Raw genomic sequence first — 57,671 nt, forward strand, 5'->3', positions numbered from 1 at the left:
GCGCACCGCGTGGGCACGAACGGCGTCACCATGACGCAGATGCATCACCCGAGAAGGGCCCTTCGCCCCCTGCGCGCGGAAATACGCGGCGAGACGCTGATGTCTTCCCTTCCCCGGCTCGGCGTGGCGTGTGCTACTTGGCCGGACACGCCACGCCGTCCGGGGTGGCGCCTCCCTGCCCGGGTTGATGGTGGTCAGGTGGCCGGGACGAACGCGATCAGCCGTTGGTGAGGGTCGTCGACCACTTGCAGGACCAGTTGGTCGAGTGTCTCCTCGGTGCCCTCCGGTGTGCGGAGCCGTACCCGGAGGCTGGTGTGCGGCCGTACGACGTCGTTGCGTTCCCAGAGGGTGCCGAAGTCGGGGTTCGTGCGGAGCAGTTCGTCGATCCAGTCGCCGGTGGGCGGGCCCGCGAGAGTGCTCGCGCGCACGATGCCGATGACGGTGCGCCGCATGGCTTCCAGGTCCACGAAGCGGCTCTGGAGGACGGGGTCGTTGAACAGCATTTGCACGTATCGGCGCAGGTGCGGCGGGACCGCCGCGAAGTCGGTGAGCAGTCGTGCGGCGGCGGCGTTCCAGGCCAGGACCGAGGTCGCCGGTCCGACGAGGACCGCGGGCACTTCACCCATCCGGTCGACGAGCCGGCGCAGCGGATCGCTCGGTTCGGGGTTCTCCGGTGGAGTGTCGGCGTCGGAGATGAGATCGAGCGTGTAGCGGGTCTGGTCGTCGTCGAGTCCGAGCGCGGCGGCGACGCGGCGGATCACGTCGGCGCTGGGCAGGACCCGGCCCTGTTCGATCCGGGTGTAGTACTCGTCGCTGACGAACGCGCGGGCGGCGACCTCGGCGCGGCGGAGACCGGGCACCTGGCGGCGCCGAGGCTCAGCGTCGGCGGGCGGCGGCGCTTCGTCGCGGCGGGCGTGCAGGAACGCCCCGAGCTGGGCGAGCCGCGGATCGCGGGCCATCAGCGTGACCCGATCAGGTGGGGGATCGAATCCTCCCCCTCCCGCCGCCGGCTCCCGGGAGAGACGGTGGAGTCATGAGCGAACACGAACGCATCGACGTCCACACTCACCTGGTCCCTCCCTTCTGGGGCGAGGCCCTCGCTCAGCACGGCGGCGACCCGTCGGGCTGGACAGTTCCACAGTGGACGCCGGACGACCACCTGAAATTCATGGACGCCAACGGCATCACCACGAGCGTACTGTCGCTGACCGCCCCGAGCGTCGCGGGCTGGGAAGGCGCGGCGCGTCGAGAGATGGCCCGCCGGGTCAACGACTACACCGGCGAACTCGTCCGCGAGCGCCCGGACCGGTTCGGGAACTTCGCGACTCTCCCGCTGCCTGACGTCGAAGGCGCGGTCGCCGAAGTCGACTACGCCTTCGACCAGCTGCGCGTCGACGGCGTGGTGCTGCTGTCGAACTACGAAGGCGTCTACCTCGGCGACGACCGGTACGCGCCGTTGTGGGAGGCGCTGGACCGGCGCCAAGCGGTGGTGTTCATCCACCCGGGGCACCCGCTTCTCCCGGTGCTGCCCGAGGTTCCCGGGCCGATGGTGGACTATCCGTTCGACACCACCCGCAACGCGGTGCACATGGTGGTCCACGGGATCACCGAGCGGTACCCGAACGTGCGGATCATCCTCTCGCACGCGGGCGGGTTCGTGCCCTACGCGGCGTTGCGGTTCTGCCAGATCCAGACCGCGCTGAAACCCGCCGGTCCCACCGAAGACGAACTCCTGGCCCGGTTCCGCAGCTTCTACTGGGACACCGCGCTGTCGTCGGGCGAATACGTGTTCGGCGCGCTCACCCGGTTCGCCGACCCCACGCGCATCCTCTACGGCAGCGACTTCCCTTATGCCCCGCTGCCGGTGGCGACCCATTTCACCGAAATCCTGGACACCCGAAGCGGCCTGACCGCCGAACAATCCCGCGCGATCGACTCCGAGAACGCCCGCGCGCTCTTCACCCGGCTGGGCTGACCGGGCGTGCCGCGGCCCTCCCGCCCCGAGCAGCGGCGGGAGGGCCGCGGCACGCTCAGGCCAGCGCTCGTTCATCGGTGCCGTCGAGTCCTTCGGCATAGCGGACGAGGGCGGCCGTCGTGCGTTCGATGTGTTCGCGCAGTGCCTGGGTCGCGCCGGCTTCGTCGCGTGCGACGGTGAGTTCGGCGATCAGCCGGTGTTCGGCGGCGACGTCGCGGCCGGTGTCGCCGGCGAGTTCCTGGGACCAGTGCTGGTACAGCTCCGCGCAGTCGCGGAGGCCGGTCGCGATGCCTTCGAGCCGCGAAACGCCGCAGCCGGCGAGCAGGGTGTGGTGGAAGGCGCGGTGGGCGAGGGTGAACGCCGGGTCGACGTGCCCCTGCGCGGTCATCATCGGGGTGTGCGCCAGCGTGTGGTGCGTGGCGATGACCGAACCTTCCCAGGCCAGGTCGCCATGCTTGATCGACTCCGCGAGGGCGAGCGTTTCGATCAGGACGCGGGTGCGGGTCAGGTCCTGGAGGTCGCTGATCGTCAGCTGCGCGACGGCGAAGCCGCGCTGCGGCGACGCTTCGACCAGACCTTCGCCGGCGAGGCGGGTCACGGCCTCGCGGACGACGGACAGGCTCACCGCGTACTGCCCGGCGAAGTCGTTCAGCTTGAGCTTGCTCCCGGGCGGCAGCTCTCCGCCCAGCAGGCTGCCGCGGATGCGGTCGTAGACCTCGTGGACGCGAGTGGGCTTGGCGGGCGTGGTGGCCATGCCGCCAGTCTAGGGCCAACCGGAAGAAAATAGGTACACAGTCCAAATATCGATTTTTTCTTGACAGATCGAAATTCTGGGCTCAGGCTGTGACCCACGCCATGCATCGACGATGACTGCGGCGCCGGGACCTTCGGGAGCTTCTCGACCGCGCATCGTCGGTCCCGACCAAGGAGATGCTCATGTCCGACATCCGGGTGCCCGTCCTGATCGTGGGCGGTGGCGGCGCCGGTCTCACCGCGTCGATGACCCTGTCCACGCTCGGTGTCGAGTCGTTGCTGGTGAGCGCGCTACCGACCACCTCGACGCTGCCGAAGGCCCACGTGCTCAACCAGCGGGCGATGGAGATCTTCACCGAGGTCGGCGTGGCCCCGGAGATCTACCGGCGCAGCACCCCGGCGGCGAACATGCGCGCGACCGGCTGGTACGCCGGCCTGGCGGGCCCGCACGAGGGCTACGGCCGCAAACTGGGCGAGCTGGAGGTCTGGGGCGGTGGCTACACCGACCCCGACTACGTCGCGGCGAGCCCGTGCCGCACCTGCAACCTGCCGCAGATCCGGCTCGAGCCGGTGCTGAAGGAGCACGCCGAGAAGCTGAATCCGGGCGGCGTCCGGTTCAACCACGAACTCGTCGACCTGGCGCAGGACGACGACGGCGTCACCGCGACCGTCCGAGACAAGGACGCCAGCACGACTTACCAGGTGCGCTCGCAGTACCTGATCGCAGCCGACGGCGGCCGGACGGTCGGCAAGCTGACCGGGGTGGAGATGAACGGGGCGCGGGACATCATGAAGATGGTCTCCATCCACATGACCGCGGACCTGTCGCCCTGGGCCACCGACGACGACGTGCTGATCCGCTGGCTGGTCAACCCCGACTTCGGCGGCTCGTGGAGCGGCGTGCTCGTCCCGATGGGGCCGGACCGGTGGGGCCCGGCGTCGGAGGAGTGGGTCTTCCACATGCAGTACGCCACCGACGACCCCGACGCGATGCAGGACGAGAAGGTCCTCGCGCGGATGCGCGCCATCCTCGGGCTGCCGCCGGAACTGGTGCCCACGGTGCACCGGATCAGCCAATGGGTCATGGAAGGCGTCATCGCGGAAAGGTTCCGCGCGGACCGGGTGTTCTTCGCCGGTGACGCCGCGCACCGGCACCCGCCGACCGGCGGCCTTGGCCTGACCTCGGCGATCCACGACGTCTACAACCTGAGCTGGAAGCTGGCCGCGGTACTGGCCGGCCGCGCGGGCGACGGCCTGCTGGACACCTACGAGGCCGAGCGCAAGCCGGTGGATCAGCACAACATCGACAACGCGATCGCCAACGCGATGAACCACTTCACCCTCGACCAGGCCCTCAACCTGTCGACGGAGAAAACCGCGGAGGAGAACTGGGCCGAACTCGCCCCGCTGTGGCAGGACCTTCCGGGGGCGGCCGAGAAGCGGCACGCGCTCAACCGCGCGATCGGCTCGCAGACCATGGAATTCCGGCACCACAACGTCGAATTCGGCTACCGCTACGACTCCGCCGCGATCGTGCCGGACGGGAGCCCGGAGTACGTGCCGCTCGACCCGGTCCGGCTCTACGAGCCCAGCACCAAGCCGGGGCATCCGATGCCGCACGCGTTCGTCGAGAGCCAGGGCGAGCGTCTCGCGCTCGGGACCCTCGTACACGGCGGCAAATTCCTGCTGCTGGCTGCAGAAGAAGGCCAGGCCTGGGTCGAGGCCGCCGACAAACTCTCCGCGGCGAACGACCTGCCGCTCGTGGCGGGCACCGTCGGCGTCCTCGGCTCCGACTTCGTGGACGTGCGCTGCTCCTGGCTGAAGAACCGCGGCATCTCCTCGACCGGAGCGGTTCTGGTGCGCCCCGACCGCTACATCGCGTTCCGCTCGACCGGCGGAGTCGACGACCCACACGCCGTCCTGCGCGCCGCCCTGGCCCAGGTACTGGCCGCCGAACTTCGCTGATCCCGGCTCTCAGGAGGAGAATTCCCATGCGTATCGCCAATCTCTCCGGCCGGCTCGTCCTGGTCATCGACAACGGCGCCGTCGACGTCGAAGAGGCCAGCAACGGCAAGTTCGGCCCCGATCCGTCCACTGTGTACCGCGACTGGCCGGGCTTCGTCGCCTGGGCGGGCTCGGCCTCCCTGCCCGAGGCACGGCCCTTCGACCCGGCATCACTCGGCGCACCGGTCCCGGAGCCCGCCCAGGTGTTCGCGATCGGCCTGAACTACCGCGGCCACGCCATCGAGGCCGGGCTCGATTTCCCCGTCGAACCACCGGTTTTCACCAAGTTCCGCAGCTCCCTGACCGGGCCTCGCGGCGACCTCGCGCTGCCGGGCGACACCGTCGACTGGGAAGCCGAACTGGTCGTCGTCATCGGCCGCGAGGCCCGCCACGTCGCCGCGGAGAACGCGTGGCAGCATGTCGCCGGCCTCACCGTCGGACAGGACTACTCCGAGCGCACCCGGCAGCTCGTCCCGCCCGCACCCCAGTTCAGCCTCGGCAAGTCCTTCCCCGGGTTCGCGCCGATCGGCCCGGCCGTGGTCACCCTCGACGAACTGGACGACCCCGCCGACCTGGAAATCGGCTGCTCCGTCAACGGGGAACAGGTGCAGAAGGCCCGTACCGGCGACCTGATCTTCTCGATACCGGTCCTGATCGAGCGCCTGTCGGCGGTCCTGCCGTTGCTGCCGGGCGACCTGATCTTCACCGGCACTCCCAGCGGCGTGGGCGGCGGCCGGAACCCGCAGCGGTTCCTGTCCCCCGGCGACGAGGTCGTCACGTGGGCGGAGGGAATCGGCGAACTCCGCCAGCGCTGCGTTCCCGGCAACCCGCACACCACCGCGTCCGTCTGAAACCCGGCCCGGGAAGGAAAACCCACCATGGCCCTGCACCGCCTCACCTCCATCACCGTCGGCGTACCCGACGTCGAGCACACCGCCGCCTACTACACCGACTTCGGCCTCACACCGCTCGGCGGGAACGCCTTCGCCACCGCCGACGGCGGGGAACAGTTCAAACTCGCGCACGCACCGCGGCGCCGCCTGCTCGAACTGGGCGTCGGCGCGGAAAACCCGGACGACCTCGACCGGATCGAACGCCAGATCCGCGCCCTCGACCTGCCCGTCGAGCGAACCGCCGACAAGCTCGTGACCGAGGAACCGATCGCCGGGTTCCGGGCCGTCATCTCGGTGGCACCCCGAATCGAGCAACAGCCCGCCGACCCGACGCCGTACAACGGACCCGGCCGGATCGAACGCGCCAACACCCGCGCACCGGGCATCCAGCGCGAAGGCCGAGTGACCCCGCGCAAACTCGGCCACGTCGTCATCGGATCCACCGACCAGACCGCCACGCAGCGGTTCTTCACCGAGGGCATCGGGTTCAAGATCAGCGACGCCGTCCCCTCGATGGCCGCGTTCATGCGCTGCTCGACCGACCACCACAACGTGCTGGTCCAGCAGGCCCCGGTGAACTTTCTGCACCACACCTCCTGGCAGGTAGAGGACATCGACGAGATCGGCCGCGGCGCGATGGCGATGCTGGAGGAACACCCCGAACGGCACGTCTGGGGTTTGGGTCGCCACCACATCGGGTCGAATTTCTTCTGGTACCTCAAGGACCCGGCGGGCAACTTCTCCGAGTACTACTCCGACATCGACTGCATCGTCGACGACGCGCTCTGGACCCCCGGCACCTGGGAAGGCGCGCGGAGCCTGTTCAACTGGGGCCCGCCCCCGCCGCCGTCGTTCCTCATGCCCGAGGACGTCGCGGCGATGATGACCGGGGCGCACAATGCCGGCTGACCCCGTCGACCCTCCGATGTGGACACCCACGCCGGAAGCCGCCGACCGCACACAGCTCGCGGCGTTCGGCCGATGGCTGGCCGCGCGTGGGCATGACTTCGCCGACTACCACGCGCTCTGGCGCTGGTCGACCACCGAACTCGAAGAGTTCTGGCAGGCCATCGCCGACTTCTACGACGTCCCGTTCCGCACGCGCCCGACCCGCGCACTGGCCGACGACAAGATGCCGGGCGCGACCTGGTTTCCCGGCGCCACGCTCAACTACGCCGACCAAGCGCTGCGCCACGCCGGAAACCAGCCCGCGATCGTCGCCGTCTCCGAAGGCGGGCACCGGAACGAGGTGACCCGCGACGAACTCCGCAGCCAGGTGGCCTCCCTCGCGCACTGGCTCCGGCGGCGAGGAATCGGCCCGGGCGATCGCGTCGTCGGCTACCTCCCGAACATCACCGCCACCGTCGTCGCCTTCCTCGCCACCGCCGCGGTCGGCGCCACCTGGTCGGCCTGCTCCCCCGAATACTCGCCCGAGGGCGCCGCCGACCGCCTCGGCCAACTCGAACCCGCCGTGCTGTTCGTCGCCGACGGCTACCGCTACGGCGGGAAAGAACACGACCGCTCCGCCCAGAACGACGAACTCCGCCACCTCCTCCCCTCGGTCCGGGCCACCGTGTGGGTCCCGCACCTCGGCCGCACCCAGCCACCCGGGACCGCACACTTCGACACCCTCACCCGGGACGCGCACGACCTCGAAACCACCGCCGTGCCGTTCGACCACCCGCTGTGGGTGCTGTACTCCAGCGGGACCACCGGCCGGCCCAAGGGCATCGTCCACGGCCACGGCGGCGTCACCCTCGAACACCTCAAGTACCTCGGACTCCACACCGACCTGGACGCCGGGTCCCGGTTCAGCTGGTACACCAGCACCAGCTGGATGATGTGGAACATCCAGGTCTCCGCCCTGCTGCTCGGGGCGACCGTCGTGCTCTACGACGGCAGCCCGAGCTGGCCGGGTCCCGACGCCCTGTGGCAGCTCGCCGCGAACGAGCAGCTGACCTTCCTCGGCACCAGCGCCGCCTACCTGATCGCCGCCCACAAGGCAGAAACCGATCTCGCCGCCCACGGCCTCCGGCTGTCCGGCCTCGGCAGCACCGGCTCGCCGCTGCCCGCCGGCACGAGCCAATGGATCCACAAGGTCCTGCCCGACACCTGGCTCGCCGCCGCCAGCGGCGGCACCGACATCGTCTCCGGCTTCGCCGGCGGCGTCCCCACACTCCCCTCCTACCCGGGCGAAATGCAGGCCCGAGTCCTCGGCGTCGCCCTCGAATCCTGGGACGAGCAAGGGAACCCCCGCACCGACGAGGTCGGCGAACTGGTCGTGACCCGGCCAATGCCGTCGATGCCCCTGTACTTCTGGAACGACCCCGACGGCGCGCGCTACCACGACGCCTACTTCTCCACCTACCCCGGAGTCTGGCGCCACGGCGACTGGACCACCGTCACCAGCCGCGGCGGTATCCTCGTCCACGGCCGCTCGGACGCCACCATGAACCGATACGGCGTCCGCATGGGCAGCGCCGAGATCTACGAGGTCATCGACCGGTTCCAGGAAATCACCGACTCACTCGTCGTCGGCGTCGAGGAACCCGACGGCGGCTACTGGATGCCCCTGTTCGTGGTACTCGCGGACGGGCACCACCTGCCACCCGAACTCGTCACCCGCATCCGCGACCGCATCCGGGCCGAGGTCTCCCCTCGCCACGTGCCCGACCAGATCATCGGCGTGCCCGCGCTGCCGCACACCATGACCGGAAAGCGAGTCGAGGTCCCGGTAAAACGCATCCTCCAAGGCGCGATACCGGCCAGCGTCGCCAATCCGGCGGCTCTCGACGACGCCGACGCACTCGCACGGTTCACCACGATCGCAACCGAGCGGAAAACCACCCGGGACAAGGCATGAACATCCCGGCAAAGCCAGCCGTCGCCGTACTGCGAACGGCCGAGGGAACCCAGCCCGGAGAACACCGGTCACCGCGGCGCCCCAGGAACACGACGGCACCATGAACGAAGAGGCCGCGCGAGACCAGGCGGAACCACCGGGTTCATGATCACCCGTTTGCCACGCCACGGTGGCGATGAGCGGTACCACTCGCCAAGACCCCTTGCCAGGCTGGGCTCGCCGATCACCGGGTCTGTGAGGGGGCATCGTGCCGAAACGAGCGTGTCATCTGCCGGGAATCGCCGGATTGTCCGTGCTGCTGGGCGGAATCGGGCTGGTGGTCGGTACACCGGCCACCGCGGCTTCCGCCGAAACCGTGGTCACGTTGCCGTCGTTGCCGGGCAGCAGGCACTCCACGGCCGCGCTGGGGATCAACGAAGCCGGCACGGTGGTCGGCTACTCGACCACGGACGATCTGCGTGAGCGTCCGGTGCGCTGGGACACCGACACCACGATCACCGAGCTCGGTCTCCCGCCCGGCCACACCGACGGCAACGCCACCGCCGTCAACGACCGGGGCGTGGTGGTCGGCAACTCCTACGGGAGCGGCGTGGAACACGCCGTGCGGTGGGCGCCCGGCGGCCCGGCGACGGTGCTGCCCGAACTGCCCGGCTCGACCTACACCACCGCGAACGCGGTCAACGACGACGGGGTGATCGTCGGGGTGTCCGGCGCCGGGACGCAGCACGCCGTGCGCTGGGATCCCAGCGGAGGCTTCACCGAACTCGGCACCCTGCCCGGCGACACCGGCAGCGAAGCGATGGCGATCACCGGCGACGGGACAATCGTCGGGGTTTCGCAGGACGCGGAATTCCACTTCCACGCCGTGCGCTGGGACCGCGCGGGCCGGGTCGAGCGGCTGGCCGGGCTCGCCGGCGACGTCCCGTCGGAGGCCAACGGGGTGAACGCGTCCGGTGCGATCGTGGGTGCCTCGCATACCACCACGAACTCCCTCGGCCACGCCGCCCGGTGGGACCGGGACGGCACGATCCGCGCGTTGCGAGAACTTCCCGGCGATCAGGAAAGCATCGCGCGGGCGGTGAACCGGTCCGGGACCGCCGTCGGCCACGGGCGACGCTCGGGCCGGGCGGCCGCGCACGCGGTGCGCTGGTCACCGGACGGCACGGTCGCCGCGTTGCCCACCCCGGCGAACACCCTCAAGAGCGACGCCGCCGGGATCAACGGCCCCGGCGTGGTCGTCGGCAGCGTCTCCAACGACGGGCTGTGGGCGGTGAAATGGGTACCCCGGCGTTGAAGCCGGCGTTTCTCCGGTAGCGGACTTCGTTACCGGAGAAACGTCCGGGGGCTTCAGGTTCGTGCGCGCGGGCGCGGCACACGGAGTTCCCGGACCTCACCGGCGGGATTGCCCGCCCAGTGCGTGTGCCCCGGGACCTCTTCGCCCTTCATGAGGAAGGAATCGGGCGCGAGCACCGCGCCCTCGCCCATGGTGACCCCGTAGTGGACGAGTGCGCCCGTGCCGATCGTGCAGCCGGACCCGATGACGATGCCGTCGAGCTTGAAGCCGCCGTCCTCCTGCGAGTGGCACTGGATGTTCGAGCCCGCGTTCAGGGTGACGTCGTCGCCGATCCTCACCAGTGTCTTCTCCGACATCACGCAGCCGTCGTCGAAGAGCCGGCGGCCCAGCCGCACCCCGAGCATCCGCCACACGACGCTCTTGAACGGGGTGCCGTTCAAGAGCTGAAGGTAGAAGGTGGTGGACATCTTCCAAAACCTTTCGTGCCGCCAGAAACGACGGTCGTAGATCGAACAGTTCAGCGGTTCGAGCGGGTGGAGCATCGTCGCCACGCGTTCGAGGAGGACGAAGTAGACGATGGTGAATACGACGGTCACCACGGAGCCCAGTGCGATCGCCGGTGCGCCGAGGCCGGTGAAGAGGTCCCTGGTGGCCCAGGCGATCAGCAGTACACAGAAGAAGTACAGCCACTGCGCCAGCGCGTAGACCACCATGGTGGCGGCGTTGTGCCTGTTCTTGGCGGCGAGGCCGCGCCGCAGTTCGGCCGGGGTTCCGGGGCCGGCCAGCCGCCGGTCGCGGTCCACCGTGCGCGGGATCTCGAAGCTGGGTGAGCCCAGCAGGCCGACACCCTCGCGGACCTCCCCGTCGAGGGGCACCTGGACCTTGGTGGCGAGCAGGCAGTTGTCGCCTGTTTTCGCCCCGGCGGGGAAGACGATGTGGTTGCCGAGGAAGTTGCGTCCCCCGATCGAGGCCCTGGCCAGCCGGAAGGAGGTGTTCGAGTAGTCGGCGTTGACGACCGACAGGCCGTCGGCGATCATCGTGCCGCTGCCGACGGACAACAGATACGGCGATTCGAACTTCTCCTGCTGGCCGAAGTTCGAACCGGTCTGCCCGGCCTTCGACAGCTCACACCCGAGGGCCCGCAGGTAGTGCACGATGGCGGAGCTGTCACCGAAGAGGACCTTGAAGAACGTCACGTTGGTGAGCAGCCGGATCGTGCGGTGCAGCGAGTAGCGGAGTCCGTAGAGGCGGTACACCTTCCCCGGTTCGAGGGCGAGCTTGCACAACCGGGGCACGGTGACCGCGAGCAGGAGGCCGGCGAACCGGAGGCCGAAGAAGAGCACGAGAGAAACGATCAGGGCGTCGCGATAGAACGCCCAGCTCGCGAAGTCGAGCAGCGCGGAATCGCCGAGCAGGGTCGCCAGCCGCGGCGCGCGTTCGAGCACGAGATCCGCGAGGCCGACCGCGAGCGGGGCGTACACCGCCACGATCAGCAGCACCTGCCGAATGGCGTAGAAGGCCCGCCATGTGCTTCCGCAGCGGGCGGAACCGGCTCGCCGGTAGTCCACGTCGGCGCGTTGTGCCGGTGATCCGTGCCAGCACTCCCCCGAGGGCACGGCCTGCCCGGAGTGCAGCGAGGAAGCGTGCCCGAGCTGCGATCCCGCGCCCATGGCCGTGTCGATATCGACGGTGGTCATCTCCCCGACGAACACGTTCTCCCCGAACGTGACCGCGCCCGTCCGGATCATCCCGTCCTGGGCCCGGTACCCGGTGAAGGAGCAGTCCTTCCGGATGACCGTGCCCTCCCCGATGGTCAGCAGGTCGGTGCAGACGGGCACGGTCCGCGAGAACACGGTGACCCCTCGGCCCACCTTCGCGCCCAGTGCCCTGAGATAGCACGAGTACAGCGGTGACCCGGTGAAGAACAGCACGAGCACGTTCCGCTGTACGAGCGTCTTGACGATCCAGAACCGGAGATACGCCGGGCTCCAGGCCGGGATCTCCCGAGGCCGCCACCTGCCGACGAGTATCCACTTCACCGCGACGGGCGAGACCGCGGCCAGTACCAGCAGCGCGCCGCCGAACACCACCGAACGCAGGTAGTACCCGGTGAAGTCGGAACCGGTGGTGATCCACGCGGCGCCCGCCGAGGTGACCGCCGCGACGAAACCCGTGTAGGCCAGGAAGAACAGGAGTTGCACGACCCCGCAGAGGTGGTACCGCAGTGCCCTGGCAGGCCCGGCCGCGGCCGGGGCCTCGACCGGGGAATCCGCGGGGCCCGTGTCGGTGAGCGCTGCGGCGAGGTCGCGGATCGTCGGGTGCCGGTAGACCTCCCTGATCGACACCCGGGGCAGCTCGTCCCGCTTCCGCACCCGGGCGCAGAACTGGGCCATCAGCAGCGAGTTCGCACCCAGATCGTCGAAGAAGTGACTGTCACAGGTAACCTTATCTTTGCCTACGAGTTCAGCTAATATTCGTGTGTACCCACGCTCGACATCGACATTCGAACCAACTTCCCGCAGAGACGACTCGGTCGTATTCACGATGTCAATGTTCTGCGGTTCCCCCTTCAACGCCACCCTCGGCGGCCGGTTTCCCAGGTTCCGTAATGCAGTCGAAACGACGAACAGACATCGAAGCACAAAGCTCCACGAAACACTTCACCCTGGGTTTTCCGCCATTCCAAGAAAACTCGGCCATCGGTAACATTTTCATCGAACGAGACGGTCGAAGAAGATGCCCCGATCGGCCGATGACTAATAGTCCCATAAAATTCGACTGCCCGACAGGGAACGGTGCGCCGGTGTCGCGAACGGGGCGTTGGGGACGTCGAACCTGAACCCACTGATCGGACAGGCACCGAGGGAACCTTGCTCGCGCGACGAGAACAGGCCCCCTCACACCAAGACACTTCACTCCCGCGTGCACCTCTCCCACCCCAGCGACCACGGCAAACGACTCTCACCGCACAAGTCACACCCCACTGGACACTTCTCATGCCCTGAAGGGGCCCTTCAGGGCACTCAACGCCCCCAAGGACCCCTTCACAGCATCAAAATCCATAAAGGACACACCTACTGGAGACCCTCACTCGGGCACAAATCATCGAAGATCGGAAGTGGCCAATTTTGCCTCGGCGACGCCATCAGTATTCCCCGGCCGACCAGTTTTCGACGACGTCGTATGTGCGGTGTCAACCAATTCCGGGCAAGCAAGTCGCGTCCGAGTTCCGCGACGCGCCGACACATGGACCCCTGGGCCTCAGCCAAGTCAATTTCGTTCACCCGATTTTATTTCCGAGCAACATCGTTCGTCGCCATCGCTCGAGTCTCGTGTCCGTCCACCCCTTGCCCGGAGTGGGCCTCGACGACCTCGACCTTCCCCTCCCGGGACCGGCTCCAGTCCCTCACATAGCCCCAGGTCCGCCCCCGGCAACCGCAGTAGCAGAAGCAGAGATCCCGGTTGTCCAGCTCGTACGGGCCGTTGTTGATGGTGAACGGGGTAACCGTGTCCCGTTTGACAAGGCTGTAGTACCGCTCAAGCCAGTACTTCGCCTCCGCCAAGGTCACCTCGTGATCTTCGGGGTCCATCGCCTGCTCGACCATGGACCACGCGACCTCGACACCTTCCTCTTTGGACAGACGACGTTCGGCTTCAAGCTGCAACGCGGTTCGTTTCACTGATGGACATCTTTCCTTGTGCGTGGACACCGGTCCGGATGGGTTCCCCGTCCGGACCGGCTGCTTACAGTCACACTTTCTTGCCCGCCTGAAACCGGATATGTCCGGTCGTGCTCGCCAGGCGCAGTCAGCGGGGGCGCGGTGCCAGGCGTGGCCGCCCGGGGTGCTCCGGGTACATGTCGATGCCGTTCATACGCCGGTACTCGAAATCACAGCTCCAGCACTGGGTCGCGGGCCCATGCTCGTCGCGGTGCTCGCTCTGCTCGTACTCGGCGGGCGCGGTCAAGCCACACAGCATGTGCAGCATCTGCCCCGGTTCGGGCATCCCGGTGAGCCGGACCTGGTGCCACTTCCCATCGACCACGGGACGAATGTGCTCCAAGCTGACGTAGATGAGCGCGCTCATCGTGGCTCCCTGGTGAGATTCTTCGCGTTTCCGGCACAGCATCGACCTGTCGCCGCGCATAGGAGGTCACTCCCGTGACGATGTCGGCCCCGCTGCCCGAGGGGCTCGACGATCGTCACAACCCGCTCGCGCGCCCGACGTCGCCCCTCTCCAGGCTCCCCGAGGTGGGTCGTCGCCGAGCGCAGACGTGGCGGCGCGGAGCGGGCGGAACGGTTGCCGGCCCGGCTGTCAAAACACCGGTTGTTCTCCGAGTCTCCGCCGTTGGGAGGCCGCTCACCGTCACGCGCCGTCACGCTGAAAACGCTAGGGTCTACATGAACACCGGAGAGGTACGGTTTGTACCCTCACTCGATCAGGCAACCAACCCGACCCGCTGGCTGAGGTCGCGCACCTCACCTTGCGCACCAGTCGGCGGCTGCTTGGACAGATCGACCAGCATGTCCCTGGCGAACCCGTTGAAGCTGATCGTCTCGGACGCCACCCGCTGCGCCCGGTCGAGAGTAGCGAGAACCGCAGCCCGGTCATCTTCGAGCGCGTGCACACGGGCGACCTCGATCAGATGGCGGCTCCGCCGCGCCAGCGAAGGAATCGCGCTGGGATCAAGTGACCTGGCGGCCCGCCGAGCTTCACCGACCCGGCGAAGCTCCACCCCCAGGGTTACCGCGTGCGCTTTCATCACGCTCTGGGAGAACGAAGTCTGCGTGTGGCGGTACTCTGCACCGAGCCCATCGGCGACCCGCTCGGCAGCTTCCCAGTGCGCCCAGGCATCGCCGTGGCGACCACGCCGGGCGTGCACGTAGGCGATCTCCGCGTCGAGCGCGCCGACCATGCCTCGCCAATCGATGGGCGCGGTGTCGAGGTGCGGCACCAGTTGGCCCTTCGCGTCCGTCGCCAGTGACACCGCCTCGTCCCAGCGCCCGGCGTCGCGCAGGGCCTGCACCATCGCCCAGGCTCCTCCGGCGATCGCGTAGGGGTCGTCTGCTTCCTGGGCCTCGGTCAGCGCACGGTCGGCAACCAGCCAGACCAGTTCCGGTGACGGCTGGTAAGCGACATAGAAATCGGCCAGCTGATAGACACCGGAAAGCACACGCCGGGCCTCACGGCGCTCGGGCCCACGAAGAGCACGCGCGGCCGTCTGTGCGTCACGAATGAGGCCGGGCAGGAGCGCGCCGAGTTGGGTTCGGTGATCGGAGGAAGTGTGCCGAACCAGCCACGCCGCGCGTAGTCGCTCGGCGAGGTGAGGAACGGAGACCGGCTCCGGTGCGACGCTGATCCGGTACTCGGTGAGCGCGGACTGCACGGCGGACAACGCGGCATGACGCTGTCCCGCGTAGACCGTCACGGGAACCGCGTGGCCGTTACCGGTGAGGCTGGCCAGATCTTCGAGTTCGAGTGCCTGTGCGATTCGCAGCAGCATCGGGAGTCGTGGTGTCTGGAGCCGCCCGGACTCGACCGCTTTCAGCCACTCGGCGGACTTTCCCAGCAGACCCGCGAGCACCGGCCGGGACATGCCGGCACGCTCGCGGTGCACTTTGATCCGCTTCCCCACCGGCAACACGTCGTCCTCGGTCACACAGACCACCCTCGTTCGCGGAGTCGGCCTCTCCGCGCACTCCCCGGCCCGTCGGCCGGAGGGCGTTCCTCCGCGAAGAGGCAGATCACCAGCGTAGCCGCTACCCGACCGAGTGAGCACGGTCAGCGGTCACCGCCGAGCGGGCCCGGGTGGCGCGGGCGAGGGTTTCCAGCAGGGGCACGGTGCGTTCCCAGCCGAGGCAGGCGTCGGTCACGCTGAGGTCCGGGCGTGGCGCGCCCGCGCCGGCGTCCTGGCGGCCGTCGGCGAGGTAGGACTCGATCATGACGCCGGTCAGGCCCACCGCGCCGGCCGTGACCTGGCCCGCGAGGTCGGCGACGACCAGGGGCTGGCGGTTGTGGTCCTTGCCGCTGTTGCCGTGGGAGGCGTCGACGACCACGCGCGGCGGCAGGCCCGCCTCGGTCAGCGCGGCCAGCGCGCCGTCGACCCCGGCGCGGTCGTAGTTCGGGACCGGCCCGCCGCGCAGCACGAGGTGGGTGTCGGCGTTGCCGGTGCTGCGCAGGGTGGTCGGGCGCCCGTCCTGGCCGAGCCCGGGGAAGGTGTGCGGCAGCCCGGCGGCGCGGATGGCCTCGACGGCGGTGCCGACGCGGCCCGAGACGCCGTTCTTCATGCCCACCGGCATGTCCAGCCACGACGCGAGGTGGCGGTGCGGCTGGCTGGTGACGGTGCGGGCGCCGACCGCCGCCCAGCTCACCGTGTCCACGAGGTAGGGGGCCAGCAGCGGGTCGACGAACTCGTAGGCCAGCGGCAGCCCGAGCGACGCGGCCTCGGTCAGGAACGCGCGGCCCGACCGCAGTCCGGTCGCGATGTCGCCCCCGCCGTCGAGCGCGGGATCGAGCAGTAGCCCGGTCCAGCCGCCGATCGTGCGCGGCTTTTCCAGGTACGCGCGCATGACCACGACGAGGTCGTCGGCGAACCGCTCGGCGGCCGTGGCGAGCAGGCCCGCGTACTCCAGCGCGGCGCCGGGGTGGTGCACCGAACACGGGCCCACCACGACCAGCAGCCGTGGGTCCCGTCCGGCGAGCACCGACGCGACGGTGTCCCGGTGGCGGGTGATCGTCGCGGCGCCGCCGCGCGACAGTGGGTAGGCGGCCCGCAGTTCGGCAGGGGTGGGCAGGGTGTCGGTCGTCGGGTGACCGCCGTCCAGGAGCGCGACGTGGGTATCGGGCATGTCAGGAACCTTTCCGGTGCTCGGGATGCGCGGGTGTTCCGGGTTTCGCCGGTTGACGGCGGGGCAGCCTGATCGCGCCCGCGGCGGCGACGAGACAGAAGCCGAGAACCCACCAGAACGTGTCGGCGAACGCCGAGGCGACGTCCGCCCGGCGCGCGTCGAGGCGGGTCTGCAGCACCACCGCGAGTGCCGCGGTGCCGACCGAGCCGCCGACGGTGTTCAGCAGGTTCAGCGCACCGGAAGCCCGCGGGAGGAACGCGGGATCGATCCCGCTGTAGACGATGTTCATCACCGGCGCGCCGATCATCGCGATCCCCGCGCCGCGCGCCAGCAGGGAAAGCGCGATCAGGAGATCCGGCGGCGCGTGGCCGAGCTGGGTGAACACGACCGTGCCCGCGGTGACCAGCCCGATGCCGGTGAGCACCATGGTCCGCGGGGCGACGGTGTCGATCGCGCGGTTGACGAACACCGAGCCCGCCACCGCGCCCAGCCCCTGCGGCGCCAGCAGCAGCCCGGTCTCCCACGCCGTGAGGCCGCGCCCGGTCTGCAGGTACAGCGGCAGCAGGAACATGGTGCCGAACACCCCGGCGCCGAGCACCGCCAGCGCGAGCGCGGCCACGCCGAACGGCGGCCGGGTGAACAGCCGGGGATCGATCAGCGGCGTCCGGCTGGTCCGCAGGCCGTGCCCGACGAACGCGGCGAGCATCGCGAACCCGGCGGCCACCGCCACGATCGCCACCGCGAGCGGGACCGCTCGGCCGCGGCCGAGTTCGGTCAGCCCGAAGACCAGCACCGCCAGACCGGGCGAAAGCAGTGCCGCGCCACGGAAGTCGAACGGCTCACGCGGCCGTGACGGCGCGGACCTTGGCAGCCGGCGTCGGGCGAGCAGGATCGCGGCGGCGCCGATCGGCAGGTTGACGTAGAACAGCCACGGCCAGTCCGCGACCGAGAGCACCAGGCCGCCGATCAGCGGGCCGAGCACCGGGGACAGCAACGGCACCACCGCGACGATGCTGATCACCCGCCCGGTGCGGCGCGGCCCGGCCGCCCGTGCCAGCAGCGCCTGCCCGGTCGGCGGCAGCAGCCCGCCGCCCAGCCCCTGGATCACCCGCGCCGCCACCAGGGTGGGCACCGACCACGCGAGCGCGCAGAGCGCCGAGCCGAGCAGGAAGACCGCGACCGCGGCGAGCCAGGTCCGGCGGCCGCCGAACCGGTCGGCCAGCCAGCCCGAGGTGGGCACGACGGCGACCACCGCGAGCAGGTAGGCGGTGCTGACCCACTGGATTTCCGTGACGGACGCGCCGAAATCGGCGGCGAAGGTGTCGATGCCGACGGTGACGATCGTGGCGTCCATGGTCGCCATGAACGTGCCGAGCACCAGGATGAACGCGGTGCGCAGCAGCGCCGGATCGATCCGCTCGGCGTCGGTCACCGCGTGTCCTTCTCGAATCGCGCGAGCCAGTCGGCGACCTCCTCGTCGAGGCTTTCCGGCCCGCTCAGCGCACCGAGCACCGCGCGCAGGTCCTCCCCCAGCGCGGCCACCTCGGCCGGGGTGAACGCCCCGGCCCCGGCGGCGAGCACGCCGGTCCAGCCATCCTCCACCGGCATGATCGTGCACGTCAGCGGGTGATGCGTGGTCTCACGGAACCGGGTCCCGGTGATCGTCAGCCCCGGCGCGGGCTCGCGGAGGCGGCTCGGGTCGACCGGGTAGTTCTCGAACACCAGCAGGGTGTCGAACAGCCTCCGGTTCCCGGTGCTCCGCTCCACTTCGGACAGTCCGATGTGGTGGTACTCGGCCATCGCCTGCTGACGCCGCTGAAGATCGGTGAGCGCCTCGGCGAGCGTGCCGGACAGCCGGGCCCGGACGGGGATCGTGTTCGCCACCAGGCCGAGGATCTCTTCGACGCCGTCGACCTCCGGGGTACGGCCGGACACCATGGTGCCGAAGCAGACGTCCCGGCGGCCCGACCGGACGGCCAGGACCGTCGCCCAGGCGCCCTGCACCAGGGTGTTCGGAGTCAGCCCCCGACCGGCCGCGACCCGGGTCACGCCCTCGACCAGCCGGGCGTCGAAGGCCAGCACCACCGGTTCCGGATGCTGGTGGGCCACAACGGTTTCCCGTGCGCCGAGGTGATCACCGCCGGGGAGGCCGTCGAGTTCGGCCCGCCAGGCCGCGAGATCGGCCGTGTGGTCCCGCGCGGCCCGCCAGCCCAGGTACCGGGCGAATGGGACCGGCGCGGGCAGTTCCGGTGCCGTGCCCCGGACCCGCGCGGTGTAGCAGGCGAAGATCTCCGCCAGCATGCGTGGCGCCGACCAGCCGTCGGAGAGCACGTGGTGGCTGGTGAGCACGAACTCGGCCCGATCCGGGGCGTGCCGGAGCACCGTCAGCCGCACCGGCGGCCCCGCCGCGAGGTCGAACGGTTCGGCGCGGTCCTCGGCGAGCCGCCGGTCGAGTTCTCCTTGCCGCGCCTCGGGTTCGAGGCCGGAGACGTCGGCGAACCGGCAGTCCGGGCGCACTTCGCGACGGAGCACCTGCACGTGGCCGAGACCGGGCGCGGCCGGGAAGGCCGCGCCGAGGTTGGGATGCCGGTCGAGCAGGTCGGCACCGGCCGCGTGCAGCGCCTCGACGTCGAGCGGTCCTTCGATCGAGAACGTGGCCTGCACGGTGTACGGGTCGGGCGCGCCCGCCGCCCGTGTCCTGGACTGCCGCAGCATCAGGTCCTGGAGCGGGGTCAACGGCAGGATGTCCTCGACATCGTAGGTGTTTTCGAGCTCGTCGATCGCCGCCTGGTCCAGTGTGGACAGTGAGAGGTCGGACGAAGTGAGCCCGGCCCGCGCCCGCACCGCGGGATCGGTCGCGAGCCGGGTCAGCGCGCGGTGGAAGGCTTCCGCGAGCCGCTCGATCGCGGAGTGCTCGAACAGCGCCGAGGGCCAGGTGAACCGGACGCCGAGCCGGTCGTCACGGGCCAGCGCGTCGACCATCAGGCCGTACGGCAGCGGAAGGGTGTCGTCACCACCCGAGCCGAGCGCATCCGCGTCCGCCGGGACACCCCAGGGCACGTCCTCGGTCGCCGGGGCCGGGAACTGCCCGAGGTAGTTCCAGCTCAGCTCCGGGACGACGGCCAGCTCCGGCTCCGCCGCGAGGAGGATGCCGTGCCCGAGCCCGTCACCCTGGGCGTGCAGCTGTTCCTTGACGGCCTTCAAAGCGTCCGGAAACTCCTTGTCCGGCAAGGAGATCCGCGCCGGGTGGACCGCGGTGAACCAGCCTACGGTCTGCGACAGGTCCACCGGTCCCGTCCGGTCCGGGGTGTGCGGTGGGCGGCCGTGGCTCTCCAGCGCGACGAGGAGTTCCGCCGCGCCGCCACGCCAGTCCCGCACCGCGGTGGCCAGCGCGGTGAGCAGGACGGTGTCCGGGGTGGTGCGGTAGGCGGCGGGCAGGCTCGTGAGCAGTGCCCGCGTCGCCTCGGGGTCCAGCCGGATCTCGTGGTGGACGGCGGTGGCGGCGGTGTCCCGCTTCGGGTCGAGGGCGGTCGCCGACAGCGGGCGCGCGGGCGTCGCCGCGATCTCCCGCCAGTGCGGCAGTTCGGCGCGCCGGGAGTCCACCGCCGCGCGCAGCGACCGCGCCCAGCCGAGGAACGACTCCCCGTGCCGGGCCATCGCGGGCACCCGCGGCCGACCGTCCACAGTGTCCGCTCCGGACACCGAATCGTACGCGTGCGCGACGTCGTCGAGCAGGATCCGCCAGGAAACCCCGTCCACGACGAGGTGATGCGCGATCAGCACGAGCCGCCCCGGCCGCGACGGCCCGGCGTCCACCCACACCGCCCGCACCATCGGCCCGGTCCGCGGATCCATCCGCTCCCTGGCCTCCGCCACCGCCGCCGCGACGTACCCGGAGGGTCGGTTCGTGTCCCCAGAGGGTCGGCTCGTGTGCCTGGAGGGTCGGCTCGCCGTCCGACCGTCCGGGTACGCGAGTTCGCCGGTTCGGATCACGGTGAGGACGTCGGCGCCGGTGATCGTGCCGGGCGCCGGGACGCGGAGCACCGGTTCGGCACCGTCGTCCGGGGTGACGAGGCGGGCGCGGAGGACGTCGTGGCGGTCGAGGACCGCGTCGAGCACGGCCTGCCAGGTCGCGGTGTCCCCGCCGGCCGGGACGCAGATCTCGGTCCACTGGCAGTACCCGCCCGGGGTCACCCCGGCATCGGCGCAGCGGCGCAGTAGGTCCCGCATGACCGGGGTCAGCGGCGCGTCGCCGACCGCCGGAGCCTCGACCGCGGTTTCGCCGAGGCGGGTGGCGCGCGCGGCGATCCCGGCGACGGTGGTGCCCTCGAACACGTCGCGCGCGGTCAGGGCCAGCCCTTCCCGCCGGGCGCGGGAGACCACCTGCAACGACACGATGCTGTCGCCGCCGATGTCGAAGAACGCGTCGTCGAGATTGACCTCGGCCGTGCCGAGCACCGCGCGGAACACTCCGAGCAGGACCGCTTCCTCCGGCGTCGCCGGTTCCCGTGCCGCCACCGTCGCGGTCTCGGGCGCGGGCAGCGCCGCGCGGTCGAGTTTTCCGCTGGGGCCGAGGGGAAGCCGGTCGAGGAGGACCAGTGCCGTGGGGACCATGTGGTCGGGCAGTTCCGCGCCCAGCCGTTCGCGGACGAGCGCCGGGTCGAACTCCACGCCGTCGGCCGGGATGACGTAACCGACGAGCCTGCGGTCGCCCGGCCGGTCCTCGCGCACGATCACCGCGCACGCCCGGACGTCCGGGTCCCGGGTCAGCACGGTCTCGATCTCCGCGAGCTCGACGCGGAACCCGCGGATCTTGACCTGGTGGTCGGCCCGGCCGAGGAACACCAGTTGCCCGTCCGGCCGCCAGTGGACCAGGTCGCCGGTGCGGTACATCCGCTGCCCCGGCGCGCCGAAGGGATCGGCGACGAACGCCCCCGCGGTCAGCCCGGGACGTCCGACGTATCCGCGGGCCACGCCCGGCCCGGCCAGGTACAGCTCGCCGGTGACGCCGACGCCCACCGGCAGCAGGCCGTCGTCCAGCACGTAGGCGCGGACGTTGGGGTCCGGCCGCCCGATCGGCAGCGGTCCGGTGTTGTGCAGGTCCCAGTCCGGGTCATCGTTCATGTCACAGCGCCACATCGTCGCGTTGATGGTGACCTCGGTCGGGCCGTAGGCGTTGAACAGCGCGCGGCGGTCGCCCCAGCGCCGGGCCAGCTCGGGGTCGAGCCGTTCGGCGCCGACCATGAAGAACACGTCCCGGTCCACCGTGCGGTCCTCCGGCATCGCGGCCAGGAACGAGGGCAGCAGGTTCACGCCGGTGACGCGGTGTTCGACGAGGTAGTCGAGCAGTTCGTCACCGGGCACCCGCACCTCCTCGGGCGCGATGACGGAGGTGCCGCCGGACAACAGTGGGACCATCGTCTGCCAGAACGCGACGTCGAAGCTGGTCGAGGCGAAGTGCAGGTACCGGTCGTGTTCGGTGATCCCGACGACCTCCTCCTGCAGGGCGATCAGGTCGGGAATCCCCCGATGCGGCACGGCGACGCCCTTGGGCCGCCCGGTGGTGCCCGAGGTGTAGATGACGTAGGCCAGCGCGTCCTCGGTGAGCCCGCGCCGCGCGTCCGCCGGGTCGGTGTCCCAGGTGGACGGTCCGGCGAGTGTGGCCGGATCGTCCAGCCGCAGCACCGGAACCTCCCGCTCCCCCGGCACCGAACCGCCCAGCCGGGCGAGCGCGTCCGCGGTGGTCACCGCGGCGGCCGGGACGATGTCGCCGATCATGTACGCCAGGCGGTCCACCGGGTAGCTCGCGTCCATCGGCACGTACACCGCGCCCGCCTTGAGCACCCCGAACAGCGCCACCACCATCTCGACGTCGCGGCCGAGCAGGACCGCGACCGGGTCTTCGCGTCGCACCCCGCTCTCGACGAGCTTGTGCGCCAGGCGGTTCGACAGCCGATCCAGTTCGCCGTAGGTCAGTGTCCTTTCGCGACACACCACCGCTTCCTTGTCCCGGTGCCTACGAACCTGCGCGGCGAACTCCGCCAGGCAGCCGCCGCGTTCCTTCGACGGTACGATTTCCGTACCGGTCCGAAGGAGACTGTCGCGTTCGGACGCTTCGAGCATCGGGATCCGGGCCACCGGGCGCTCGGGATCGGCGACGATCTCCCGCAGCAGCGTGTGCAGCCGGCGGGCGTGGTCCCGCACGGTCGCCTCGTCGAGGACGTGCGGCTGGTAGCCGAAGCCGACGGTGATCTCGTCCCCGGGAATCACGATCACGGTGAGCGGGTAGTGCGTGGCGTCGGTGATGTCCACGCCGGTCAGCTCCAGTCCCGGCGCGAGCACGCTCCGGTTCCGGCTCGACAGCGGGAAGTTCTCCATCACCAGCATCGTGTCGAACAGCTCGCCGATACCCACCGCGCGCTGGATGTCCGGCAGTCCGACGTGGTGGTGCTCGGCCAGCGCGACGCTGTCGGTGTGCACCCGCGCCAGCAGCCGCGCGGCGGTCTCCCCCGGGGTGTGCCGGATCCGGACCGGGATGGTGGTGCCGAGCTGGCCGATCATCGTCTCGACGCCGTCGACCTCGTCCGGCCGTCCGGAAACGGGGCAGCCGAAGACCACGTCGCGCCGCCCGGTGAGCCTGCCGAGCAGCAGGCCCCACGCGGTCTGGAGCACCGTGGTCAGGGTGACGCCGCGCTCGCGGGCGAACGCGCGCAGCCGGTCACTGAATTCGTCGCCCAGCCCGATCGACACGCGTTCGGGCCGGTCGACCCGCGCGCCGGTGCCCGCCGCGGTGAGCCGGGTGCCCTCGTCGATCCCGGCGAGCGCGTCCCGCCAGGTCTTCAGCGACAGGTCCCGGTCCCGTCCGGCCAGCCAGCGGTGGAACTCCCCGGTCGGGGCCGCCTTCGGGGCGGCGGGACCGCCGCCCAGTTCGCCGTAGAGGGCCAGCAGCGTCCGGCCGACGAGCGGCATCGACCAGCCGTCGAGCAGCGCGTGGTGGTTGGTGAGCACCAGCCGGTGTTCCCCCGGCGCGAAGGTGCACAGCAGGAACCGGATCAGCGGTGGCTCGCCGGGATCGAACGGCCGTCGCAGCTCGGCGCGGACCCGCTCGGTGAAGAGCCCTTCGCGGTCTTCCGGTGCGGCGCCGGAGAAATCGGACTCCTGCCAGTCGAGGACGACGTCGGCGGGCACGACCTGGACGACGTCGCCGGAGGCCGTGGTGGCCAGGTGGATCCGCAGCGACGGGACCCGCCGCAGCAGTTCCCGCGCCGCCTCCGCCATCCGCGCCGGGTCCAGTTCGCCCGCCAGGAACGTCACCGCCTGGACGACGTAGACGTCGGTGTCCTCGTCGGCGCGCACCAGGCTGTGGAAGGACAGTCCCACCTGCAACGGCGTCGCGGGCCAGACGTCCTCGACGCGCCGCGCGCGTTCGAGGCCGTCAATGGTGGCCTGGTCCAGCCGGACCAGCGGCAGATCCGACGGGGTGAGACCCGCGTGCCCCGGCCCGATCCGCCGCGCGTGCGCGGCGAGCGCGTGCAGTGCCGTGTCCCAGGCCCGCTGGAGCCCCGCGACCGCCCCGGCGTCCAGGATCCCGCCCGCGGCGGTCCATTCGACGGCCAGCCGGTGCGCGTCCTCTTCGTGCACGAAGCAGTTGAGGGCCAGCACCTGTTCCAGCGCCTTGTCCGCGGGCTCGATGACCGCGAAGGCGTCCTTCTCCGGGAGGCGCCAGCCGGTGCCGGGCAGCGGGGCGAACCGGCCCAGGTAGTTCAGCAGGAGCTCGGGCGCCGTGAACTCGCCGCGGGTCGCCGGGTCCAGGAAACGCAGCACGCCGTAACCGATGCCCTCCTCCGGCGTGTTCCGCTTGGCCTCCTTGACCGCGCGCACCAGCCGCCCGGCGGCGTCCCCGCCCGCCAGCGCGTCCGCGAGGTCCACAGTGGACATGATCGCGTCCGAGGGCGCGCGCACCGGGTACTCGCTGGTGAACCAGCCGACCGTGCGGGACAGGTCGGTTCCCGGCGCGAGCTGCGCCCGGCCGTGACTCTCCATGGTGACCGTGACGGCGTCCTCAGTGGACGGTCTGCCCCGCCGGACGCGCAGCGCCAGCACGAGCGCGGCGAGCAGCACCTCGTCGACGCCCGCGCGGTACGCCGCCGGGAGCGTGGTGAGCAGCGCTTCGGTGGCCTCGGGCGTGGCCGTCGTGGTCGACCGGCGGGCGGTCGCGACGGTGTCGCGCGCCGGGTCCAGCGCACGGTTCCCCAGGCCGGGCGAGGCCCCGGCGGCCTCGCGCCAGTACCCGAGCTCCCCGCGCCGCGCCCCGGTTTCCCCTTGCTCGGCAAGCAGAACCGCGTGGCGGCGCCAGGAGGTGCCCACCGGCGCGAGCGTGGCCGCCCGGCCCGTGCAGGCCGCGTGCAGGTCGGGCAGCAGGACCCGCCACGACACGCCGTCGACGACCAGGTGGTGCCCGGCCACGACCAGCCGGTCCGGCCCGCCCTCACCGGTCCGCACCAGCGCGACGCGCAGCAACGCGCCGGATCGCGGGTCGAGCGTGGCGGCCAGCCGCGCGGCCACCGCCTCGACGTCTTCGCCGTGGACCTCGCTGACCACCTCTGCGGCGGACACCGTCCCCTGTGGACGGACGACCAGTCCCCCGGTCACCCGCAGCCGCAGCGCGTCGTGCCGGTCCAGGATCGCCGCCACACCCGAGACCAGGTCGTCGAGCGCGAGATCCTCGTCCACGCGCAGCGCCGTCCACTGCGCGTACCCGGCCACGACGTCCACGTCCGGATGCGGGTCGAGCAGGCCGCGCACGATCGGCGGCGCCGGGACCGGCCCGGTCGGGTCGTCGGGCACGGCCTCCGGCACGTCCCCGATCTCCCTGCCCGCGGCGGCGAGGGAAGCGAGGCTTCGCCGGGCGAGGAGATCCCGCGGCCGCAGTTCGAGACCGCGGGCACGCAGCCTGCTGCTCACGCTGATCGCGGTGATGCTGTCGCCGCCGAGCGCGAAGAAGTCGTCGTCGACGCCGATCTCGTCAAGGCCGAACACCTCGGCGACGGCGTCGCACAGCAGCCGTTCCCGGTCGGTGCTCGCGGCGCGCCCGCCGCCCTCCACCTTCGGCGCGGGCAGCGCGGCGCGGTCCAGCTTTCCGTTGACCGTCAAGGGAAGTTCACCGAGCACGAGCACCGCGGCGGGGATCAGGTGCTCGGGCAGCCAGTCCGCGAGGGCGTCGCGCACCGACTCCGGCGAGACCGGCTCCCCGGCGGCCGCGGACACGACGTACCCGACCAGCCTCGCCCGGCCCGCGTCGGTGCGGACGACCGCCGCCGCGGCGGCCACCCCCGGCACCGCGGCCAGCGCCGCCTCGACCTCTCCGATCTCCACGCGATAGCCGCGGATCTTGACCTGGCCGTCGGCGCGCCCCAGGTACTCGACACCCCGCCCCGGCACCCACCGGGCGAGGTCGCCGGTGCGGTACATCCGCTCCCCCGGTCCCCCGAACGGGTCAGCGACGAACCGCTCGGCGGTGCCGCCCGGCCGGTCCAGGTAACCACGGGCCAGGTGCGGGCCGGCCAGGTACAGCTCGCCGCGGGTGCCGTGCGGCACTGGCCGCAGCGCGTTGTCGAGCAGGTAGACGCGGCTCCCCGCGAGCGCGAGCCCGATCGTCGGCTCGTCGCCGTCGATCCGCGCGAGTGAACCATCCACAGTGGACTCGGTCGGCCCGTACAGGTTCCTGGCGGGCACACCGGAGGCCACGACCCGCCGCCACAGCGCCCGCGGCGTGGCCTCCCCGCCGAGTACCAGCAGGGACGGCCGGTGCCCGGCGGCGAGCAGGCCCGCGTCGACCAGCGGCGCGGCCATCGACGGCGTGGTGTCGACGACGTCGATCCGGTCCCGGGTGAACGCGGCGAGCAGCGCGTCGGCGTCGCGGGTGACGTCGGTGCCGTAGAGGTGCAGTTCGTGCCCGCACAGCAGCCACAGCAGCTGGTCGAGCGAGGAGTCGAAGGCGAACGAATAGGTGTGCGCGGCCCGCAGCCGCCTGCCCGCCGCGGCTTCCGTCTCGGCGACGAGCGTGGAACCGTGGTGGTGCACCAGGTTCGCCAGCGCACCCACCCGGCCGAGGACTCCCTTGGGGCGTCCCGTCGAGCCCGAGGTGTAGATGACGTAGGCGAGGTGTTCGGGGTGTCGCGGCGCGGCGAGTTCCGCCTCCGCCAGTGGCCCGTCATCCAGTGTGGACAGTTCGGCGAGCACGGCGGGCGCGTCCAGGCACAGCCTCGGCAGGTCACCGAACACCGCGTCGGCGGACGGCTCGGTGGCGCCGGTCGTCAGCGCGAGCACCGGTTTCGCGTCGGTGGCCAGCTCACGCTGTCTGCCCGCCGGGTGCGCGGTGTCGAGCGGGAGGTACGCCGCGCCCGCGTCGAGCACCGCGAGCAGGGCCACGACCAGTTCGGCCGACCGGGGCACCGCGAGCGCGACCACGTCGTCCGCCCCGATCCCCCGCGCCCGCAGCGCGCGGGCGAGCCGGTGCACCCGGCCCGCCAACTCCACTGTGGACAGCTGTTCTTCCCCGTACACCAAGGAGATCAGGTCCGGCTGTGTGGCGGCCAGATCCGTCAGCAGCGAGGGGACGACCCGAGGGGTCCCGGGCAGCGCGGGCACCGTCCAGCTCGCCAGCAGTTCGGCGCGTTCCCCGGCGGTGAGCAGCTCGACCTGCCCGACGGCGGGCGTGTCCGGCCCGGTCAGCGCCACCAGCAGGCCGCGCAGCACGGCCAGCTTGCGGTCGACCGCGGCCTGGTCGTGGGTGCGGGCGTCGACCTCGAACCCGAGCAGCAGCCCGCCGTCCCGCGTCGGCAGCACGCTCAGGCCCATGTCCTCCGGCGGGCCGCCCGCGACGTTGCGCATCACGCCGGTCGCCCCGGCGAAGTCGAGCGTGAGATCGAACGCCTTGAGGTTGACGCCGCGGCCGTGCAGCAGCGCGCCCGCGCCGGGCACGGCCAGATCCCGCGGCAGGTTCTCGCCCCGATAACGCTGGTGGGCCCGCATCCCCCGCATCGCCTCCGCGACACGGCGGCCCAGCTCGCCCAGCCGGTCACCACCCCGCACCTCCACCCGCAACGGCAGCACGTTGACCGCCATCGCGGGGGTACGCAGCTCGGCCCGGCCCGTGCGGCACATCAGCGGCAGCGCGCAGACGACGTCCGTGTCCCCGCGTACGCGGTGCAGGAAGGCGACGTAGCAGGCGATCAGTGCCTCGCCCCAGGTGACGCCCTCCCGTTCGGCGGCGGCCTTCAGCCGCGCGACCTCCTCGGCGGGGACGACCACCCGGGCGGTCCTGGTCTCCTCCGGCGGACCGGCCGCGGTGTCGGAGTCCCCGAGTTCCGGCAGCGGCGTGAACCGGTCGCGCCAGTAGGCGCGGTCGCGCTCGCACTGCTCGCTCTCGCGGTAGACGCGGTCGGACTCGACGACGTCGGCGAACCGCCCGAACGGCGACGGCGCGACCTCGGTGCCCCGCACCAGCGCGGTGTAGTGCGCGGCGGTCCGCCTGGCCAGCATCGCGGCCGAGTAGCCGTCGAACACCAGGTGGTGGCCGAGCAGCGTGTACCAGACCTCGCACCCGGACAGCCGGAGCACCGTCTGGGAGTACAGCTTCCGGCCGACCATGTCCCGGCACGACTCGGCGAGCCGCAGCCGCTCGGCGGCCACGAACGCCTCGGCGGCCTCCCGGGGATCCGCCTCGCCGCTCAGGTCGACGATCTCCGGCGGCTCCGCCGCGCCGTCGGCGATCTCCTGACGCGGCCCGTCCGGAGTGTCGAACACCCGCAGCCGCAACGACTCCGCTTCGTCCACAGTGGATCGGATCGCCCGCGCGAGCACCCACGCGTCCACCGGCTCGGCGCCGGAGACCTCCACCACGTCGCCGACCACGTAGAACCGCGATTCGGGTTCGAGCCGCTGCGCGTTCCAGATGCCGAGCTGCGCGCCGGTGAGGGGAAAGGTGCTCAACTGATGCTCCTGAAGAGAATGTCGGTGCCCGTCCGGGAACCGACCCCGGGATCCGGTTTGGCGGCGGTCATGCGCCCCAATGTGGCGTTCGGTGCGTCCAACGCACCCAATGTGGCGTTCGGTGCGTGGAATCGGGCCGGGCGCGCAGCGTCTCCGTTGAGGGTGGTGGTGGGGGCAAGGAGTGGAGCACCCAATGCCACATTGGGGCGCTCTCGGTGCGAAGACGCGTTCACGGCACCGCGGTGGTTCACGGGGACGCGTCGAGGTTCGGCACCACCATGGGCGTGCCGGTGACCGGGTCCGGCACCACGACACAGGGCAGGTCGAAGACCTCTTTGAGCAACGCCTCGTCCACAATGGACTCGGCGGTGCCCTCGGCGACGACGTGGCCGTCCTTCATCGCGACCAGGTGATCGGCGTACCGGCAGGCCTGGTTGATGTCGTGCAGCACGGCGACGACCGTGCGGCCCTCGTCCCGCAGCCGCGCGAGCAGCGTCAGCAGCTGGTACTGGTGCGTGATGTCGAGGAACGAGGTGGGCTCGTCGAGCAGCAGGTACGGCGTCTCCTGCGCGAGCACCATCGCGATCCACACCCGCTGCCGCTGTCCCCCGGACAGCTCGTGCACGCCCCGGCCGGCCAGCTCGGCGATGCCCGCCGCCTCCATCGCACCGGTCACCGCGCGTTCGTCCACATCGGACCACGCGGCCAGCAGCGACTGGTGCGGGAAGCGCCCGCGCGCGACGAGCTGCCGGACCTTGATGTCGTCCGGGGCCACCGGATCCTGCGGCAGGAACCCGAGCGAACGCGCCAGCGTCTTCGTCGGGTACGCGGTCACCTCGCGCCCGTCGAACCGCACCGTGCCCTCCGCCGGGCGCAGCAACCGGACGAACGCCCGCAGCAGCGTCGACTTCCCGCAGGCGTTGGGTCCCACGATCGCGGTGAAGGCGCCGTCGGGGACATCGAGACTCAGCCGCGTCGACACGACCCGCTCGCCGTAGCGCAGCGTCAGTTCCTGCGCGCTCAGCCGGTCAGCCACGAGTCCTCACTTCCTTGGTCAGCAACCAGATCAGATAGCAGCCGCCGATCGCGGCGCTGACCACGCCGACCGGCAGCGACACCGGTGCCAGCAGCATCTGCGCGATCAGGTCGGCGCCCTGGAGCAGCACCGCCCCGGTCAGCGCGGCCGGGAGCAGCGGCACCCCGGGCGCCTTGGCCAGCCTGCGGCCGATCTGCGGGGCGGCCAATGCGATGAACACGATCGGCCCGGCCACCGCGGTCACCGTCGCCGTGCAGCCGACGCCGACGAGCACCATCAGCAGCCGCAGCCGACCGAGGCCGACCCCGCTGGTCACCGCGAGGTCGTCGCCCAGCGCGGCCTGGTGCATCGCGTGCGCACGGCTGGTCATCACCACCAGCAGCACGGCGATGATCACGAACGGCAGCACCAGCTTCGGCCAGCCGACGCCGTTGAGCGAGCCCGCGTTCCAGCCCACCGCGGCGATCGCGACGTCCAGGTCCGCGCGCAGCACGATCCAGGAGTTGAGCGCCATGATCATCGCGTTCATCGCGACCCCGATCACCACCAGCCGCAGCCCGGACAGCCCGCCCCGCATCGACAGCAGGTAGATGACGGCCGCGACGACCAGCCCGCCCAGCACCGAGCTCACCGCGAGCGTTCCGGCCGCCCCGCCCAGCACCGTCAACGCGACGAGCGCGCCGGTGTAGGCACCGGCGTCGAGGCCGATCACGTCCGGGCTGCCCATCGGGTTCCGGGTCAGGTTCTGGAACAGCGCCCCCGCCACACCCAGCGCGGCACCGAAGACGATCCCGGCCAGTACCCGCGGCAGCCGCCAGTCCCGGATCACCACCACCGAGTCGCCGTACCCGCCGAGCGCGGCGAACACCTCGCCCGGATTCGCCCAGGAGGCACCGAAACACAGGCCGAGCAGCCCGAGACCGAGCATCACCACGACCAGCGACGCGGCCAGCACCAGCGTCCGGCGTTCGGCCCGGAACACCGAACCGCGCCACACCATGACTTTCACCGTGCTGTCCACAACGGTGTTCTTCAAGGTGGTCACAGCGCGGCCACCCCGTACTTCCGCACGGCCCAGATGAGCACCGGCGCGCCGAGGAACGCGGTCACGATCGCGACCGGCACCTCACCGGTGGGGAGCAGCACCCGCGAGCCGACGTCCGCGACGAGCAGCAGGATCGGCCCCATGACCATCGTGTAGGCCAGCAGCCACGGCACCGAACCCGTGGCGAGCCTGCGGGCCAGATGCGGGACGATCAGGCCGACGAACAGGATCGGCCCGGCCACCGCCGTCGCCGCGCCCACGAGCGCGGTGATCAGCACGAGCGTGGACAGGCGCACCCGCGCCACGTTCGTGCCCAGCGTGTGCGCGACCGTCTCGCCGAGCGCGACGGCGTTGAGCGACCGGCTCAGCAGCAGGGCCCCGGCCAGCGCGACCCCGATCACCACCAGCGGCAGCAGCAACGGCGCCTGCTCGCGGCCGGCGAGGGAGCCGACCGACCAGAACCGGTACTGGTCGAGGACGTCGGGGAACATCAGCCGCATCCCGAGGGTGAGCCCGTTCAGCACCGCGGTGAGCGCCACCCCGGTGAGCACCAGCCGCAGCGGCGACTGACGCCCGACCGAATAGACCAGCAACGCGGCCAGCACCGAGCCCACCACGGCGAGCCCCAGCTGCCCGGCCTGCGACGCGGCCACGCCGAGCGCGGAGCCCAGGGTGACCGCGAACCCGGCGCCCGCGGTCACCCCCAGGATCCCCGGTTCGGCGAGCGGATTGCGCGACAACGTCTGGATCAGCGCGCCCGCGATACCCAGCGCGGCACCGACCCCGATGGCGAGCACCGCGCGCGGTGCCCGGACGTCGCGGACGATGGTCTGGTCGCTCGACCCGTCAAAGGCGAACAGCGCGCGCAGGACCTCTCCGGGCGCGACGGCGTGGGCGCCGATGCCGATGCTGACCACGGCCACCACCCCGAGCACCACCAGCGCGACGACCAGGATCGTCGTCCGCTTCACCCCCGTGCCCGCGGTGGTGGCGGTGGTGCTCCGGGGTCGCGTGACCGTCACTTCGCCAGCAGCGGCGCGAACGCCTTGTCGATCGCGTCCAGGGTCATCATGGCGCCCTTGTAGGTGGCGGCCTCGGTGTAGCGGAACGGGTAGACCTTCCCGGCCTTCACCGCGGGCAGGTTCTTCCACAGCGGGGAGTCCAGCGCGTACTGCACGGCGGGCGGCACCGAGCCGTCGGCCTTGACCGAGTAGGTGATCGCGTCGGCCTGTGCGAACGCGGTCGGCAGTTCCTCGATGGACGGGTACTCGCTGACGTCCTTCGAGCCGCCGCCCTTCTTCTTGACCTCGCCGTAGTAGTTCGCGCCGACGTCCTGGGCGATGTTGGTGCCCCACGAGCCGTTGAACTCGCGCTGGAAGTTGCCCTTCGCGACCTCGCCGTACGCGCCGACGTGGCCGAGCTTCAGCTGCGGCAGCACCGCCTTGTACCTGGCGGCGATCTGGTCGGCCTTGGCCTTGTACTCGCCCTGCGTGCGATCGAAGTTCGCCAGCGCGCCCGCGGCGTCGGCCTGCTTGCGGGACAGCTCGCGCCACGCGGAGGGGATCGTCGGGCCGATCGCCACCACCGGCGCCACCGCCTTGAGCCGGTTGACGTCGATGTCCTTCAGCACCGGCGCGGGCACGCCGATGACGATCAGATCGGGCCTGGCGTTCGCGATCGCCTCGTAGTTCGTCTCCGCGGCCTGCTCACCGGCGACCTTCTTCAGGCCGTCGTAGGTGGCCTTGTCCTCCGGGGTCATCAGCGGGATCCCGCGCGCCCAGGTGGAGATCCCGACCAGCGGCGCCCCGGCCTCGATCAGCGCGGGCACCGCGTAGCCGGTGGCGACCACGCGCTTCGGCTTGGCGGGGATGGTGATCTGGCCGTTGTCCGCGGCGAAGACCCGCGTCCCGCCCTCGGCGGCGGGGGCCCCGTTCGACGCGCAGCCGGTGACGGCCACGGTGAGGGCCAGCGCCAGCGCGCCGAGACGACGAAGGGATCGGCCAGTACGCATCCGGTGTTCCTTACCTGCTTTGTCCTTTGTGGACTTCTGTTCAGTGGACATGGTGTTCCTCGTGGTCCTCGTCGAAGTCGGCGACGCCACGCTTCCAGTAGCCGGTGATGTCGTAGTCGCCCTTGCCGAGGCCCAGTTCGTCGCGCACCCAGCGGCGCAGCGGCTTGAGCTGCCCCGCCTCACCGGCGAGCCAGACGTAGACCCGTTCGCCCTCGGGCACGGTGACCCCACGGACGGCGCGCTCCAGCAGATCACCGCTGCCCGGTGGCCGGTCGCCGCGGTGCAGCCAGCGCACCTCGACGTCCTCGGGCGCGGAAAGCTCGATCTCGCACGAGGAATCGGCGACCTCGACGAACGCCCAGCCCGCCGCGGTGCGCGGCAGCTCCTCCAGCCACCGCGCGATGGCGGGCAACGCGGTGATGTCGCCCGCGAGCAGGTAGCGGTCGTAGGTGTGCGGGACGATCAGCCCGCCGGGAGGGCCCGCGACGTGCACGAGCTCGCCCGGCTCGACCACGCGTGCCCAGTCCGCGCCCAAACCGCCGTCATGCAGCGCGACGTCGATGTCGAGTTCGCCCGAGGCCGGGTCGTACCGGCGCACGGTGTACTCCCGCGACGTCGGCGACGGGCGCGGCCAGCGCAGCATCCGCCCGTGCTGCTCCGGCAGCCGCAGTGTCCCGTCCGGTTCCGGGAAGAGCAGTTTGACGTGCTCGTCGGGCGAATGGGCCTCGAACCCCTCGGTGCCGGGACCGCCGAGGGTGACCCGGACGAGACCGGCGCCGACCGTCGTGGTGCGCAGCACCTCGGCCGCGCGGACCCGGATCGGGTACCCGACCTTCTCCGCGCTCGCGCCAGCGCGCACCTCCGCGATCCGCTCGTGGTGCCGTTCCCGGTCGTCGGCCCGGCTCACGCCTTGTCCTCGGCGCCCAGCAGTTTCGTCCAGTGCCCCAGCTCCGGCTGCTCGGCCAGGTCGGGGAACTCCAGCCCGTCCGCCCCCTCGCCCCGCCACTTCTCGACGAGGCTCATCATCCGCACGGAGTCCAGCCCCCGGTCGAACAGGTTTTCCTCCGCCGTGACCTCGGCGGGATCGCAGCCGAGCAGGGCGGCGATGTCGGCGCGGACGCGGTCGGCGGACAGGGCCGGGGTGTCGCTCATCGAAGTGCTCCCGCGGGGATCGGCGCCGACAGCGCGTCCAGCGCGACGGCGGTGGTGGTGACGGCACCGCAGCGCTGCGCGACGTACTCGCAGGCCTGGTCGTGCCGCTCTCGGGAAAAATCGGCGACGGCGTCGGCGACCAGGAACGGCCGGACGTCGCGCATGAACGCCTCGACGGCGGTCGCCTGGCAGCCGATGTGCGCGTACACACCGGTGATCAGCAGCTGGTCGCGGCCGCGCGCGGCGAGCTGCTCGGCGAACGCGCTGCGCTGGAACGCGCTGTAGCGCCATTTGGCCACCACCACGTCGTTCCCCGCCGGGGCGAGCTCGTCGACGATGTCCGCGGCGCGCGGGTCGGCGTCGATCACCGCGCCGATCCCGTCACCCCAGAACTCGGTCAGCAGCCCGCGGTCCGGCGCGTCCTGGCGGCCGGGCTGCGCGGTGTAGAACACCGGCACGCCGCCCGCCCGGCACGCGGCGACGAGCGCCGCGATGTTCGCCGTCACCTCGGGGATCGGCGCGCCGGCGTAGGGCGCCACGAAGTACCGCTGCATGTCGTGCACCAGCAGCGCCGCCCGCGCCGGGTCGGGCGTCCAGCCCACCCTTCCCTCGGGTAGCTCCGCCGTCGTTGGCAGTGCGTAGGGGCGAATTTCCGGCAGGGACAAGCGGATCACCTTTTCTCGGCGAGGGCGGCCAGCGCCGCCCGCAGTTCGCGTTTGCTGGTCTTGCCGACGCCGGTCACCGGGAACGCGTCGACGACGAGGACGAGGTCGGGCACCTTGAACGCGGCCACCCCGCGCTCGCGGACGAAGCGGCGCAGTTCGGCCGCCGTGGGCGCCGAGCCCGCGGTGGGCACGACGTAGGCACAGGTCCGTTCGCCCAGGTACTCGTCGGGCACCCCGACCACGGCGGCGTCGAGCACCCCCGGATGCGCCATGAGATGGTTCTCCACCTCCTCGGCCGCCAGCTTTTCGCCACCGCGGTTGATCTGCTCCTTCGTCCGCCCGACGACCTCGAGGTGCCCGGACGGGCCGCGCCGCACCAGGTCCCCGGTCCGGTAGAACCCGTCCTCGGTGAAGGCCGTCGCGTTGTGCGCGGCCGCCCGGTAGTAGCCGCGGATGGTGTACGGACCGCGCGTCAGCAAGGCGCCGATCTCGCCCGGCGCCACCACGTCGGCCGAGGACGCCGCGGGGTCGTCCGGATCGACGACCCGGATCTCGTCGTCGAGCGAGATCGGGCGGCCCTGCGTGCCGAGCACGATCTCGTCGGGATCGTCGAGCCGGGTGTAGCAGACCAGTCCCTCGGCCATCCCGAACACCTGCTGCAGGCGGCAGCCCAGCGCGGGCCCGATCCGCTCGGCCAGTTCCCTGCCGCACTTGGCACCGCCGACGAGCAGAGTGTCCAAACTGGACAGATCACGCGTGGTGCGCGCGGCGGCCTGCACCCAGGCTGCGGCCAGCGGCGGGACGACACCGGTGATCGTCACCCGCTCGGACTCGATCAGCCGGAAGGCGGTGTCCGGATCGGGCCGGGGCGCCAGCACGCTCGCCGCGCCCGCGTGCAGCGCGCCGAGCACACCCGGGGAGCTGAGCGGATAGTTGTGCGAGACCGGCAAGGCCGCCAAGTACACGCTTTCCGGGCGCAGCGCGCAGATGCGGGCGCTTTCCCGGACGCTGTAGAGATAGTCGTCGTGGGTGCGCGGGATGAGCTTCGGCAGCCCGGTGCTCCCGCCGGACAGCTGGAGGAACGCGACGCCCGCCGGGTCGGGATCGGGCAGCTCGCGCGGCTCGCTCGCGGCGAGCTCGCCGAACTCCGCCGACCCGACGACCAGCACCTGCCGCACCGAGGGCACGTCGGCGGCCACCGCACGCGCGGTCGCGGCGTGGTCGTGCCGTTCGTGCTCGGCCACGGTGATGATCGCGGCCGCCTCGCTCTGTCCGGCGAAATGCCGCAACTCGCTGTCCCGGTGCGCGGGCAGCGCGAACACCGGCCACGCGCCCGCGCGCCACAGCCCGAACACCACCGCCATGAACTCCGGGATGTTCGGCAGCTGCAGCACCACGCGGTCGCCCGGCACGATCCCCGACGCGGCCAGCCCCGCCGCGATCCGGTGCGCGCGCTCGTCCAGCTCGGCGAAGGTCCAGCGCTCGATCTCGCCGTTCCGCTCGCCCACGACCGCGGTACGCCCGGCGTGCGCGGCGGTCACCGAGGTCAGCAGCGCGCCGAAGGTCTGTCCCCGCCAGTACCCGGCCGCGCGGTAACGCGCGGCGACCTCCGGCGGCCAGACCACGTGATCCGGCCCCGCGTTCACACGAGCGTCGCTCACGATGCCTCCACCCCGAGCGCGCGCAGCATCGTGCGGAACTTCGCGCTCGTCTCGGCGAGTTCGGCCTCCGGGTCGGAACCGGCGACGATCCCGGCGCCCGCGAAGAGCCGGACCGTGCGGTCGCACACCTCGGCGCTGCGGATGGTCACCGCCCATTCGCCGTCACCGTCCACATCGGACCAGCCGACCAGCCCCGCGTAGTAGCCGCGGTCCGCCGGTTCCAGCTCCGCGATCGCCGCGTAGGCGGGCGCGGTGGGCGTGCCGCACACCGCCGGCGTCGGGTGCAGCGCCTCGGCCAGTGCCAGCGAAGACGATCCGGGATCGGCCGGATCGGCCAGCCGTCCGGTGATCCGGCTCGACAGGTGCCACATCGTCGGCGTGCCGATCACCTCCGGCTCGGCGGGCACGTCGAGCTCCGCGCAGAAGCGGCTCAGCACGTCGCCGACCTGTGCCGAGACGTGGGCGTGCTCGCGGCGGTCCTTCGCCGAGGCCAGCAGCGCGGCGATCCGCCGCCGGTTCTCGGCCTCGTCGGCCGACCGCGGCAGCGATCCGGCGAGCGGATTGGCCACCACCGTGCCACCGCGCCGGGAGACCAGCAGTTCCGGGCTCGCCCCGGCCAGTGTGCGGGTGGCCGGGTCCCCGGGCGCGGTGACGTCGACCGCGAACGCGTACGCGCCCGGGTCCGCCCGCACCAGCCGGGCGAGCAGCGCCGGGACCGGAACCGGGGCGTCGGCCGTCAGCTCCAGGCCGCGGGCGAGCACCACCTTGTCCAGTCCGCCCGCGCCGATCAGCTCGAGCGCGCCGCGGACCCCGTCGGCGTAGGCCCGCGGCTCGGGCCGCGGCGTCACCGACCACGACGTCGTCCCGAATCCCGGCAGCCCCTCGTCCGGTGTGCCGCGTTCCGGGGCGCCCGCGCGCCGGACCACCGCCGGGATCACGAGGCTGGCCTCCGCGTCCGGCAGGAACCCGATCGCACCGGCCACCACCGGTTCGGCGACCCCGAGCGCGGCCGCCGCGTCGAGCGCGCCCGCCGCCGCGTCCGCCCAGGACCCGCGCTCCCGGCGCACGGACGCGCGCACGCCGTCGGCGAGCAGCGATCCGCGTGGCGAGGAGAAGTAGAACGAGCCCGGCAGATAGGCGGCCAGCAGATCGGCCGCCCGATGGACGGGTGTCGGCCGGGCCAACGCGGGTGAAGACACTCGGGATTCCTTTCGGCGGACAACGCGGAAATCGGGGACCGGAACGGAAATCACACGATCAACGACTGAGCGTGATACCCTCCCGGCAGCCGCCACCGTTCCCGCGCCGGAACGGAAAGCGTTGCCGGACAAGCTTTTCCGGTGTCTCCGGGAAGGCATGTCCCCCAGGGTTCCGCGCCATCTCCGCTCCTCAAGATCGGCTATTGGTTAGGCTAACCTAATTCACAAACGGGACAGAAGTCCACCGTGGCGCGTGCGTGCCAGGTCACAACAGGCACCCGCGCACGGCCTCGGGCCGCCGTCCCGATTAGGTTAACCTAACCAAAGTCTCAGAGGTAGGGCAGAGAGGTGTTCGAGATGGTGCCGCCGAGCCGGGAAGACACGGGAATCGCGGGCCGGACCGCACTGGTGACCGGGGCCGCCCGCGGCATCGGCGCGGCGGTCGTCCAGGGGCTCGTCCGCGAAGGCGCGACGGTCGCCGCGGTGGACATCGACGCCGAGGGCCTCGCGGAGTTCGCCGCGCGAACGGGCGAACGGGTACACCCGTTTCCCGCCGACGTGGGCGATTCCACCGCCGTCGCCCGTGTCGTCGAAGCGGTGGAACGGGATCTCGGGCCGATCGACATCGGCGTTTCGGTGGCCGGGGTGCTGCTGCCGGGCTCGGTCTGCGAAACCACCGACGAGGACTGGGCGAAGACGTTCGCGGTCAACACCACCGGTGTGTTCGCCCTGCTGCGCGAGATCGCGCGCCGGATGGTCCCCCGGCAGCGCGGCACGCTGGTCACCGTCGCGTCGAACGCCGCGGGGGTGCCCCGGATGGGCATGGGCGCCTACGCCGCGTCGAAGGCCGCCGCGACCATGCTGACCCGTTGTCTCGGACTGGAGGTCGCCGGGCACGGGATCCGCTGCAACGTGGTCTCCCCCGGCTCGACCGACACCCCGATGCAGCGTCTGCTGTGGACGGACGAGAACGACGCCGACCGGGTGATCGCCGGTTCCCCCGAACAGTTCCGCGTGGGCATCCCGCTCGGCCGGATCGCCGACCCCGCCGACATCGCCGACGCCGTGCTGTTCCTGGCCTCTCCCCGGGCGCGGCACATCACCATGCAGGAGCTGTTCGTCGACGGCGGCGCGACACTGCGCGCCTGAGCACGGCCGCCGGCGGTGTCGCCGGGCCACGTGTGCGCCCGGCGACACCGCCCTGTCACGCCGACAGCACCCGCCGGTGCAGGGCGGCGACCACCAGGCGAGCGGACTCGAACGCGCCGGCCTGCCACGAACTGAGGTGGCTGAGCCAGTCGCCGGAGAAGTAGACCCGGCCCGCGGGCCGGTTGAGCAGCCGGTATCCGGCCGTGTCGTAGGGCGGCGAGGTCCACGCGGTCTCGATGTGCGGCGCGCGGCGCCAGGCGACCGAGAACGAACCGGTGAGCTCGTCCCGGAACTTCGCGCCGTGGATCTTCACGCCCTGTGCCACCGCCAGCAGCTCGCGTTCCTTCGGCGGAAGCCGCTCGTACCGCACGGCGCGGTCGTCGTCGCCGCGGTACCCGCTCTGGTACCCGACGAGCACCCCGGTACGGCCGTGGTGCCCGTGGGACGGGTACCAGATGGTGCTGATGTCCAGATCGGTCCAGGTGATGCCGCCGTAGATCCGGTGGTCCGTTTCCCACCAGCGGTTCCGGTACTCCAGGCCGATCTTCCCCGCCGGTACCAGGCGATCGCGATAGGTGGCGAGCGCCGCCCGCACCTCGACCCCGAGGTTGTGCGGGATCCCGGCCAGCAGGTGCGGCGGCAGCGCCGCGACGCAGTAGTCGGCCGTCAGTTCCCGATCACGGCCGTCCGCCGCGCGGTAGCCTACCGCGACTCCGTGCTCCCCGGCGGTGATCCGGGTGACCCGGCTGCCGGTCCGGATCCGCCCGGTACCGATCGCTTCGGCGAGCGCGCACGGAATCCGGTCCATTCCGCCCACCGGCTGGAACATCTGCATCGCCTGGTCGTAGTCGTGCTCGAAGGAGAAGAAGCTCCCCACTCCGCTGGCGAAGACCTCGGACAGCGAAGGTACCGGTTCGAGTACCGTACCCGTGTTCTCTCCGGCACCGGGATTCACCGAAAACCCCCGCCTGGGGCCGCCGAGGTACCGCCATCCCCCGTTCCTTTCTTCGATCGTGCCCCAATCCTGCAGGAAGTCGAGCAGCCTTTCCTTGTCGGCCGCGGTCAGCTCGGCGTCGAGCGCGCCCCGGTCGGTGGCCTTGGCGAGCAGTTCGCCGACGTAGCCGTGCACGTCCGCCTTCGCGGTCCGGTGCCGCTGCGGGCTCTTCATGCCGGCGGATTCGTTGTAGGTGAAGGCATTCGCGTTGGTGTTCGTGAAGACCTCGATCGGCACGCCCAGCTCGCGACAGTAGTCGAGAGTGACCATCCACTGCGCGATCCGCGCCGGGCCCGCGTTCAGGTAGCCGTCCCCGGCGAACTCCGCCACCTGGGTGACACCACCGAGTTCGGTGTACTCGGTCCCGTTCCGGACGGTGAAGTTCCGTCCGCCGATCCGGTCCTGTGCCTCTAATACCGTGCAGTCGTACCCCGCCTTGCCGAGTTCGTAGGCACAGGTGAGGCCGGCGATCCCGCCGCCGAGGACCGCGACCTTCGCCGCGGATCGGCCGGACAGCGCGAAATCCGCGCGCCGCGGCGGGTGGTAGGTATCGGCCCGCGCCGTCGGGGCGAGACCCAGCGCCCCCATCGTCGCGAACATCGTGCCCGCCCCGCCCGCCGCTCCCACGGCGGACAGGAACCGTCTTCTGCTGATCCCGCTTCCCTCGGAGACATCCATCATCGATCGTTCCCCTTTTTTACGTTTCCCAAGTCGACATCAGAGAAAGTGATGAACCGATCAGCTTTGATTGCGTGACACAGCCTGCCGCGCGCCCTGTCCGGTCGCGAACCGCCGCACAAAAGATACCGGCGACGGCGAATTTCGGTCCACTGAAACAATTGTCCGCGAAAAAGCGGTCCGGCAGCGCACAAGCGGCTACCACGCGGGATTGTCGGTGCCGCGTGGTTCCCTGGGCGCATGACGACTTCCGTATTGCACGCCCCGCCCGCCCGCGTCCACCGTGAGGACGTCACCGTGCTGGAGCGGACCACCGCCGACGAACTGCCCCGGATCCAGGAGCTCTGGCCCGAGTTCGAGCGGCTGGTCGGGCTGCGCGGGCGCAGGATGTACGCCCGGATCGACGTAGGAGCGGGCACCTACACCGTCTGCACGCCGGTCAAGCCCGGAGACAAGGCGGAAAGCCTCGGCCTGCGGACCGGCGTCCTTCCCGGTGGCTGGTACCTGCGCGGCACACTCGTCGGCGAACCGCCCGGCCTCTACGAACGCATCGGTCCCGGGATGGCCGAGCTGGAGGCGGCCACCCCGCCGGACGAGACCCGGCCGCTGGTCGAGTACTACCGCAGACACGACCAGGTGGAGCTGTGGGTGCCCGTAAAACCCTGACGGCCCTCAGCACACCTGGCGCAGGTCGGTCGCGACCACCAGCGGGCCCCGCCACGCGCCACGGCAGTCCCGCTCCCACTCCGCGTCGGACACCGGCCCGAACGACACCAGGTGGTTCAGCACCAGGTGGCCCACCTTCGCCTCGAGCGCCACCTTCGCGACCTGTTCGTTGGTGGTGTGCGAAGCCAGGAGATGCTCCTTCAACCGGGTCTCGGTCGGCTGCGCGGCCAGCAGCCGGTCCAGTGACGGCAGGTGGAGCACCTCGTGCACGAGCCAGTCCGCGTTCCGCGCGAGGCGGACCACGGCCTCGGCCGGTGTCGTGTCCCCGGAGAACACCACCGAGCCGTACCGGGTGTCGAAGCGGAGCGCGTAGGACTCGGTGACCGGCGGATGGTTGTTCCGCGCGGCCGTGCCCGCACCAGCTCGTCCCGGTAGACCTCGCCGTCTCCGGTGAACTCGCGCGCCTCGGCGAGGCCACGCGGGTCCGGCAGCCCCTGGTCCGCGATCCGGACGTCGATGTCGTAGCGGTTCATCGCCAGGTAGCCCGCCAGCATGTCCGCCATGCCCGGCGGCGCGTGGAAACCGATCCGGTGGGTGAGGTTCGCGTTCCACGCCGCGTTCAGGAGGTTCCCGAACTCCAGGTTGTGATCGGAGTGGTGATGCGTGATGAACACCGCGCGCACCGCGGACAGTTCGAGCCCGGCGAGCACGAGCTGGCGGCTCACGCCCATCCCGCAGTCCACCACGTACACCACGCCGTCCACGACCAGCGCGTTGGCCGGGCTGCTCCGGTCGGACCGCAGCGTCGGGCCGCCCTTCGTCCCCAGCGTCACCAGGTGCATGCCGGTCTTCGGCACCGGTGGGGCACTCGGCGGCGGCGCCGGCCGCGGCTCCGCCGCCGAGCACGCGCCGAGCGCGAGCAGCCCGGTGGCGGCCCCAGCGCCCAGAACTCCCCGTCGTGACAAGGCTTTCTCCGTCCGGCCGTCCATCAACGCCCCTTCCCGGCGAGTTCCGCCGCGCGTTCGGCCGCCCGGAACGCCGCGGGCGAAACCGCCTTCCACACCACCGCGGTCGCGGCGACCGAGACGATCGCCGCCATCACCCACACTCCCCGCAGGGTCCAGTGGGCGGCGACGAAACCCCCGGCCAGCGCGCCCAGCGGGGTCAGGCCCCATGCCAGCGCGCGGTGCCCGGTCAGGACCCTGCCGAGCAGGGCGGGCGGGGTGAACCGCTGACGGATCGACTGCGAGCACACGTTCCACATCAGCACCGTGGCGGTGAGGAACACCAGCACGAACCCGATGGCCACCGGCCACGGCGGCAGCACGGCGATCAGCAGCATCACCACCACTCCGCTGGCCTGCCCGAGCCGCATCGCCCACGGGTACCCCAGGCGTGCCACGACTCCCTGGACCACGAAGGACGCGGCGACCCAGCCGACCGCCATGCAGGCCAGCAGGATCCCGTACCCGACGGCGCCGACGTGCAGCACCTGCGTCGCGTAGAGCACGAACATCGTGTTCGAGGCGCTCGCCGCGAACGAGCCGAGCGCGACGCTGAGGGTGACCGACCGCAGCAGCGGGGTGCCGACCAGGTACCGCAGCCCCGCGCCGATGCCCCGCAGCGGATGCACGCCGAGCGCGGGCGCCGGGGCCGAGGGAATCCCCCTGGCCAGCAGGAACGCCACCACCGCGCACGCGCCCGCCAGCCACGCGGGCAGCCCGGCGCCGAGCGACAGGAGCAGCCCGGTCAGCGGCGGCACGAGGAACTGCACGACGCCGCGGTCGATCACCTGCAGGCGCGCGTTGGCCGAGGCGAGCTGGTCCGGGGCCACGATCTCCGGCACCAGCGCGCCGCTCGCCCCGTCGCCGAGCACCTGGGCCGAGGTGATCACGAACGCGACCACCATCAGCACCGGCAGGCTCAGCAGCCCGGCCGAGCCGGACACCGCCAGCGCCAGCGCCGCGACCACCTGCACCGCGTACGCCCAGCCGAGCACGGCCGTCCGGCGGAACCGGTCGATCACCACACCGGCGAACAGCGAGAACAGCAGCCACGGCGCCTGGCCGACGACATTGACCAGCGACACCGCACGTGGATCCGTCGTGATCGACACCGCCAGCAGCGGCAGCGCCGCCAGCAGCAGCCCCTCACACGCCGAACCGGACACCGCCACCGCCTGCAGGCGCACCCACCTGCTCGTCCCCGCCATGATCGACAGTCTGCCGAACCCCGGCGCCCGGCCGCACCGACTTTCGGCTGTTCCCGGACGCCGGTCGCGCACGAATCCACTGTGGACGATCACGGACGCCGCGCGCGCCGGAACGGCTATCGTCGGCGGGGAGGAGAACGGAGCGGAAGATGAGTGAGAACGACGCGGCACTGCCCGCCCCCGGCACGCCGGAGGTTCCCGAACCGGACTACACCGAAGGCGGTGTACCCGGTTTCGACTTCGTGCGGGACAGGATCGAAAAGCGGTACACCACGGCGGTCGGCTCGACCGAGCTGGCCGGGATCGGCGGCGAGGAGACCGTGGAGACGCTCGACAAGAAGATCGCCGACCGGGACGAGGCGGCCAAGGACAAGCTGGCCGAGATCCGCAGGCAGATGCGCGGAGAGTGAGCCGCGATGCCCCTCAGCCCGCCGGATCGGCGCGCACGCCGAGTCCGTCGAGGAACGCGGTCGCGGCGGGGGTGCTGCTGAACCGGCTCCACACCAGGTGCTCCACCCTGGCGGGGGCGTCGATCACCGGGACCGTGACCACCCCGCTGAGCCGGGGCGCGTAGGCCGACGGGAGCATGGCGACGCCGAGGCCCTGCTGGATGAGCCTGGCCATCAGGTCCGCGGCGGTCACTTCGAGGGCGACGTCGCGGGTCAGCCCGGCGGCCGCGAAGGCCTGGTCGGACTGGGCCCGGCCGGCCGTGCCCGCCGGGAAGTCCACGAACACCTCGGCGGCCAGCCGCGCCAGGTCGACGGCGGTCTCCCCGGCCAGCGCGTGCCCCGGTGAGACCACGGCGACGAGCCGGTCGCGGGCCAGTTCGTGCGAGCGGACCCCCTCGGGCCGCGCGGTGGCGGGCAGGCCGAGAAAGGCGACGTCGAGCGTGCCCTCCTTCACCTGCTCGACGAGTTCCTCGCTGGCCCCCACCCGGAGGCCGACGCGCACCCGCGGATAGTCGCGGTGGAACTCGTGCAGCACGGCCGGGATGTCCACCGCGGCGACGGTGGGGATCACGCCCACGGCCAGCCGTCCCCGCACCTCGCCGACGGCGGCGGCCACCTCGGCCGCGGCGCGCTCCGCGGCGTCCAGGCACTGGCGGGCGGCGGGCAGGAACGCCGCCCCGGCCGCGGTCAGCCGCACCCGGCGGCTGGTGCGGTCGAACAGCCGCGCGCCGAGTTCCCGTTCCAGGCGCGCGATCTGGTGGCTGAGCGCCGACTGGACGACCAGGCACTGCTGGGCGGCACGGGTGAAACTGCTCGTCTCGGCGACGGCGAGGACGTAGCGCAACTGCTGGAGTTCCATGGATCTATCGTGAACCACGATCGATCCGGTGACAAACATGTGTTGGACTCATCATTGCTGGTCGGCCGAGACTGATCGGGTGCGAAACCAGACACTCACCCGTACCGCGGCCACCGCGCTCGCCCCGATGGTGTGGGGCACGACCTACGTGGTGACCACCGAACTCCTCCCACCGGGGCACCCGCTGTTCGCCGGGCTCCTGCGCGCGCTGCCCGCGGGGCTGCTCACACTGGCGTTCACCAGGGTCCTGCCGCGCGGGGCGTGGTGGGCCAGGGCCGCCGCGCTCGGCACGCTGAACATCGGGCTGTTCTTCCCGCTGCTGTTCGTCGCGGCCGAACGGCTGCCCGGCGGTGCCGCCGCCACACTGGGCGCGACCCAGCCGATGATCGTCGCCGTCCTGGCCGTGCTCGTCCTGCGCGAGCGTCCCTCCGGGAGCCGGTTCGCCTGGGGCGCGGTCGGCATCGCCGGGGTCGGCCTCGTGGTGCTCGGTCCGAACGCGGCCTTCGACACCGCCGGGATCGTGGCCGGGCTCGGCGGCGCGGCGTCGATGGCGCTCGGGGTCACCCTCACCAAACGCTGGGGACGGCCCGAGGGCGTCGGCCCGGCCACGTTCGCAGGCTGGCAGCTCACCGCGGGCGGCCTGGTCCTGGTGCCCGTCACGTTCCTCTTCGAGGGAGCACCGCCCGCGATCGGCGGCGGCGCCGCGCTCGGCTACCTGTGGCTCGGCCTCGTCGGCGGCCTGCTGTCCTACCTGCTGTGGTTCCGCGGCATCACGACGCTGCCGGTGACCTCGGTCGCCGTCCTCGGGCTGCTGTCCCCGATGGTCGCCGCGCTCCTCGGCGTGCTCGTGCTCGGCCAGTCGCTCGGTCCCGTCCAGCTCCTGGGTTTCGCGCTCGCCCTCGCCGCGGTCGTCGCGGCGCAACGCGCGCCGCGCGCGGACACGCCGCCACGCGAGCTCGTCCCGGCCCCGACTGTCCGATGAGGACGGTCAGGCGGCCCCGCCGGACGGGGCGAGCAGCGCGCGGATCTCGGCGGCGATCAGACCGGGTTCGGTCACGGGCACCATATGTCCCGATTTCCGGGCGAGGACATGCTTTCCCTTCGCCGACCGCGTGGCGCGGAACTCGTGGGACGCGTTCGCCGCGTCGCGGACCTTCCGGCCCATTCCCGGCGCGGTCAGCGCTCCGGAGATCACCGTGACGGGCACGTCGGGCAGTTCCGGCGGGTGCTCGCGCATCGCGGTCAGGTCCGGGACCACCGAGGCCAGTTCGGCGGCGCGGGTGCGTATGGCGTCGACGGTGAAGCCCTCCGCCCGCATGTCCCGCCGCGCGTCGTCCGGGAGCGCGGCGAGCAGCCCGCGATAGGCGAGCCCCAGCAGTCCGGCACGCGCCAGCGCGGCGCTGACCGTCTGCCCGATCTTCTCGGCCCGGCGCATGGCGGGCTCGAACACGAGATCGCAGGACTCCTCGCTCGGATCGACCAGCACCAGCCCCGCGATCCGGCCGGGCCGCGCCGCCGCGGCGAGCCGCACGATCGGGCCGCCCCAGCTGTGCCCGGCCAGGACGAACGGCCCCGGCCCGAGGTGATCGAGCAGTTCCCCCAGGTCCGCGGCGAGCCGGGTGAGCGGCCGCGGTCCCGGATCGGGCGCGCTGCGGCCGAGCCCGCTGCGGTCGTAGACCACCGCCGGGGCCCAGGCGGCGACCGCGGACTGGACCGGCGCCCAGTACGACCGGCTCGCGGCCAGACCGCCCTCGAAGACCACCGTCGGCACGTCGGCGCCGGACGGCCCCGGAAGGCGCATGAAGAACAGCTCACGCCCGTCACGGGTCGGCGCGGTCCCCGCGGTTCCCTGACTGTGCCCCACCTGGCTCACGCTCTCCCGCACCGGTTTGTCGTTCACACAGGAGAGGCTAACCTAACTCCCGCCCTGAGCAGCTCCGCGTGTCCGTTTCCGGTCACGACACGGGGCCGGGGCCGCGCCATGGATGCCCCGAACGCTCCGTTCACGACGAAACCTCGGTACGGCCGGGCAAAAACCGATGAAGCGGACAGTTCGTATTACGAACTCTTCGGCCTGATCGGAATCAACGAAACATTCGGTCACCCGAGTGTTCGATTCCGCCCCTATCAGTAACGAAACGGTCAGCCCATTAGCTAACCTTATCGAACGCGATGCCGGTCTTCTTGCCGGAAAACGTACACATTCTCTAGTTTTTGCCAACAGGGACGGTGGACGAGGGGGTGGCCGGATGACCGAACCTCGTCAGGCGCGACCGGCGGCCGCCGTCACGCGGGCGGCGCCGAGGCCGTTCGAGACCGGCAGGGCCCTGGGCGGAGGAGGGCCGTGGCGGCGAGGTCTGCGCGCCCTGTGCCGCAGTCCCCGGGTCATGGTGTCGGCGGCGATCCTGGCGGCGATCGTGGTGCTGTGCCTGCTGGCGCCCCTGTATGCCGACCACGTCTCCGGCACCGATCCGTTCGTGGCCAACCCGGTCGGCAGCACGGTGCTCGACGACGGAACCGAGATGCCGCTGCTGCAACCCGCTTCGCGCGGTGTCGGTGTGCTGCCGATCGGGCCGACCTGGCAGGCGCACTTCCTGCTCGGCGCGGACGGTTCCGGCCGGGATGTCGCGGCCCGGATCCTTTACGGCGGACGGAACACGCTGCTGATCGGGCTGCTCGCCGGTGCGCTCGCCTGTGCCGGGGGCCTGCTGGTCGGGCTGCTCGCCGGCTACGTCGGCGGCGTCGTCGACGGGGTGCTGTCCAGGGCACTGGACGTCGTGTGGGCGTTCCCGGTCCTGATGCTGGCGATCTCGATCTCCGCGATCAGCTTCACCTCCGGGATCAGCCTCGGCTTCGTCCGGGTCGGCTCCGGCAGTCTCGCACTGCCGATCCTGATCATCGGCGTGGTGTACGTGCCGTATGTCGCCCGGCCGGTGCGTGGCGCGGTGCTGTCGGTGCGCACCGCGGACTACGTCCACGCCGCGACCTCCTACGGCGCCGGGCACGGCCGGATCATCCGCCGGGAAATCCTGCCGAACGTGCTCTCCCGGGTGCTCGTGCTGTTCCCGTTGATGGTGGCGACCGCGATGCTGCTGGAGTCGGGGTTGTCCTTTCTCGGCATCGGCGTGCACCCGCCGGCCGCCAGCTGGGGCACGATCATCGAGGACGGCACCCAGCTGCTGCGCAACCGCCCGCTGATGGCGATCGTGCCCGGCGCGCTGCTCGCCACCACCGTGTGCGTGCTCAACGTGCTCGGCGACGCGATCCGGGACACCTTCGACCCGAAGGCCGAGCCGCGGGCGCGTGTCCGGTGATCGCCTACGTCGCGCGCCGGCTGGTCGCCGCGGCCGGGGTGCTGATCGCGGTGAGCGTCCTGGTGTTCCTGATCTTCTTCAAGACGCCGGGCGTCGACCCGGCGAAGCAGATCGCGGGCAAGCAGGCGACGCCGCAGGTGATCGCCCAGATCCGGGCCGACTTCGGCATGGACAAGCCGTTGCCGGTGCAGTACCTCGACATGATGAGGCGGCTGGTCATCGACCGCGATCTGGTCTCCTACACCGATCGTGGCCCGGTACTCCCCCGGGTGGCCAAGACGATCCCGGTCACGCTGTCCCTGGTCGGCGGGGCCGCGGTGATCTGGGTGCTGCTCGCGCTCGGCGCGGGCACCCTCGCCGCGGTCTTCCGCGGCAGGCTGGTGGATCCGCTGCTGATGGGCCTCGGACTGGTCGGGATCTCGCTCCCGGTGTTCTGGCTCGGCGGCGTCGTCAACCTGCTCACCCAGGGCACGCTGCATCACAGCCTGTTCGGCTGGCTGCCCGAACTCGGCTACACGCCGATCACCGTGAACCCGGCGAAATGGTTCGGGCAGCTGCTGTTCCCGTGGATCACGCTGGCGATCGGCATGGCCGGGCTGTACGCGCGGGTGCTGCGGGCCGACCTGATCGAGGTCGACCGGTCCGACTTCGTGCTCACCGCGCGGGCGAAAGGGCTTTCCGAGTCACGGGTGCTGCTCCGGCACATGCTGCGGAACTCGCTCATCCCGTTCGTCAGCCTGTTCGGTCTCGACGTCGGGGCCATGCTCGGCGGGGCCGCGGTGCTCACCGAGCGGGTGTTCGGCCTGCCGGGGGTCGGCAACCTGACCTTCCACTCGCTGAGCCGGTTCGACCTGCCGGTGCTGATGGCGGTGACGTTGTACGGCGCGTTCGCGGTGGTGCTCGTGAACCTGGTGGTCGACATCGGGTACGCGGCACTCGACCCGAGGATCCGAGTGCGATGACGACGCTGGTGGTGGACGGGCTGACCGTGGAGTTCCGCGGTCCGGACGGCCCGGTGCGCGTGGTCGACGACGTGTCGTTCGAGCTGTCGGCGGGCGAAACCCTGGGCGTGGCAGGCGAATCCGGGTCCGGGAAGTCGGTCACCATGCTCGCGATGCTCGGCCTGATCCGGGACGCGGGCGCGGTCGTCACCGGCCGGGTGCTGTTCGACGGACAGGATCTCCTCGCCCTGCCGGAGAACCGGCTGCGCGACTACCGCGGCGACCGCGTCGCGATGATCTTCCAGGATCCGATGACCTCGCTGAACCCGGTGTACCGGGTCGGCTGGCAGATCGCCGAGCAGATCCGGCGGCACCGGCGGATCGGGGCGCGGGCGGCCCGCCGTCGCGCCGCCGAACTGCTCGAGCTGGTCGGCATTCCCAGCCCGGGGGCCAGGGCGCGCGACTATCCGCACCAGTTCTCCGGCGGCATGCGGCAGCGGGTGATGATCGCGATGGCACTGTCCTGCGAACCCGACGTCCTGATCGCCGACGAGCCGACCACCGCGCTGGACGTCTCGGTGCAGGCCCAGATCCTGCGGATCATCCGGGACCTCGGCACCCGGACCGGCACCGGCGTCATCATGATCACGCACGACCTCGGCGTGCTCGCCGGAATCGCCTCGCGGGTGCAAGTGATGTACGCCGGGCGCATCGTCGAACAGGCACCGACCGCGCGGTTGTTCGCCCGGCCGCGACACCCTTACACCATCGGGCTGCTCGGCTCGATCCCCCGGCTGGACCTGCCCCGGCCGGCCCGGCTGCCCTCCATCGAAGGCCTGCCGCCACTGGCGGCCGACCTCGGCCCTGGCTGCGCGTTCGCACCGCGGTGCCGCGAGGCCGAGGACCTCTGCCTCCGGCACCGGCCGACGCTCCTGCCGACGGCGGGCACGGGCCCGCCCGATCACCTCGACGCCTGTCTGCTGCGGCATTCGCCGCTCCCGGACGAAAAGAGAACGGCCTGATGCCCGAACCCGAGGTGCTGCGCGCCACCGACCTGGTCAAGTGGTTTCCCGTCCGCCGGGGCCCGCTGGCCAGGCCGGGCAGGCTGCGGGCCGTCGACGGGGTCTCGCTTTCCGTGCGGCGCGGGGAAACCCTCGGCCTCGTCGGGGAGTCCGGCTGCGGCAAGTCCACCCTCGGGCGCTGCCTCATCCGGCTGTACCGGCCGACCAGCGGCTCGATCGTCTTCCGCGGCACAGACATCAGCCGGACCGGCGGGCGCGGGCTGCGCCCGGTCCGGCGTTCGGTGCAGATGATCTTCCAGGATCCGTACGCCAGCCTGAATCCACGCCGCCGCATCGGCGATTCGGTCGCCGAGCCGCTGCGCGCGCACCGGCGGCGGGCGGCCAGGTCGGACATCGCCGAACTGCTCGCCACGACCGGGCTGCCCGCCGAACTCGCCGACCGGTTCCCGCACGAACTCTCCGGCGGGCAGCGCCAGCGCGCGGTGATCGCGCGGGCACTGGCGCTGCGGCCGAGTCTCGTCATCGCCGACGAGCCGGTGTCCGCGCTGGACGTCTCGGTGCAAGCACAGATTCTGAACCTGTTCGACGATCTCAAGGAACGCCTCGGCCTCACCTACGTGTTCATCGCGCACGACCTCGGTGTCGTCCGGCACACCTCCGACCGGGTCGCGGTGATGTACCTCGGCCGGATCGTCGAACAGGCCCCGGTCCGGGAGATCTACACCGCGCCAAGGCATCCGTACACCGCGGCGCTGCTGGCCTCGGTGCCGGTCCCGGATCCGGCGGCGGGCACGGACTGGCGGGACACCACGCTGTCCGGGGACGTGCCGAGCCCGCTCGCCCCGCCGAGCGGTTGCCGGTTCCACCCGCGCTGCCCGCGCGCCACCGAGCTGTGCCGTACGACGGAACCGGCGCTGCGTCAGGAGGACGCGGAGCACGACGTCGCCTGCCACCACCCGCTTGCCCCGGCGGCACCCGTGGCGCCGGCCGAACCGGAGGCCGCTTCCGATGACTAGCGCCGAAACCGAGCAGTCCGCCCGGCTGACCCTGCCCCAGCTCGCCGCGCTGATCGCGATCTCGGCTACGGGCTCGTTCGCCGGCGCCGCGACCGCGCTCGGCTGCACCCAGTCGGCGGTGAGCCAGCGGGTCGCGGCCCTGGAACGCGAACTCGGTGTCGTGCTGGTCCGAAGATCCCGGCAGCAACGCAGGATCACGCTCACCGAGGCGGGCGACAGCCTGGTCGGTGCCGCCGAACAGATCGGCGGCATCCTCTCCGTCGCCGTCGGCCAGGTGGAGACGATCCGCAAGGGCCTCAACGCGACCGTCCGCATCGGACTGTTCACCAGTGCGAGCGAACGGGTGATCCCGCCGATGATGGCGGCGCTGCGGCGGCAGCCGGTGGAGTACCGGATCGAACTGGTGGAACTGGACCGGCAGGCGGAGGTTTCGCGGCTGGCGCGCAACGGCGACATCGACCTCGCGTTCGTCAAACTCCCGCTCGCGGACCAGGCGCTGCTCACCGTGGAACTGCTCACCGACCCGTTCGTGCTGCTCATCCCGGACGGCGCCGACCCGGTCTCCCCCGACCGGCTCGGCGGGCTGCCGCTGATCGGCCTGCGCGGCCAGCGGGAGCCGATGGAGGCCTGGGCCGAATCGGTGGGTACCGAGCTGAACTGGGTGCTGGAGCTGGAAACCAACCACTCCGTCGAGGCGATGGTCGCCGCCGGGCTCGGCTACGGCGCCGTGCCCCGGCTCGCCCTAGGCGGGCGGACGCCCGGCGTGCGCCGGATCTCCTTCGCCGGCACCGTTCCGGCCCGGACCATCGGCATCGCCTGGCGGCGTTATCACCCCAGGCTGTCGTTCGTGCACGGCGTCCTCGAGATCATCCAGCGGGTGTGCGCCCGGCCCGCGGAGATCCTGCCCCCGATCGACGACGAGGAGGTCGCGGCCCGATGAGCCGGAATCGGACACCGCAGCTGCTCGTTTCGGCGGTCCTGCTCGCCACGACCGGATGCGCGGCGGACGACCTGGGGTCGCTGACCTCCGTCGCCCCCGGCGATCACGGGCATCAGGGCGGGGTGGAGGTGTTGCTGGCCAACGGGAACGTCGGCACCGCCGACCCGATGATCAACTATTCGAACGCGGCGTGGACGCTTTACACGGCGAGCTACGACGGTCTCACCGCGTTCACCAAGTCCGGGCCCGAGGTCGGCAGGCACGTCGCGCCGGACCTCGTGACCGAGATCCCGAAACCCACCGACGACGGTCTCAAGTGGACATTCACGCTGCGGTCCGGGATCCGGTTCAGTGACGGTCGCGAGGTTCAGCCGAACGACGTGAAAGCGTCCTTCGAGCGCATGTTCAAGGTGCACGGGCCGACGACCTCCTCCCAGTTCGACGTGCTCGCCGGCGCGCGGGAATGCCTCGACAGACCGGAAACCTGCGACCTGTCGGCCGGGATCGCGATCGACGAGGCGACGAGGCGGATCACCTTCACCCTGACCGAGCCGGACCCCGAACTCCCCGAACAGCTCGGGCAGCCACTGGCCTCGATCCTGCCCGCGGACACGCCGCCGGCCGATGTCGGCTCGGACGTGTCCAAGCTGCGGGCGACGGGACCGTACTACTGGGCGAGCTACGATCCGACCGATCGCGTCGTGCTGAAGCGCAATCCCTACTTCCGCTCCTGGTCGCCGCTCGCCGCGCCCGAGGGGTACCCGGACCAGATCGTGGAGAAGTTCGGGCTCGAACCGACCGACCAGATCACCGCGGTCATCAACGGCCAGGCCGATTTCGCCACCGACCAGCCGCCGCCGGACCGGTTGAACGAGATCAGCGTCGAGCACCCGGACCAGACGCATCTCGACCAGATCGGCCACGTCTGGTACTGGGCGCTCAACACGAGAATTCCCCCGTTCGACAACCCCAAGGCACGACAGGCGCTGAACTACGCGTTCGACCGTGATTCCGCGGTACTGCAGGCGGGCGGGCCGGGGCTGGCCACGCCGACCTGTCAGGTCCTGGTGCCGAACATCCCCGGCTATCGGCAGTACTGCCCGTGGACGGTCGATCCGGCGCCGGACGGGCACGGGCCGTGGCACGGCGCGGACATGGCGAAGGCCCGACGGCTGGTCGCCGAGTCCGGCACCGCCGGCGCCCCGGTGTCGGTCGTCTCGGGGAACAACCGGATGCACGTCGCCATGGGTGAGTACATGCAGACCCTGCTGACGAAGCTGGGCTATCGCGCGACGCTGAAACCGATGGACGAGGGACTGCAGTACCCGTTCGTCCAGAACTCCGGGAACAGGGTCGAAGTGGCGCTGGCCGACTGGTCCCAGGACTATCCGGCGCCGAGCGACTTCCTGAAGGTGCTGACCTCCTGCGCCGCGTACGTGCCGAATTCGGACGCGAGCCCGAACATCGGCGGCTTCTGCGATCCGGCCGTCGACGACCGGATGACCGAGGCGCTCCGGCTCGCCAACACCGATCCGGAGCGGGCGAACGCGCTGTGGGCCGCGGTGGACCGGGCGGTCACCGACCAGGCGCCCTGGGTGTCCATGTACGTGCCGAAGTGGGTCAGCTTCGTGTCGGCCCGGCTCGGCAACTACCGGTTCAGCGCCCAGTTCGGTTTCCTGCCCGGTGTCGCGTGGCTGCGGTGACCGCCGTTCCGCGCGCAGTGGCCGAAAACGAGAAGGAGTCGTCGGCATGACGAAAACCGGCCGTCCCCCGCGATACGCGCCCGAGGCCGACGAACTGCGCCGGCGGCTCCGGCCACTGCTCGCCGCCCGCGGGCCGTCCGGGTACGAAGCCGAGCCGGTGCGTGCCTGGGTCGAGCGCGCCCGGGAATTCGCGAAGGTGCGCGTCGATCCGCTGGGCAGCGGGCACGCGGTGGTGAACCCGGGTGGCACACCGAAGATCGCGCTGCTCGGGCACATCGACGAAATCGGGCTCGGTGTCAGCCATATCGACGAAGCGGGCAGGCTGTGGGTGACGCGCATCGGGGGCTGGGACGCCGCGATCCTTTATGGACAGCACGTCACGGTGCTCGCCGAGGGCGGCCGGGTCCCGGGGGTGATCGGCACGGCGCCGCCACACCTGACCGACGGGGACTCCGTGCCGAAAATGGACGGTGTGTGGATCGACATCGGCGCCACCGGCCGGGCCGACGCGGAGACGGTGGTCTCGGTCGGCGATCCGGCGGTGCTCGGCGCCGCCCCGGTCGACCTGCGCAACGGCCGGATCGCCGCGCCGGCGCTGGACAACCGGCTCGGCGCGCTGGCCGTCCTCGAGGCGGCCCGCGCGGCGGCCACCGCGTCGGTCACCGCCGAGGTGACCGCGGTGGCGAGCGTGCGCGAGGAAACCAGCTATCACGGCGCGCTGGGCGCGGTCCACGCGATCGGACCGGATTTCGCGCTCGCGGTCGACACGACCTTCGCCAGCGACGTCCCGGCGGCCGGAATCGAACGCAGGACCGGGAGGCACCCGCTCGGTTCCGGCCCGGTGATCGGACGCGGCGCGGTCACTGACGAACCTCTCGCGCGGACCTTGCGCATCCTGGCCGGAGAACTCGAAATCCCTTACACGATCGAGGCGTACGGCACCGAGAGCGGATCCGATGCCGACGCGATGGCGGCCGTCGGGGCCGGGATCCGCTGCGGCGTCGTCAGCATCCCGATCCGGCACATGCACAGTGCCGGCGAACTCGCCGATCCGGCCGATCTCGCCGCCACGATCGACCTCGTGACCGCGTTCTGCCTGGCGGGAGGAACAAGGGGGTCGGCGTCATGATCGACGTGGCACGACGGAACGGCTCCGGCCCGGTCGCGCTGGACGCCATCTGGTCGGACGAGAGCCGGTTGTCCCTGTTGCAGCTCGAAGCGCTCTACGCGGTGGCCAACGAGGGATCCTTCGTGGACGCCGCGGCCGCGCTCGGCTGCACGCAACCCGCGGTGAGCCAGCGGATCGCCGCGATCGAGCGACGGCTTGGCATCGTGCTGGTGCGCCGGGTGTCCGGCCAGCGGCAGGTGCGGCTCACCGACGCCGGCGCCACGCTGGTCGCCGCCGCCGAACAGGTGCGGGTCATCCTGCGCACCGCGACCCGGCACATCGAGGACATGCGCAACGGCCGGGAGCCGACCGTCCGGATCGGCGCGTTCTCCAGCGCGGCCGTGCGGGTGATGCCGCCGGTGCTGGCCGCGATCAGGGCGCGACGGCTGCCGTGCTGGATCAAACTGGTCGAGGTCGACGACGACGTCCGGCTCCAGGAACTGCTGCGGTTCGGTGAGATCGACATCGCGTTCGTCATCTTTCCCCTGCAGAGCGGTCAGGCGCACGCCGTCGAACTGTTCAGCGATCCGTTCGTTCTGCTGGCGCCGAAGAAGTCACCGTTGGCTTCGGTGCCCCGGCTCCGGCCCGCCGATCTGCGCGGCCTGCCCATGGTGTGCCTGACCAGCGAACAGTACGAGGTCGCCGCCGAGCTTCGCCGGCAGGGTATCGAGCCGAACTGGGTGTTCGACACCGAAAAGATCCACGTGGCCGAACCACTCGTCGCCGCGGACGTCGGGTATTCGATCGTGCCGCAGCTGGCTTTGGGCCAGCGGTACCCCGGTGTCGTGCGGTTCTCGCTCAGCGAAATCGTCGCGCCACGGGAGATCGGGATCGCCTGGCCACCGCATCACCCCCGGCTCGGCCTGCTGCGCCAGGTCGCCGACGTGATCCGTGCCGTGTGCGCCAGCCCGGCCGACTTCCTGCCGCCGATCGACCAGCCGGGCCGTCTTCCCCTCGGCCCGGTGGCGGTCCCGCTCCGGTGAAGACCGGGTGCGCCGAAACGCGGCGCACCCGGCTCGATCACTTCGACGGCAACGGCTGGGGCTTGTCGCCGTCCAGCAGGCCGTAGGGCGGGATGCTGTCCGGGGTTCCGGTGATGGCACCCGCCGGGTTGTTCATCAGACCGGTGACGAAGTTCGCCCCGGAGCCGTTCGGCGAAGGCAGCAGGAAGCCCAGTGTGCCCGCACCACAGGCCAGGCCGCCCGTGTGCTGAAGGACGCCTTCGGTGCGCTCAGCGCACTGAAAGCGTCCTTCAGCGCGGCCAACGCACTGAAAGCGTCCTTCAGCACCCCGCTCACCCCACGCAAGGCCACCAGCAACGCTCACCATCCCCAACGCCCTGTTCGCGACGCGGGCTTCGACCGCGACCGGTGTGTCTCGAATGCGACCTTCGGCACGGGCGGCGACCGGCCGGTCCCATCGTCACCTCATCGACTGACGTGCTGTTACACCGATGGGGCCCCTGCCACCGAGACGAAGGTGAGTAGGCTGTTCGTCCCAGGGCGGGCGCGGTGTGTGGGTGAGGACACCACGCCGAGGCCGAAAACCGGGCCCACCGGTAATCGGCACGAATGACCGGTCGAGGACACGGAGATCAGGGAGCCACGCGCCATGACCAGGCCATTACCCTCCGATGGCCAGGAGCGGCCTGCCGGGAAACAGCCGCTTCCGCCGGAGCGCGAACGCGTCAAGATCGCGCGGAAATGGGCCTATCTGGTCAGTCTCGGCACTTACATCCCGCTCCCCCACGCGGAAATCGAGCGAGAGTTCCTCGGCCTGCTCGACCGGCTGCTCGACGCGGTGCGCGGGGGCGAGCCCGCCCTCGACAGCGCGGCGGAGGTGGGCGCCGAACTCGTCCGGCTGCACTGCGTCGGCACGACGAGCCTGCGGTGCACCATGGACGTCCTCGCCCCCGCGCTGGCGCAGGCGGACGGTCTGGCCGGCGATCGCCCGCCGGAGCACGTCGCCAGAGTGCTCGGCGCGCTGGCGTCCGGATACGTGGAGGCGCTCCGCTCGGCGGCCACCGAACAGCAGAACACGAGTGACGAGGCGCTGTTCGACGCGATCCGGGAGTCACAGCGTGAGCTGCGGGCCAGCGAGGCCCAGCTGGACGAGATCTTCGTCGGCTCGCCGAGCGGCATCGCGGTCACCGGGCCCGACGGCCGGTTCGTCCGCGCGAATCCCGCCCTGCACCGGATTCTGGAGCGGACGCCTGCCGAGATCGCGGACGGCACCCTGTTCGAATTCGCCGACGAACCGGATCGGGAAGGCCTGCGGGACGGGTACCGCGATCTGCGGGAGGGCCGGATCGAGCGGCTGCGCGCACGCCCGCACCTGGTCACCAAGGACGGGGACCTGTCACAGGTCACGCTCACCGCCTCGCTCCTGCGTGGCGCGCACGACCGGTCCGGTCAGTACGTCACCATCGTGGCCGACGACGCGGAACTGACGCTCCTGCAGAACCAGCTGCGGCACCAGTTGCTGCACGACGTGCTCACCGGCCTGCCCAACCGGCAGTGCTTCGGCACGCGCCTCGAACACGTGCTCCACCAGTCGACTCCGGCGACGCTCTACCATCTCGACCTCGACGGGCTGTCGTCGGTGACCGACGGGCTCGGCAGGCGGACGGGCGACGAGCTGCTGCGGATCGTCGCGGACCGGCTCAGATCCGCGGTGGCGGACGAGAACGCGATGACCGCGCGGTTCGAGAGCGACCGGTTCGGCATCCTGATCGAGAACTCGGCGAGCACGCCGGACGCGGCCACGATGGTCGAACGGATCAACCAGGCGCTGTCCGAACCGGTCTACCTCGACGGCGCCGGGCTGGCGGTGACGGCGAGTTTCGGTGTGGTCGAAGAGTTTCCCCGCACCGCCGACCCCGCCGAGGTGCTGCGTTCCGCGGATCTGGCGATGCGGCGGGCCAAGCGGAAGGGCCCCGGCCGGTGGGAACGGTACGACCCGGTGTGGGACGTGCACGCCGGGCAGGCCGTCGGACTGGTGGCCGGTCTGCCCGGCGCGTGGGAGACCGGCGAGCTGGGCATCGGCTACGAACCGCTGGTGCGCCTGGCCGACGGCGGGATCGCCGGTGTCGAGGCGCGGCTGCGGTGGGACCACCCGGAGCTGGGCGTGCTCCCGCCGGAGCGGTACCTCGACCTCGCCGAGCGCAC

Annotated in this window: 44 protein-coding genes (1 of these 44 cut by a window edge); 19 read left to right on the forward strand and 25 right to left on the reverse strand. The window is 71.4% G+C overall.

What is annotated here, in order from left to right; translation table 11 throughout:
- Nucleotides 1–194: 194 nt before the first annotated feature.
- Entirely contained in the window at nt 195–959 is a 765-nt protein-coding gene (locus ABD987_RS00550) for a helix-turn-helix domain-containing protein (protein WP_345385610.1), read from the reverse strand.
- A gap of 74 nt (nt 960–1,033) precedes the next feature.
- Here ABD987_RS00550 and ABD987_RS00555 point away from each other — a divergent pair, with 74 nt between their 5' ends.
- Nucleotides 1,034–1,975: an amidohydrolase family protein gene (locus ABD987_RS00555; RefSeq protein ID WP_345385612.1), complete on the forward strand. Its 942-nt coding sequence runs from the start codon at nt 1,034–1,036 to the stop codon at nt 1,973–1,975.
- Between the two features lie 55 nt (nt 1,976–2,030).
- Here ABD987_RS00555 and ABD987_RS00560 read toward each other — a convergent pair whose 3' ends face one another.
- On the reverse strand, nt 2,031–2,729 hold the full coding sequence (locus tag ABD987_RS00560; protein ID WP_345385614.1) for a GntR family transcriptional regulator: 699 nt from the start codon (nt 2,727–2,729) through the stop codon (nt 2,031–2,033).
- Between the two features lie 182 nt (nt 2,730–2,911).
- On the opposite strand from ABD987_RS00560, the gene ABD987_RS00565 reads away from it, so the two are divergent.
- From ABD987_RS00565 to ABD987_RS00585, 5 genes are all read left to right on the forward strand, one after another.
- Nucleotides 2,912–4,693, forward strand: coding sequence for an FAD-dependent monooxygenase (locus ABD987_RS00565; RefSeq protein ID WP_345385616.1), 1,782 nt, complete (start codon nt 2,912–2,914; stop codon nt 4,691–4,693).
- 26 nt (nt 4,694–4,719) lie between these two features.
- Complete coding sequence (locus ABD987_RS00570) at nt 4,720–5,583, forward strand: fumarylacetoacetate hydrolase family protein (protein WP_345385618.1); 864 nt, start codon at nt 4,720–4,722, stop codon at nt 5,581–5,583.
- A 27-nt stretch (nt 5,584–5,610) separates the two neighbouring features.
- Nucleotides 5,611–6,534, forward strand: a complete 924-nt coding sequence (locus tag ABD987_RS00575) for a VOC family protein (RefSeq protein ID WP_345385620.1) — start codon at nt 5,611–5,613, stop codon at nt 6,532–6,534.
- 16 nt (nt 6,535–6,550) lie between these two features.
- Nucleotides 6,551–8,488: an acetoacetate--CoA ligase gene (locus ABD987_RS00580; protein WP_345385622.1), complete on the forward strand. Its 1,938-nt coding sequence runs from the start codon at nt 6,551–6,553 to the stop codon at nt 8,486–8,488.
- A gap of 247 nt (nt 8,489–8,735) precedes the next feature.
- The gene (locus ABD987_RS00585; protein ID WP_345385624.1) at nt 8,736–9,782 is read left to right on the forward strand and encodes a hypothetical protein; all 1,047 of its coding nucleotides are present in this window, start codon (nt 8,736–8,738) and stop codon (nt 9,780–9,782) included.
- Nucleotides 9,783–9,835: 53 nt separating this feature from the next.
- On the opposite strand, the gene ABD987_RS00590 is transcribed toward ABD987_RS00585, so the two are convergent.
- The 16 genes from ABD987_RS00590 to ABD987_RS00665 form a co-directional block, all read right to left on the reverse strand.
- The gene (locus ABD987_RS00590; RefSeq protein WP_378273144.1) at nt 9,836–12,361 is read right to left on the reverse strand and encodes a Pls/PosA family non-ribosomal peptide synthetase; all 2,526 of its coding nucleotides are present in this window, start codon (nt 12,359–12,361) and stop codon (nt 9,836–9,838) included.
- Between the two features lie 711 nt (nt 12,362–13,072).
- Entirely contained in the window at nt 13,073–13,462 is a 390-nt protein-coding gene (locus ABD987_RS00595; protein ID WP_345385626.1) for a hypothetical protein, read from the reverse strand.
- A gap of 127 nt (nt 13,463–13,589) precedes the next feature.
- Entirely contained in the window at nt 13,590–13,868 is a 279-nt protein-coding gene (locus ABD987_RS00600) for an HC3 family zinc finger protein (protein WP_345385628.1), read from the reverse strand.
- Between the two features lie 352 nt (nt 13,869–14,220).
- Nucleotides 14,221–15,441 carry a helix-turn-helix domain-containing protein gene (locus tag ABD987_RS00605; protein WP_345385630.1) on the reverse strand — a complete coding sequence of 407 codons (1,221 nt, stop codon included), beginning with the start codon at nt 15,439–15,441 and terminating at the stop codon, nt 14,221–14,223.
- Between the two features lie 100 nt (nt 15,442–15,541).
- Complete coding sequence (locus ABD987_RS00610) at nt 15,542–16,630, reverse strand: 3-deoxy-7-phosphoheptulonate synthase (RefSeq protein ID WP_345385632.1); 1,089 nt, start codon at nt 16,628–16,630, stop codon at nt 15,542–15,544.
- Nucleotide 16,631: 1 nt separating this feature from the next.
- Nucleotides 16,632–18,062, reverse strand: a complete 1,431-nt coding sequence (locus ABD987_RS00615) for an MDR family MFS transporter (protein ID WP_345385634.1) — start codon at nt 18,060–18,062, stop codon at nt 16,632–16,634.
- Nucleotides 18,059–28,624, reverse strand: coding sequence for an amino acid adenylation domain-containing protein (locus ABD987_RS00620; RefSeq protein WP_345385636.1), 10,566 nt, complete (start codon nt 28,622–28,624; stop codon nt 18,059–18,061). The genes ABD987_RS00615 and ABD987_RS00620 overlap by 4 nt, the downstream gene beginning before the upstream one ends.
- Before the next feature lie 247 nt (nt 28,625–28,871).
- Entirely contained in the window at nt 28,872–29,660 is a 789-nt protein-coding gene (locus ABD987_RS00625; protein ID WP_345385638.1) for an ABC transporter ATP-binding protein, read from the reverse strand.
- Nucleotides 29,653–30,660 (reverse strand): FecCD family ABC transporter permease, encoded by a 1,008-nt coding sequence (locus ABD987_RS00630; RefSeq protein ID WP_345386770.1) that lies wholly within the window; start codon nt 30,658–30,660, stop codon nt 29,653–29,655. The genes ABD987_RS00625 and ABD987_RS00630 overlap by 8 nt, the downstream gene beginning before the upstream one ends.
- Nucleotides 30,661–30,701: 41 nt before the next feature.
- Nucleotides 30,702–31,676 (reverse strand): FecCD family ABC transporter permease, encoded by a 975-nt coding sequence (locus tag ABD987_RS00635; protein WP_378213990.1) that lies wholly within the window; start codon nt 31,674–31,676, stop codon nt 30,702–30,704.
- 47 nt (nt 31,677–31,723) lie between these two features.
- Nucleotides 31,724–32,716 carry an ABC transporter substrate-binding protein gene (locus ABD987_RS00640; protein ID WP_345386773.1) on the reverse strand — a complete coding sequence of 331 codons (993 nt, stop codon included), beginning with the start codon at nt 32,714–32,716 and terminating at the stop codon, nt 31,724–31,726.
- A gap of 40 nt (nt 32,717–32,756) precedes the next feature.
- Nucleotides 32,757–33,623, reverse strand: coding sequence for a siderophore-interacting protein (locus ABD987_RS00645; RefSeq protein WP_345385640.1), 867 nt, complete (start codon nt 33,621–33,623; stop codon nt 32,757–32,759).
- Nucleotides 33,620–33,868, reverse strand: coding sequence for a phosphopantetheine-binding protein (locus ABD987_RS00650; protein WP_345385642.1), 249 nt, complete (start codon nt 33,866–33,868; stop codon nt 33,620–33,622). Before ABD987_RS00650 ends, ABD987_RS00645 begins: the two co-directional genes overlap by 4 nt.
- Nucleotides 33,865–34,539 carry an isochorismatase family protein gene (locus ABD987_RS00655; protein WP_345386775.1) on the reverse strand — a complete coding sequence of 225 codons (675 nt, stop codon included), beginning with the start codon at nt 34,537–34,539 and terminating at the stop codon, nt 33,865–33,867. Before ABD987_RS00655 ends, ABD987_RS00650 begins: the two co-directional genes overlap by 4 nt.
- Nucleotides 34,539–36,194, reverse strand: a complete 1,656-nt coding sequence (locus tag ABD987_RS00660; RefSeq protein WP_345385644.1) for a (2,3-dihydroxybenzoyl)adenylate synthase — start codon at nt 36,192–36,194, stop codon at nt 34,539–34,541. The genes ABD987_RS00655 and ABD987_RS00660 overlap by 1 nt, the downstream gene beginning before the upstream one ends.
- Nucleotides 36,191–37,393 carry an isochorismate synthase gene (locus ABD987_RS00665; protein WP_345385646.1) on the reverse strand — a complete coding sequence of 401 codons (1,203 nt, stop codon included), beginning with the start codon at nt 37,391–37,393 and terminating at the stop codon, nt 36,191–36,193. Before ABD987_RS00665 ends, ABD987_RS00660 begins: the two co-directional genes overlap by 4 nt.
- A gap of 357 nt (nt 37,394–37,750) precedes the next feature.
- On the opposite strand from ABD987_RS00665, the gene ABD987_RS00670 reads away from it, so the two are divergent.
- A complete protein-coding gene (locus tag ABD987_RS00670) occupies nt 37,751–38,542 on the forward strand; it encodes a 2,3-dihydro-2,3-dihydroxybenzoate dehydrogenase (RefSeq protein WP_345385648.1) in 792 nt (263 codons plus the stop codon).
- Between the two features lie 55 nt (nt 38,543–38,597).
- Here the strand turns inward: ABD987_RS00670 and ABD987_RS00675 are convergent, their stop codons facing one another.
- Nucleotides 38,598–40,217 (reverse strand): flavin monoamine oxidase family protein, encoded by a 1,620-nt coding sequence (locus tag ABD987_RS00675; RefSeq protein WP_345385650.1) that lies wholly within the window; start codon nt 40,215–40,217, stop codon nt 38,598–38,600.
- A gap of 237 nt (nt 40,218–40,454) precedes the next feature.
- On the opposite strand from ABD987_RS00675, the gene ABD987_RS00680 reads away from it, so the two are divergent.
- Nucleotides 40,455–40,880 carry a GyrI-like domain-containing protein gene (locus ABD987_RS00680; RefSeq protein WP_345385652.1) on the forward strand — a complete coding sequence of 142 codons (426 nt, stop codon included), beginning with the start codon at nt 40,455–40,457 and terminating at the stop codon, nt 40,878–40,880.
- 6 nt (nt 40,881–40,886) lie between these two features.
- Here ABD987_RS00680 and ABD987_RS00685 read toward each other — a convergent pair whose 3' ends face one another.
- From ABD987_RS00685 to ABD987_RS00695, 3 genes are read right to left on the reverse strand one after another with little or no spacing between them, the layout of a single operon-like run.
- Complete coding sequence (locus tag ABD987_RS00685) at nt 40,887–41,150, reverse strand: hypothetical protein (protein WP_345385654.1); 264 nt, start codon at nt 41,148–41,150, stop codon at nt 40,887–40,889.
- Nucleotides 41,081–41,845, reverse strand: coding sequence for an MBL fold metallo-hydrolase (locus ABD987_RS00690; RefSeq protein ID WP_345385656.1), 765 nt, complete (start codon nt 41,843–41,845; stop codon nt 41,081–41,083). Before ABD987_RS00690 ends, ABD987_RS00685 begins: the two co-directional genes overlap by 70 nt.
- 23 nt (nt 41,846–41,868) lie before the next feature.
- Complete coding sequence (locus tag ABD987_RS00695; RefSeq protein ID WP_345385658.1) at nt 41,869–43,092, reverse strand: MFS transporter; 1,224 nt, start codon at nt 43,090–43,092, stop codon at nt 41,869–41,871.
- A gap of 149 nt (nt 43,093–43,241) precedes the next feature.
- Between ABD987_RS00695 and ABD987_RS00700 the strand changes: the two genes are divergently transcribed.
- Nucleotides 43,242–43,502 carry a hypothetical protein gene (locus ABD987_RS00700; protein ID WP_345385660.1) on the forward strand — a complete coding sequence of 87 codons (261 nt, stop codon included), beginning with the start codon at nt 43,242–43,244 and terminating at the stop codon, nt 43,500–43,502.
- A gap of 13 nt (nt 43,503–43,515) precedes the next feature.
- Here the strand turns inward: ABD987_RS00700 and ABD987_RS00705 are convergent, their stop codons facing one another.
- Nucleotides 43,516–44,400, reverse strand: coding sequence for a LysR family transcriptional regulator (locus ABD987_RS00705; RefSeq protein WP_345385662.1), 885 nt, complete (start codon nt 44,398–44,400; stop codon nt 43,516–43,518).
- A 127-nt stretch (nt 44,401–44,527) separates the two neighbouring features.
- Here ABD987_RS00705 and ABD987_RS00710 point away from each other — a divergent pair, with 127 nt between their 5' ends.
- Complete coding sequence (locus ABD987_RS00710) at nt 44,528–45,382, forward strand: EamA family transporter (RefSeq protein ID WP_345386777.1); 855 nt, start codon at nt 44,528–44,530, stop codon at nt 45,380–45,382.
- Between the two features lie 6 nt (nt 45,383–45,388).
- Here ABD987_RS00710 and ABD987_RS00715 read toward each other — a convergent pair whose 3' ends face one another.
- On the reverse strand, nt 45,389–46,300 hold the full coding sequence (locus ABD987_RS00715; RefSeq protein WP_345385664.1) for an alpha/beta fold hydrolase: 912 nt from the start codon (nt 46,298–46,300) through the stop codon (nt 45,389–45,391).
- Nucleotides 46,301–46,649: 349 nt separating this feature from the next.
- Between ABD987_RS00715 and ABD987_RS00720 the strand changes: the two genes are divergently transcribed.
- From ABD987_RS00720 to ABD987_RS00755, 8 genes are read left to right on the forward strand one after another with little or no spacing between them, the layout of a single operon-like run.
- Complete coding sequence (locus tag ABD987_RS00720; RefSeq protein ID WP_345385666.1) at nt 46,650–47,714, forward strand: ABC transporter permease; 1,065 nt, start codon at nt 46,650–46,652, stop codon at nt 47,712–47,714.
- Nucleotides 47,711–48,676: an ABC transporter permease gene (locus ABD987_RS00725; protein ID WP_345385668.1), complete on the forward strand. Its 966-nt coding sequence runs from the start codon at nt 47,711–47,713 to the stop codon at nt 48,674–48,676. The genes ABD987_RS00720 and ABD987_RS00725 overlap by 4 nt, the downstream gene beginning before the upstream one ends.
- Nucleotides 48,673–49,677, forward strand: a complete 1,005-nt coding sequence (locus tag ABD987_RS00730) for an ABC transporter ATP-binding protein (protein ID WP_345385670.1) — start codon at nt 48,673–48,675, stop codon at nt 49,675–49,677. The genes ABD987_RS00725 and ABD987_RS00730 overlap by 4 nt, the downstream gene beginning before the upstream one ends.
- Complete coding sequence (locus ABD987_RS00735) at nt 49,677–50,693, forward strand: ABC transporter ATP-binding protein (protein ID WP_345385672.1); 1,017 nt, start codon at nt 49,677–49,679, stop codon at nt 50,691–50,693. The genes ABD987_RS00730 and ABD987_RS00735 overlap by 1 nt, the downstream gene beginning before the upstream one ends.
- Nucleotides 50,686–51,633 carry a LysR family transcriptional regulator gene (locus ABD987_RS00740; protein WP_345385674.1) on the forward strand — a complete coding sequence of 316 codons (948 nt, stop codon included), beginning with the start codon at nt 50,686–50,688 and terminating at the stop codon, nt 51,631–51,633. Before ABD987_RS00735 ends, ABD987_RS00740 begins: the two co-directional genes overlap by 8 nt.
- Nucleotides 51,630–53,336, forward strand: a complete 1,707-nt coding sequence (locus ABD987_RS00745; RefSeq protein ID WP_345385676.1) for an ABC transporter substrate-binding protein — start codon at nt 51,630–51,632, stop codon at nt 53,334–53,336. Before ABD987_RS00740 ends, ABD987_RS00745 begins: the two co-directional genes overlap by 4 nt.
- Before the next feature lie 46 nt (nt 53,337–53,382).
- Nucleotides 53,383–54,465, forward strand: a complete 1,083-nt coding sequence (locus tag ABD987_RS00750) for a zinc-binding metallopeptidase family protein (protein WP_345385678.1) — start codon at nt 53,383–53,385, stop codon at nt 54,463–54,465.
- The gene (locus ABD987_RS00755) at nt 54,462–55,487 is read left to right on the forward strand and encodes a LysR family transcriptional regulator (RefSeq protein WP_345385680.1); all 1,026 of its coding nucleotides are present in this window, start codon (nt 54,462–54,464) and stop codon (nt 55,485–55,487) included. Before ABD987_RS00750 ends, ABD987_RS00755 begins: the two co-directional genes overlap by 4 nt.
- Before the next feature lie 37 nt (nt 55,488–55,524).
- On the opposite strand, the gene ABD987_RS00760 is transcribed toward ABD987_RS00755, so the two are convergent.
- On the reverse strand, nt 55,525–55,833 hold the full coding sequence (locus ABD987_RS00760) for a hypothetical protein (RefSeq protein ID WP_345385682.1): 309 nt from the start codon (nt 55,831–55,833) through the stop codon (nt 55,525–55,527).
- Nucleotides 55,834–56,115: 282 nt separating this feature from the next.
- Here ABD987_RS00760 and ABD987_RS00765 point away from each other — a divergent pair, with 282 nt between their 5' ends.
- Nucleotides 56,116–57,671: the 5' portion of a putative bifunctional diguanylate cyclase/phosphodiesterase gene (locus ABD987_RS00765; protein ID WP_345385684.1), read on the forward strand. It continues 583 nt past the right edge of the window; 1,556 of the gene's 2,139 nt are visible here — the first part of the coding sequence; its start codon is at nt 56,116–56,118; its stop codon lies beyond the right edge, outside the window.

This window comes from Amycolatopsis samaneae (genome assembly GCF_039541975.1).
Classification (GTDB): domain Bacteria; phylum Actinomycetota; class Actinomycetes; order Mycobacteriales; family Pseudonocardiaceae; genus Amycolatopsis; species Amycolatopsis samaneae.

Coding starts and splice junctions, on each gene's coding strand:
- ABD987_RS00550 (WP_345385610.1), bottom strand. CDS start 959: ATGGCCCGCGATCCGCGGCTCGCCCAGCTCGGGGCGTTCCTGCACGCC.
- ABD987_RS00555 (WP_345385612.1), top strand. CDS start 1,034: ATGAGCGAACACGAACGCATCGACGTCCACACTCACCTGGTCCCTCCC.
- ABD987_RS00560 (WP_345385614.1), bottom strand. CDS start 2,729: ATGGCCACCACGCCCGCCAAGCCCACTCGCGTCCACGAGGTCTACGAC.
- ABD987_RS00565 (WP_345385616.1), top strand. CDS start 2,912: ATGTCCGACATCCGGGTGCCCGTCCTGATCGTGGGCGGTGGCGGCGCC.
- ABD987_RS00570 (WP_345385618.1), top strand. CDS start 4,720: ATGCGTATCGCCAATCTCTCCGGCCGGCTCGTCCTGGTCATCGACAAC.
- ABD987_RS00575 (WP_345385620.1), top strand. CDS start 5,611: ATGGCCCTGCACCGCCTCACCTCCATCACCGTCGGCGTACCCGACGTC.
- ABD987_RS00580 (WP_345385622.1), top strand. CDS start 6,551: ATGTGGACACCCACGCCGGAAGCCGCCGACCGCACACAGCTCGCGGCG.
- ABD987_RS00600 (WP_345385628.1), bottom strand. CDS start 13,868: ATGAGCGCGCTCATCTACGTCAGCTTGGAGCACATTCGTCCCGTGGTC.
- ABD987_RS00610 (WP_345385632.1), bottom strand. CDS start 16,630: ATGCCCGATACCCACGTCGCGCTCCTGGACGGCGGTCACCCGACGACC.
- ABD987_RS00630 (WP_345386770.1), bottom strand. CDS start 30,660: ATGGTGTGGCGCGGTTCGGTGTTCCGGGCCGAACGCCGGACGCTGGTG.
- ABD987_RS00640 (WP_345386773.1), bottom strand. CDS start 32,716: ATGCGTACTGGCCGATCCCTTCGTCGTCTCGGCGCGCTGGCGCTGGCC.
- ABD987_RS00650 (WP_345385642.1), bottom strand. CDS start 33,868: ATGAGCGACACCCCGGCCCTGTCCGCCGACCGCGTCCGCGCCGACATC.
- ABD987_RS00670 (WP_345385648.1), top strand. CDS start 37,751: ATGGTGCCGCCGAGCCGGGAAGACACGGGAATCGCGGGCCGGACCGCA.
- ABD987_RS00675 (WP_345385650.1), bottom strand. CDS start 40,217: ATGATGGATGTCTCCGAGGGAAGCGGGATCAGCAGAAGACGGTTCCTG.
- ABD987_RS00680 (WP_345385652.1), top strand. CDS start 40,455: ATGACGACTTCCGTATTGCACGCCCCGCCCGCCCGCGTCCACCGTGAG.
- ABD987_RS00695 (WP_345385658.1), bottom strand. CDS start 43,092: ATGGCGGGGACGAGCAGGTGGGTGCGCCTGCAGGCGGTGGCGGTGTCC.
- ABD987_RS00700 (WP_345385660.1), top strand. CDS start 43,242: ATGAGTGAGAACGACGCGGCACTGCCCGCCCCCGGCACGCCGGAGGTT.
- ABD987_RS00705 (WP_345385662.1), bottom strand. CDS start 44,400: ATGGAACTCCAGCAGTTGCGCTACGTCCTCGCCGTCGCCGAGACGAGC.
- ABD987_RS00710 (WP_345386777.1), top strand. CDS start 44,528: ATGGTGTGGGGCACGACCTACGTGGTGACCACCGAACTCCTCCCACCG.
- ABD987_RS00720 (WP_345385666.1), top strand. CDS start 46,650: ATGACCGAACCTCGTCAGGCGCGACCGGCGGCCGCCGTCACGCGGGCG.
- ABD987_RS00730 (WP_345385670.1), top strand. CDS start 48,673: ATGACGACGCTGGTGGTGGACGGGCTGACCGTGGAGTTCCGCGGTCCG.
- ABD987_RS00735 (WP_345385672.1), top strand. CDS start 49,677: ATGCCCGAACCCGAGGTGCTGCGCGCCACCGACCTGGTCAAGTGGTTT.
- ABD987_RS00740 (WP_345385674.1), top strand. CDS start 50,686: ATGACTAGCGCCGAAACCGAGCAGTCCGCCCGGCTGACCCTGCCCCAG.
- ABD987_RS00745 (WP_345385676.1), top strand. CDS start 51,630: ATGAGCCGGAATCGGACACCGCAGCTGCTCGTTTCGGCGGTCCTGCTC.
- ABD987_RS00750 (WP_345385678.1), top strand. CDS start 53,383: ATGACGAAAACCGGCCGTCCCCCGCGATACGCGCCCGAGGCCGACGAA.
- ABD987_RS00755 (WP_345385680.1), top strand. CDS start 54,462: ATGATCGACGTGGCACGACGGAACGGCTCCGGCCCGGTCGCGCTGGAC.
- ABD987_RS00760 (WP_345385682.1), bottom strand. CDS start 55,833: ATGGTGAGCGTTGCTGGTGGCCTTGCGTGGGGTGAGCGGGGTGCTGAA.